This window comes from Micromonospora andamanensis, from assembly GCF_016863495.1.
Taxonomy (GTDB): domain Bacteria; phylum Actinomycetota; class Actinomycetes; order Mycobacteriales; family Micromonosporaceae; genus Micromonospora; species Micromonospora andamanensis.
This window is the reverse complement of the sequence record NZ_BOOZ01000027.1, coordinates 1-57,488: the sequence shown is the minus strand read 5'-3', so window position 1 is coordinate 57,488 and position 57,488 is coordinate 1. Positions and strand designations below refer to the sequence as shown.

Genomic DNA, 57,488 nt, shown 5'->3' with positions numbered 1-57,488 from the left:
GTCACGGGTGCGAGAGGCGATCAGGGCGACGACGGACGGTCGGACCGCACCGCCGCCGCGCCCCTCACCACCACGCCAACGGTGGACGCCGATCTCGCCCGTGAGCTGCTCGACGGGCTCGACGAGGCGGTGCTGACAGTCGACGACGCCGGCCTGGTCGGGCTGGCCAACGCGATGGCCGGGAAACTGCTGCCGGAGGTCGTCGCCGGCACCGACCTGGCCGACTGTGCACTGCCGGCGCTGTCGACCGCGCTCGCCACCGGTACCTCTGACTTCGAGGGTGAGCACCGGGGCCGACGGCTGCGGGGCGTCCGCCGCGAGCTGGGCGGCAACCGGTCCGCCTGGTACGTGCGGGATGTCACCGACGAGCAAACTCGCGCCGAGGAACTGCTGACCGAGCGTCGGCGTACCCGGTTCCTGGCCCGGTCCGGCCGTCACCTCGGCCTGGCGCTGGCGCGTGACCAGGCCCTGCGCACCATCGTCACATTCCCGGTGCCGTACCTGGCCGACCTGGCCCTGGTGGTGCACCTGCCACCGACACCCACCGAGTACCGGCCACACTGGGTGCGGTACGCCGCCGACGACACCGCGCCGGCCACCGGAGCTGTCGACTGGGACGTGGTCACCGCCGTACCCGGTCTCATCCAGGCACTCGACGGCGAGCCCGCCGTGCCACGACCCTGGCCGGCCAGCGGCGGAGACGGGCTCGACCCGTTGCTCCCGGCGGGCCTCGACCCGCCCGCGACCCTGCTGGTCAGCCCGATGCCCGGGGCCGGTGGCACGGCCGGTGCACTGGTGCTGCTACGCCGCTCCCCGCAGGCCGGGTTCGACGGCCGCGATGTCGAGCTGGTCCGGGAGTTCGCCGCCCGGGCCGGTGCCGCACTGGCCACCGCACAGTTGCACGACGAACAGAGCCACCTGGCCCGGGTACTCCAGAGCAGTCTGCTGCCGCCGAAACTGCCCCCGGTGGCCGGCATGAGCCTCGCCGGTGGCTACCGCGCGGCCGGGGACAGCCTGCGCATTGGTGGGGACTTCTACGACGTCCTGCCGACCGGTGACGGGGCGCTCTTCGCCGTCGGCGACGTCTGCGGCAAGGGCGTCGGTGCGGCAGTGCTCACCGGCCGGGTACGTCAGTCGTTGCAGACCCTGCGCCTGGTCGAGCAGCAGCCGCTGGAGTTGCTCGGGCTGCTCGACCGGGCACTGCTCGACCTGCCGGACGCGTCCCGACGCGGCCAGTTCACCACGCTGCTGCTGGGGGCCCTGCGGCCCGGGCCCGACGGCGGGCTGCTGGTGCGGATCGCCGGCGGCGGGCATCCGGCGCCCCTGCTGATCCGCGGCGGCGGCAAGGTGACTGCGGTTCGGGTGGGCGGAATGCCCGTCGGTGCGCTGAGCGGTGCCCGATTCGCCGCCGCCGACCTTCGGCTGCGCCGCGGTGAGCTGCTGTTCACCCGCACCGACGGGGTCACCGGCACGCGGGGTGGCCCGAGCGGCACGGAGCCCTTCGGTGAGCAGCGGCTTCGCCGGACGCTGGCCGCCGCCGTCGGGCTGCCGCCGGCGTCGCTTGTCGACCGGGTGCTCGAGGAGGTCGACAGGTGGAGTGCCGGGCACCGCCACGACGACGTCGCGATACTCGCGATCGGCCCAGCCCCGGCCTGAGCCGGTGCACCCCCGGTCGGGGCGCCCGGCCTCCCCGTCCGGTCAGGCGGTGCGGAAGACGGAAGCGTCCCCGGCCGCCCAGCCCCGCGACGCCGCCTCCACGGCCTCCCGACCGTCCGTCGGCTGCTCCACGCGTGGCGGCTCGGCCTGCGGCACCAGCGGCGACACCGGCCGTACCACCCGTGCGCGGGCGGCCTCGTCGAACGCGCGCAGCCCTCGCAGCAGCGCCTCCCGCGCCTCGGGAGTCATATCCGCCAGGATCGCCGCCAGATGCTGGCGACGGTCGTCGCGCAGCTCAGCCAGCAGCCGGCGGGCCTCGGCCGTCAGGTGCAGCGAGATCTCCCGACGATCGGCACGACCTGGCTCCCGTTCCAGCATCCCGGCGGCCACCAGCCGGTCGCAGAGTCTGCTGGCCGACGACAGCAGCATGTCCAGGCCGGTGGCGAGGCGCCGCAGGTTGATCCCGTCGTGCCGTTCGACGAGCATGACGGCGCGAAGCTGGGCGGTGGAGATACGGTTGGCCGTCCGTTCCCGCGCACCGTCCCAGACCGTCAGCAGGGCACCTGCCGCGGTATCCAGCTCGGCAGCCATACTCATCTCGGGTCCCGGTGGACCATGCAGTTCCGCCATGGTGCGCCTGAGCGTACTCCGATTCCGTCGGCGGTTGGGCTTGTGATCAAGGAGAGACCATGACCGAGCCGGTCGACAAGGGCCGCGCGGCCATCACCGCCGCCCCCGTGGACCTCCTCGTGACGCGCGTCGGCGAGCTGTTCGAGCGGGAGTACGGCGTCACCGACACGGAGCTTTTCCAGGTCGACTATCGGCTGGCGGCGTTGCTGCCACTCGGTTCCGGGGATGCGGTGACCACCCCCGGGCACCCGGCGTGGCGCTGCTTCGACCACCAGAGCCCGATCCACGTCGACGGGGTCGGGTACCTGCCGCTGAGCGTGCGTGGGGAACAGCGTGGCGTGCTTCGGGTGACTCCCGTCACTGAGACGCGGCTGGCCGAGCTGGCCGAGGTCGCCACCGCGCTGGCCCACGAGTTGGCTGCGGTCGACGCCGGCACCGACGTGTACCGGGTGGCCCGGCGCAGCCGCCGGCTCACCCTCGCCGCCGAGGTGCAGTGGGAGCAGTTGCCGGGACGCAGCCGGCTGCGCCCCTCCTTCAGCCTCGCCGGCCAACTGGAGCCGGCGTACGCGGTGCGCGGCGACAGCTTCGACTGGTCCGACGACGGTGAGCGGGTCTGGCTCGCCACCATCAACGGGATGGGTGAGGGGGTCGCCGCGTCGATGCTCACCGCCCTCGCCACCTACGCGCTGCGCAACGCCCGCCGGGCCGGCATTCCGCTTGCCGACCAGGCCGCCCTGGCCGACCAGGCGATCTACGACCTGCATCGGGGTGAGCAGTACCTCGCGACCCTGCTGCTCGAACTGGACCTGCGCAGCGGGCTGCTCACCGCCGTCGACGCCGGCTCGCCCCGGCTCGTCCTGCTGCGTGACGGCGAGGTCAGCATTCAGCCGCTGGAGGAGCAGTTCCCACTAGGCATGTTCGAGGGGACCAACTACCGGGAACAGTTCGTCCAACTCCAGCGCGACGACCGACTGTTCATGATCAGCGACGGGGTGATCGAGGCGACCGGCGGCAACGAGCGGTACGGCCAGACGGCGCTCGACCGGATGTTGCGCCGGACCGCGCCGATGACGCCGCTGGACGCGGTCCGCTCCCTCCTCGGCGACCTGCGCGCGTTCGTCTCCGGTGATCTCACCGACGACGCCGTCGTGGTCTGCCTGGACTGGTTCGGCCCACAGCCGTGAGGCATCCCCGCCGGGTCAGTACGCGCCACGACTGTTGACCACCGCGCCGACGGTCTTCCACAGGATCGTCAGGTCGGCGGCCAGCGACCAGTTCTCCACGTAGTAGAGATCAAGCCGGATGCCGTCCTCCCAGCTCAGATCGGACCGTCCGCTCACCTGCCAGAGCCCGGTCATCCCCGGCTTGACGAGCAACCGGCGGGCCACGTCGCCGTCGTAGCGGGCCACCTCGGAGGGCAACGGCGGCCGGGGGCCGACCAGGCTCATCTGCCCCAGCAGGACGTTCACCAGTTGCGGCAGCTCGTCCAGGGACCACTTGCGCAACAGCCGGCCGACCCGGGTCACCCGGGGATCGTCCCGCATCTTGAACAGCAGGCCGTCGGTCTCGTTGCGGGCGGCCAACTCCGCCAGCAGCACGTCCGCGTTGACCACCATGGTGCGGAACTTGAAGACCCCGAACTCCTGACCACCCTGCCCGACCCGGGTCTGCCGGAACAGCACCGGGCCCCGGCTGTCCAGCTTCACGGCCAACGCGATGACCGCCAGCAGGGGCAGCAGCAGGGCCAGCGCGACAAGCGACATCGACCTGTCGACGAACCCCTTCACCAGCTTGCGGACGCCGCGGAACTCCGGCGCCTCCACGTGGATCAGCGGCAGACCGGCGACCGGCCGGGTGTGGATGCGGGGCCCTGCGACGTCGGTGAGCGCCGGAGCCAGCACCAGGTCGATGCCGGTCCCCTCCAGTTGCCAGCCGAGCCGACGTAGCCGGGTGGCGGTGAGCTCCCCGCAGGCGGTGACGGCGACGGTGTCCGCGCCGATCGCGGCGGCGGCCTCCGGGATGGCCCGGAACGAGCCGACCACCGGCACGTCACCGAGCCGCTGCGCGACCGGGGCCAGCAGGGCGTCCGGGATGCAGGCGCCGACCACCTGGTAGCCGGCGTACGGTTCACGACGCAGGGTGTGCACCAACTCCAGCACGTGGGCGGTGTCACCGACCACCAGCACCTGTCGGGACCAGCCCGACCCCTGCGAGCGGGCGCGGTGCAGGCGCTTACGGGCGGCGAACCGGGCCACCTCCAGCCCGATGGTGCCAACCGCGAAGGTGATGGCCAGGAAACCTCGGGAGACACCGACGTCGGCGACGTAGCCGGCGATGGCGGTGGCGCCGGCCAGCCGCAGACTGGCCATGCTCACCCGGCGGTACTCGTCCGCGCCGTAGCCGACGACCCGGTCGTCGTAGCAGCGCAGGGCCTTAAGCGAGACCAGCCAGGCCAGCACGAGCGCCGGGGCGACCAGGACGTACGGCACCGGGCCGCGGGGGGCCGCCTCGCCGAACCGGACGGCGTAGCCGACCAGCACCGCCACCGCCAGTACTGCGGTGTCCAGCACGACCAGGGTCCGGACGTACGTCCGCTGGTCGGTGCGCACCGGTCGCCCTGGTGGCGGGGAGTTGTGCGGTCGCGATGACGATCTGACCGGGGTCAACAGCGTCGCCGAGGTCACCAGCCCTCCCACTTCGCTCGCCGACGGCACGGGCCCGGCCAGGTAGGCCGGGTCTGCCGATGCACGACGACATCCTGCCCTGACAACCATGACTACCAATTGCTTCGGACGTATTGCCGTCAGTTTCCAAGGCGTAGGACAACGGAAAAGGGGCCGGTGGTACCGGTGAAACCGGTACCACCGGCCCCTTTTCGGGGTTTCTCAGATCAGGCCGGTGCCTTCCGCAACGCGATCGCCCGGAGGAAGATGTCACCGATTTTGGTGGGGTCGGTGGCGACGAACGCACCGCCACCGGCGCTCTGCGCGATGGTGTCCAGCTCCGACTTGCTGACCTCGGTGCCGATACCGATGATGATCACCTGGATCGGCTGGTCCGGGTCCTTGATCCGCTTCAGCTCGGCGAGTAGGGCCTTCTGGGAGATGCCGTTGTCGTCCTCGTTCTTGCCGTCGGTGAAGAGCACGATCGAGTTGACCTTGCCCGGCTCCCAGTTCGCCTGGACGTCCTTGTACGCGGCCAGCAGGGTGTCGTACAACCCGGTGTCGCCGCTCGACGAGGCGACCCGGTCCAGACCCCGTTCCAACTCGCTGCGCTGGCGCGACAGCGGCGCGATCGGCACCAGCTCCTGGTAGTCCCGCGAGCCCACCAGGTTCGTCGAGAAGACCCACAGGCCGATCGACCAGGAGTCGTCGAACAGGTTCAGGCCGCGCCGGGCAGCCTCCGTGGTGACCTGCTGCCGGGTCGCCCCGTTCGCGGTCGGTACCTCGTTCTTCATCGAACCGGAGACGTCGATGATGCAGAGCATCCGGCCGGACAACGTGGCGATGGACCAGCTGGAGACAGCCCGCTCCACCGCGTCCGGCGCCAGTCCACCGGCGGCGACGCCACCCTGTGCCGGCGGCGCGACCGAGGGGTCTCCGCCGGCCGGGCTCGGCGCACCCTGCGGCGCGTTGAAGCCGGCGCCCCAGTTGCCGTCCGGGGCCCGCAACGACTGCGCGGCCAGCTTGTCCTTGAACGACGCCGTGGTGAGTGCCTCGAACAGCACCCCGGCGGCGGAGGCCTTGGCCGGCTCGATCCCGGGCAGCACGGCGTACGGGTAGTCAAGCGGCAGCGGTGCCGGCTTCAGATAGAGCGCCGCCAACGGCACCGGAGGCTTCCGGGCGTTGTACTGGATGACGTCTTCCTCGGACAGCGCTGCCGCACCGAGGGCGCTGGCCAGCGTGGTGGCGTCGGTGGCCGTCGGGAACTTGGCGAGCAGGTCCTGGCGCAGCGCCGAGGCACCCGCGGCCAACGCCCGCAACGCGCCGACGCGCTCCTGCTCGGCGGTCTCGCCACCTGTCGACGCCGCGGCCGTCATCAACGACAGCAGGCCGGACAGACCGGCGGCGTCCCGGGTCGGCTCCACGATGCCCGTCTTCAGCGGCCGGTCGCTGTTGAGCCGGGAGAGCAGTTGGGTCCAGCCGAGTTCCTGCTGCGGCCAGCCCAGCCGGGTGGCGATCGGCTCCGGCATGGCGACCACGACCGGGCTGCTCGCGATGGACGAGCCGTTGCCGGGCTCGAAGGCCGCCGCGCCGCCGGTCTTGAGTCGCAGCAGCCAGGTCGAGGAGTCCGGGATCCAGACATCCGGGCTCACCGCGGTGCCACTGGCCTGACCCACCCCGGCCAGGATCGCGCCGTGCTTCGCTGACACCACCGCGGCCACCTCGACCGGGTCGGAGGCGGCGACAGTCACATCGATGCACGTTCCATCGACCGCGGCACCCTTCTCCTCCCACTCGGTGGCCGCCTCGTCGACCGCCGGGGCGAGCTCGCTCGCCACCGCGACGGACAGCTCGATCTTGCCCGAGCAGTCCTGACCGGCGAGTTGGCGGTACCCCACCCACCCACCAGCGGTGACGACGAGTACGCCGACCGCTGCTGCGGCGGCGGCACCGTGAATACTTGAACGCATGCGATGGCGGCCTGCTGACACGCAGACCATCTTGCGTATCCGACCGTTGGACTGCCATGGCCGTTCGGACGAAAGTTACAGAGGAGAAACAGTTTACCGGGATTCAGTAACTTTGAGTGACGAGTCAGCGGCGCAATGTGGATGTATCTATGTCCGACGCCCACGATCAGGGCAGAACGCAAGTAGGGCTCGCAACCGGCAACGGCTCCCCGCTCGCCACCGGCACACCGGTCGCCGGGTCGACCCGGAAAGTGCGCACCATGTCCGCCCGTTCGTCGGCGACGTAGAGGTGTTCCCCGATGAGCGCGAAGTGCCGGGGCCACTCGCCGCCGGTTTCCACCTCCGCCACGAGTTCCGGCAGCCCAGCGCCGAGGGCGAAGACCGTCACCGTGCCGACGCCCCGGTTGGCGACGTAGAGGAAGCGGCCGTCCGGACCGATTCCGATCTCGGAAGGTTGGACGTGCCCGGCCCGGTCGCTGGCGTCGACCCGGCCCCGCTGGTGCAGCGTCCCGTCGGTCAGCTCGTAGGCGAGCACCGAGCCGTCCAGCTCGCCTGAGACGTAGCAGCGCCGCCCGTCGGGGTGCCGGGCCAGGTGTCGGGGCCCCACCCCGGCCGCGGTACGCACCCGAGGTGCGCGCGGAACCAGTCGCCCGGTGGCGGCGTCGAGGTCGTACCGGTAGATCGAGTCGCTGCCGAGGTCGACAGCCAGCAACGGCGACGCGCCCGGGCCCGGCGAGACCATGTGAGCGTGCGCCCGCTCCTGCCGTTCGGGGTCGGCCCCGTGCCCCTGGTGCTCCACCACGTCGGTGCGCTCGCCGGGCACGCCCTCGGCGTCGAGCGGGAGCATCGTCACGCTGCCGCCGCCGTAGTTGGCCACGAACAGGTGCCCGCCGTCCGGCGCGACCGCCAGGTGGCACGGCTCCGCACCCCCGGTGGGCCACGAGCCGATCGAGGCCAGGTCACCGTCGGTCTCGACCCGCCACGCGCTGACCCGGCCCTCGGGTAGCTCGTTCACCGCGTACAGCACGGGCCGCGTCGGGTGGCGGGCGAGGAAGGACGGCGAATCGGTGACCGCGACGGTGCCCAGCGACGTCAGTTCACCGGTACGCGGCTCCCGCCGGGCGGCGACGATCCCGGTGCCGCGCCCTCCGCTGGGCGCGGTGTATCCGCCGATGTGAACGATCTCGTCTCGACCTGCCACCGGCTCCTGCCTTCCGCTCATTCGTCCGCCGAATCCCACCTGAAACCTTCCCTCACACCTGCGGATTAGGCCTCCGAACCGCGACCCGGCCGCACCGGTCCACCCCGGCCCTCCGCACCCGGGTCGGCTCAGGCCGTCGGCACCGGCTCGCCCCGCTGCCGGGCAACGTGCTCGACCAGGGAGATCAGCACGGTCTTGCCGGACTGCCGGTCCCGCGCGTCGCAGAGCACCATCGGAACGTCCGGGTCCAGGTCCAGGGCCTTACGCACCGCCTCCAGGCTGAACCGCCGGGAGTCGTCGAAGCAGTTCACTCCCACCACGAACGGGATACCCCGCTGCTCGAAGTAGTCGATCGAGGGGAAGCAGTCGGCCAGCCGTCGGGTGTCGGCGAGCACCACCGCGCCGAGCGCCCCGAAGGCCAGTTCGTCCCAGAGGAACCAGAACCGGTCCTGTCCAGGCGTACCGAAGAGGTACAGCTGGAGGTCGTCGTTGATGGTGATCCGCCCGAAATCCATCGCGACGGTGGTCGTCGACTTGGTCTCCACCCCGGAGATGTCGTCGGTGTCGATGCCGGCACCCGTCAGGATCTCCTCGGTCTGCAACGGCCGGACCTCACTCAACGCGCTCACAAGCGTCGTCTTGCCGGCACCGAAACCGCCGGCGATGAGGATCTTCAGCGCGATGGGCACCCGATGGCCCCGCCGCTCGCCGTCATAACGCACGGAGTCCATCGACCACCGCCTTGAGGATGTCGTTGTCGGGCAGGTACGTGGCACGCGGCGGCTGGTGCACGGCGACCAGTCCCCGGGACAGCAGATCACCGAGCAGCACCCGGACCACGCCGACCGCCAGGTCCAGGTCGGCGGCGAGTTCCACGACCGGGGTACCGCGGCCGGCCAGTTCCACGAGCAACCGGTGCTCCGGATGCAGCTCCGGGTAGGCCGCGAGGTCCGGGTCCGGCTTCGCCGTCACGTAGGCGACCAGGTCGAATCCGTCGCTGCTCGGATGGACACGTCCCCCGGTGAGGGTGTACGGCCGCACCACCGGCCCGGCGTCGTCGTCGAGCCACTCGTGTCGGGGCCCGGGTAAGTCAGTCCGCATCGGCGTTACCCACCGACGCACGAGCCGGCGCTTCCAGCTTCTCGCCCACCCGGGTCACCAGCATCGCCATCTCGTACGCCACCAGGCCGATGTCCGCGTCCGCGTCGCTGGCGACCGCCAGGCACGCGCCCTGCCCGGCCGCCGTGACGAAGAGGTACGCGGACTCCATCTCCACCACGGTCTGCCGGACCGGTCCCCCGGTCAACTGCCGGCTGGCCCCCCGGGCGAGGCTGGACAGGCCGGAGGCCAGCGCGCAGAGGTGCTCGGCGTCGGCGGTGTCCATGCCGGCGGAGGAACCCAGCAGCAGTCCGTCCGCCGACAACACCACAGCGTGCCGCGCGGTCGGCACCCGCTCCAGCAGATCGTCCAGCAACCAGTCGAGATCTGCGTTCTGCCTCGTCGATTGCATCAGGCGTCCCTCTCAGTCGCGGTCGGGGAATCCACAGGCGCCGGTTCGGTGCCGGGCGGCGCGGCGGTCCGGTCCTGGGCCACCCGAGCGGGCCCGGACCGGTCCGACGAGTCCGCCGGGGTCCCGGTCTGTCCGTTCGGGCCCGGGGCGGGTGCGCCGTCCGGACGGTTCGGCTCCGCCGGGGACGGCCCGGCCGGGCCGGTTGGCTGCTCGGGCATCGGCCCGTCCTGGTCGGGGTCGCGGGTACGGGTGGCGGCGCGCCGACCCCGCGCGGTGCCCGCCTGCAACGCCGACATGAACCGTCGCGCCTCCTCGGGGCTTCGCGGCGTCGGGTCGCGGTGCGCCCGGTCGAGTGCCCGCGAGGCGACCACCGGCTGCCGGACGGTCGGGCCGTCGATCGCGGCCGACCGTGCGGCGGGTGCGGCCACCGTCGGCAGTTGGACTGTGGGCTCCGCCGACGTGCGGTCACCTCCGGGTACACCCGGGTGCGTGCCAGCCGGTCCGGCCGGAACCGGTGTCGACGAGTCGGTACCGGATGGCTGCGTACCGGCGGCGGACGCCGGTGCCGCCCCGGTCGGAGCCGCCCCGGTGCCGGACGGGGCACGGTCCACCGCTCCGGTGCCCGTCGCAGTCGGGGCGTCCGCCGAGTCGGCAGTGGACGGGGCGGCGGCTCCCCGGCGGATCCGGCGGGGCAGCCCGTCGGCCTCGGCCGGCCCGACCGTCGAGCCACCCGGAACGCCGGCTGCCGCGCCCGACCCGCCTGTCGGCACCGGTCTGCCGCCTCGGGCGGTCCGGGTCCGGGTCCGGGGCACTGTGGTCAGCCGACTCGCCCGGGCCAGCCGCCGCTGCTCCGGCGTGGCACCCCGGTCGTCACCCGCCAGCACCTCCGGGCCGGGCAGCGGCGACGGTTCCTCGGTGATCAGCTCGGTCGGGATGAGAACCACGGCGGTGAGACCGGTTCCCTCCGACCGGCGCAGCCGCACCCGGACGTCGTGCCGAGCGGCCAGTCGCGCCACCACGAACAACCCGAGCCGGGCGGTCTCGCTGGGATCGAACTCCGGCGACCGGGCCAGCTTGAGGTTCGCCTCGTCGATCGCCGCCTCGCTCATGCCGAGACCCTCGTCGGACACGGAGAGGGCGTAACCGTGGGCCACGTGCTCACCGGAGATCTCGACCCGTGAATCGGGTGGTGAGAACGCCGTGGCGTTCTCAATCAGCTCGGCGAGCAGGTGGATGATGTCGCCCACCACCCGGCCGACCGTGCCGGCGGGCTGCACAGTGGTGATGTCGACCCGGTCGTACGACTCGACCTCGGAGATCGCCCCGCGGATCAGGTCCACCATGGCGACCGGGTTACGCCAGCCCCGGCCCGGTGCGGCACCGGCGAGGATGACCAGGTCCTCCGCGTGCCGACGCAGCCGGGTGGCGAGGTGGTCGACGCGGAACAGCTCAGCCAGGTGGTCGGGATCCTCCGCGTCGCGTTCCAGTCGGTCGAGCAGGGCGAGCTGCCGGTGCACGAGTCCCTGGCTGCGTCGTGCAATGTTCAGGAAGACGTCGTTGAGGCCGCGCCGCAGGCTCACCTCGTCCATGGCCGAGCGGATGGCGGCCCGGTGCACCTCGGTGAACGCCTGCGCGACCCGGCCGATCTCGTCGGCGCCCTGGTCGGCCACGGAAGCCTCCTGCGCCAGGTCGACAGACTCGCCCTTGCGCAGCCGGTCCACCACCTCCGGCAGGCGCCGTTCGGCGTCGGCGAGCGTTCCGCGTACCAGGGTCAGTCGCTGCGCAAGTGAGCGGCCGACCTGGACCGCCACCACCAGCGAGAGCACGACGGCGACCAGGCCGAGCAGTCCGGCTGCGGCCAGCCGTGCCAGGGTGCGTACCGCCATCGGCACGGACCGGTCGGCCAGTCCGTCCGCCTGGGTCAGTTCGAAGTCCCGCAGCGACTGCTGCACCGCGTCGTAGCTGGTCTGCCACGCCTGCGGATCGAGCCGGGGTCGGGCCGACGGGTCGGTGGTGACCAGGTCGTCCTGCATCGCCCGGAGCCGGCCGAACGCCAGCTGTTCGGTCAGCCGCTGGTAGGCGGTCCGGTCCGCCTCGGGCAGGTCGGCCACCGCGGCCTCGGCCAGAAACCGTTGATTGCCGATGCCCTGTACGAGCAGGGTGTGCTCGCCCTCGGCGAACCCACCGGCGGTCAGCACACCGGCCAGCAGCGCGTCGGTCTGGCCGAGCAGTTCCCGCGAGCGACCGAGATTGGTGAGCGCCAGCGCCTCCCGGTTGAGGTCGTGGTCCGGAAGATTGGCCAGGGCGGTGAAGGTGCGGAACGCGGAGGAGATCATTCCGCTGTAGAGGCCGACGGCACCGGTCCGGTCCAGGTCCCGACGATCGATGAAGGCTCGGCCGGCCGGCAACGCGTCCAGCTCGCCGAGGAACCGATCGAGCCGGGCTTCGAGCAGCTCCCCGGCGGCGTCCCGCAGCTGTTCCCCGCCGACCCGCCGGCGTAGCTCGGTGACCGCCGCGTCGGTACGGGTCCGCTGTTCCACGAGAGCCGGCAGCACACAGTTCGCTGGCGGCTGGCCGCACTCGCTACGGGGCGAGGCGAGGTGCACCACGGAGAGTCGGCGCTCCCGTTGCAGCTCGGCCACCACTGTCTCACCCGGCCTGCCGAGATCGTAGAGAAGAGTGCGGGCGGAGAGCAGGTCGAGCGCCGGCCCGAAGGTCAGCGTGGTGGCGAAGATCCACAGTGCCAGCAGGGCGGTCACCGGCACGACAACCAACGCGGTCAGCTTCGAGCGGATCGGCCAGTCGCGGGTGTTCAATCGGACCTCGCCCGGAAGGGTGGCTGGCAGGGCTCCGGCGCAGCCGGGCAGCGCCGTCACCGGGGCGCACCCCGGTCGTCCCGCCGGGACGCCGGCTCGGGCGCCTTGGGCAGGATACGTAATCCGCGCCTGTCGCACTACCGTCCGTCGAGACTACCGGTACGTTGCCGAACGTTCCGAGGACGAACCGCTTGTCGGGTTTCGCCCCGCCGGCAACCGGGTCGGGTCAAGGAAAGTGCTCCGGAACTGGATTGGCGATCAGTGCGTGGCGGGAATACCTGCAGGCGAAGGAGGAGCCATGTCGCCCACGCAGATAGTCGTCACCGTCCTCGTCATCCTGGTGGTCGCCGCCATCGCCGCCGCAGTTGTCGTGGCCGGCCGCCGCCGGGCGCTCCGGCAGCGCTTCGGTCCCGAGTACGACCATGTCGTCGCCGAGCAGGAGAGCCGCAGCGCCGCCGAGCGCGAGCTCCGGGACCGGGAGCGCCGGCACGCCGAACTCGAACTGGTCCCGCTCACCCCCGAGTCCCGTGCCCGGTACGCCGAGGCATGGGAGGAGCTCCAGGTACGTTTCATCGACTCCCCCGCCGAAACCGTCGGTCAGGCAGACGAACTGGTCAGCCGGCTGATCGCCGAACGCGGATACCCCACAGGCGAGTTCGACGACCAGATCGCCCATCTCTCCGTGGACCACGCGCGCACGCTGGGTCACTACCGTGACGCGCACGAGATCCACCTGCGCAACTCCCGGGGCGAGGCCAGCACGGAGGATCTCCGCCAGGCCGTCGTCCACTACCGCGCCCTCTTCAGCGATCTGCTCGGCGAGGAGCCGCCGGTCGCTGCCGGGACGCCCGAACAGCGCCAACCCGACGCCGCCCATGACGCCACCAACCGCTGAGGAGACCACCATGCGGCAGGAAGAGCAGCAGCTCAACAACGACCACCCGGAGACCGTCCGCTCCGCCCCGGTGGCGGTGCCGGACACCGACGACGACCGGGAGACGCACGAGGATCTCGACACCGTTGACGAGCCGACGGACCGGGACCGGTCGGAGGCCGATCGGGGTCGCCCCTGGGACGGGCGTCCCGGCTCCGACGGCGAGCGGGCCGAGTTCAACGAGCCGGGTCCGGTACCCACCGCCTTCGGCGCGACAACTGTCGGTGGCGCTGTCGCCGCGTCCGCACTGGCCAGCCCACGTCCCGAGGACGAGCGCGACCCGCGTGAGGAGGACACCGCCCGGCCTGGCGACGGCGCGGTCGACGGCGAGCGGGAGGGTTGGCGGGCGGACCCGACGGCCGAGTTCGACCGGACCGACGACGGGGTCGACCGGACCGGAGACGGGGTCGACCGGGCCGACGACGACCCGGACGACAACGACGTCGAGGCTCCGGTTGCCGCCGACAGGACGGCGGACGACCGCCTGACCGACGACCCGGTCGACGAGGACCGCCTGACCGACGACCCCGTCGACGTGGACCGGGCGACCGACGACGACTCCCGGGTGACAGTGGCGGACGACGACACGGCGGCGGCGGGCGGGGCCGGTTACGGCAGCGCCACCCCCACGATGGTCGACCCCGACACGCAGACCTCCGGTACGGGCACGGACACCTCCGGGGCGGCGGTGCCGGCCGGGGCGGCGACCCTGTTCGACGAGGCGACGGCGCAGGGCTTCCGGGACCGCTGGCGCGACGTCCAACTCCGGTTCGTGGACGACCCCCGGGCGGCGGCCGGTGAGGCGCAGTCGCTGGTGGAGGAGGCCATGGAGGCGCTGGCCGCAGCGCTGGCCGAGCACCGGAACAAGCTCGGTGGCTGGCAGGAGGCCGGCTCCTCGGACACCGAGCAGTTGCGGGTGGCCGTGCGCGAGTATCGGGACTTCCTCGACCGCGTGCTCGGACGCTGACTCGCGGCGACCCGATACCACGACGCCACCCGAAGGCGGGTGCCCCTGATCCGGGGCGCCCGCCTTCGGCGTACCTCCGCCAGGCATGGCGACCGGCGGGGCGGGTACGCGCAACAGGGCCGGAGAGCGCCGCGGACAGGAGGGCAGCAGCGATGACGGAGCGTGATCGGGAACGACCGCTGGAGGAGCGCCCCGAGGCGGCCGCGGCGGTCGACGACGACAGCACCGTGCCTCAGCTGATCACCGGAGGTGGCGCAGACCGGGACAATCCGGCATTCGCCGAACCGGGTGACCAGACCGGCGACGCGCCGACCGAGGACCTCATCGGCGACCCGTACGCAGCGGGAACCGGGGCGACGGGGACCGGCACCGGGGCCGCCGGGGACAACATCCGTACCGGCGCCGAACAGCCCTGGGAGCCGGAGGACCTGGTGATGGCCCGGGGGCAGGACCTCACCGCCGAGAACATCGAGCGGGCCCGGCGCGAACTTGACGACATCGGTCGCGCCGCGATCGAGAAGACGGTGCCCTGATCCGCCGGCGCCACGGTGCGCCCCCGCCGACGCGGCGGTAGCCGGTTGCGGCGTACCGCGCCGTCGTCGCGGGTGACGGCAACCGTGGCGCAGGCGGCACGAGGGGCCCCTGGTCCGACCGGTGCGGTCGGACCAGGGGCCCGGGTGACCTGCCGCCGCAGCGCCTCACCTACTGTCGGCGGCGGGTGTGCCTGTGTCCGTCAGGACAGCGGCGGATAGGCGTTGCGCATCAGCTCGGAAAGCTGCGCCGGGAACCAGGCGCCCGAGATCGGGGCGTCCGGCAGGGCACCGCTCATGCTGTTGCCGTTGCGCTCGTTGCCCTGGTAGGTCGGGTCACACATCCGGTCGAAGCCCTTGCCATCGTTGTTCGGGATCTCGCGGCTGGAGCCGTCCGACTCGCCCGGGGGCTTGATCCAGACGTAGGCGTCGATGCCCGACGCCGGCGCGGCCGTCGGCCGCTCGCCCAAGCCCGCACCGGCCTGGTTGCACCAGTTGCCCTTGTGGATACGACGGTCGACGCGACCACCGTCCACGTAGGCGTTCACGCTGGTCGTCGGGCCCGCGGCGGTGGGCCGGTTCGAGCCGCCCCAGCCGTTACGGGAGGTGTCGATCAGCATGCCGATGTTGCTGGGGAAGCCCTGCCGGACGAGTTCCTGGCGGAACGCCTGAGCGAAGCTCTGCTCGTCGTTGTACTGGTTCCAGTCGATCCAGTCCGATTGCCGCACCGTCTGCCCGTTCACCGAGTCGGTGACCTTGGCGTACGGCTCGACCAGTGCCGAGTAGTTGGCGGTGTTGGTGATGAAGCCGTGCACGTGGTTGACGGTGGCACCAGAGGCGCCGGCGGCCTCCCGCAGGATCTGGGCGGTCGGGGTGAAGTTGCTGTCCCAGCCGATCCAGCCGTGGTGGCCGGCGTCGATGTAGTTGTAGACGTTCGGGATCGCGCCCAGCTTGGCCAGGGCGTAGCCGACACCCTGCACGTACGCGCCGTTGGCCTTGACCGTGTCGCACATCGCGGTGCCACCCGGGTTGCCGGAGGTGTTGGTCACCAGGTTCGGCAGCGAGTCAATCTCGATGATGTTGATGATCCGCAGGTTGCGGTACTTCGGGTCACCCTGGATCGCCGCGATCGGGTCGATGTACTCGGCCTTGTACTTCGGCAACTCGTCGGCCTTCAGCTCGCCGTTGGAGGCGAGTGCCGCGCAGTCCCGGCCGGGCAGGTTGTAGATGACGACCTGGATGTACTGCGCGTTCTGCCGCAGCGCTTCGTCCAGGTGGTCACGCAGACCCATCGGGCCGTTGGACTGGCTGTTGTCGGTACCCTCGATCGCCGCGATCCGGTCAAGCCACACACCGGTCGGGGTGTTCGAGATGCGGTTACCACCGCTTACCGATTCGGCCTTGGCCTTCCACTCCGGGTTCACGTACCCCCGGGCGCCTACGTACGGGTTGTCCACCTTGGTGCCGGGCGGCGGCGTGGTGGGCGGCGGGGTCGTCGGCGGCGGCGTGGTCGGCGGCGGCGTCGTGGGCGGCGGCGGGCTCGTCGGCGGCGTCGTCGTGGGCGGCGCCGTGGTAGGCGTCGTGCCGCCGTTGCAGGCCACCCCGTTGACAGTGAACGAGGTGGGCTTGGGGTTGCTGCCGCTCCACGAGCCGTTGAAGCCGAGGCTCGTGCTGGCGCCGGTGGCCAGATTTCCGTTCCACGACTCGTTCTGCGCGGTCACGTTGCGGCCCGACTGGCTCCACCGGGCCGACCAGCCCTGCACCAGACGCTGGTTGGCGTCGGGGAAGGTGAAGCCGAGCGTCCAGTTGCTCAGCGCGTCGCCGACGTTCCTGATGGTGACGTTGGCGGTGAAGCCGCCCTGCCAGTCATTCGTCGTGTAGGTCACGTCGCACTGCGTCGCCGCGTGCGCCGCGGTCACCGGTAGTGTCACCAAACCGCCCGCGACCAGCGCGCTCGCGCCGGCCAGCGCGACGGCCCGGCGTCGGCCGGACAGCCTTCTCCACACATTCATGCCACTGATCTCCTTGGGCGAGACCGGATCCGCGTACGGCCCGGCACGTGGCCCGAGGGGCGTCCTGCGCGGACGACCGCCGGTGCCAACGGGATTCTTCGGGAGCGCCCGACCCGGACGGGCGTTGGTGGTGGTGCGACGACCGGTCTCACCGGTCGGCGGTCAGGTGGTCGTCCCGGCGAACCGGATGCCCTCGACACCTGCCTACGCGGTGTGGCTCTGCTCACCGCGTGCAGCGATTCTTGCATGGGAGCGCTTCCATGGCAATGGTTCGATATTTTCAAAACCCTACCGGGACAAATGCCCCATCGCTATCGCAACCCGAGAAGCGAGCGGCCGGATCAGCACTCCCGCCTTCCGCCTAGGCACGCGGACAGGTCGGCACTCCCCGGGCAAGTAGCCCGTCAGAACCCGGCAGATCGAACTAATGGCAGAACACGAATTTTTCCCTTCATAAGTCATGAAACGGTCTAACGTCGGTTCTGGCTCGGTTGTTGCCGGCCGCAGGACAACAGGGATGGAGTGACACAGGTCATGGCTAAGAAGATGCTGGGGAAGGTCGTTGCGGGTGCTGCCCTCGGCAGCGCCTCCCTGCTGGTGTTCGCGCCCGGGGTCGCGTACGCCGACGGCCAACCGGACACGGACGAAGGCAAGGTCTTCGCCAAGCCGCACGCGGTCAAGGCTGGCGAAGAGGTCAAGCTCGTGCAGATCTGCGAGGAGCCGCAGGAGCACCCCTTCGTCTGGTCCAAGGTCACCGGGAAGGTCAAGCTCAAGCCGGCCGAGGACCGCGACTCGCGCGGGGACCACAAGGGTTGGGGCGAGGAGAACGGCGACGCCGAAGGCGGCGCGGACAGCGAGGGCTGGTCGGGCCACGAGCGTTCGCAGCCGGCCGAGGCCGAATCCGGCAGCGGCTGGGGCGGCGGCGCGGCTGACGTCCGCGACGACTGGAAGGGCGAGGAGCACGGCCAGGACGCGGAAGGTGGCCGCGACTCGAAGGTCCACGACAAGAAGGACTGGAAGAGCGAGGACGAGAAGGACAAGAAGGACTGGAAGGGCCAGGACGAGGCGAGCGAGTGGGCCGGCGAGGAATCCACAGGCGGCTGGTCGGGCCGGCAGGAGAACGGCTCGGACTCCGCCGAGCACGACTGGTCCGGCGAAGGCAACTGGTCGGGTGAGTCCGAGAAGGGCGAATGGTCGGGCGAGTCGGGTGAGCGCGACTGGGCGGCGGACGCGGCCGACGAGCACGGCAAGGACGACAGCTGGGAGCACAAGAAGGACTTCGTCTACTACGGCGAAGCCCGCGTCGCCCGGGACGCCAAGCCCGGCACGTACAAGCTGGAGGGCTCCTGCGGCACGGGCGAACTGGTCGTCCTGCCGCACGGTGGGGTCGACGGCGGTGACGGTGGCATCGCCACCGGTGCCGACCGTGGCCTGGCCACCGCCGGTGCGGGCCTGGTCGGTGCGGCTGCCCTCGGGGGCCTCGTACTGATGCGTCGTCGTCGGGCCGATGAGTTCGCGGCCTGACGCGACGACGAGACGGGCCGACGGCCGTCACGGTGGACCGTGGCGCGCCGTCGGCGCCGCCGTCGTCGTCCTGCTCGCCATGATGGGCTCCGGGCTCATCGGCGCATCGCTCAAGACCACCGGGACTCCGCGCCCACCGCAGCCGGTGGCGGGATCGACGGAACCCACAGTTGCCGGTCCGTTCACCGGGACCGACCTGGACGGCGCGGAGCAGGTACCGACAGGGCTGCCCCGCGCCGCCCCCACCGGCATCACCATCCCCCGCATCGGAGTCCGCGCCGGCATCATGGCGCTCGGCACCAACCCGGACGGCACCGTCCAGGTGCCCCCGCTCGACCAGGCATTGCTCGCCGGCTGGTACGAGCCCGGACCGAGCCCCGGCGAGCCCGGCAACTCCGTGATCGTCGGACACGTCGACTCGGCGGCCATCGGGCCCGCCGTCTTCTTCTCCCTCGGGGCCCTGCAACCCGGCGACACCGTCACCGTCGACCGGACCGACGGCCGAGCGGCGACCTTCCGGGTGGACTCGGTGGCCTCGTACCCGAAGGCCGCGTTTCCCACCGAGCTGGTGTACGGCCCCAGTGACCGGCCCGGGCTACGGGTGGTCACCTGTGGCGGCCAGTTCGACGAGGCGACAGGCGACTACCCCGACAACGTGATCGTCTTCGCCTCCCTCATCCCCTGACGACCCACCCCGCCGATCATGCAGTTGTGGCACCCGACGAACGCCGCGAATAGCCGCGTTCGGGACGCCACAACTGCATGATCGCGCAGGCCGGCGCGGTCAGCTGGCGGCGGAGGTGCGGACCAGGGTGCGGATCTGGCGGAGCAGGACCGACAGGGCCGCCAGGTCCGCGCGGGACTCGTCGAACTCCCCCATCGCCCGTTCGGCGCGGTGGATCGAGGTGGCGTTCGACTGCTCCCACTGCTGCACCCGCTCCTGCGGCGGCAGGTCGACCGACGTGGAGTCGAGCACCTCCGCGGTGAGGGCGGCGAGCGCGGCGTACAGGTCGTAGCGCAGCGCCATCCGGGCGAGCGTCTGCCACCGGTCCTCGCGCGGCAGCAGCGAGATCTTCGACAGCAGCGAGTCCACCCGGAACCGGTCGGAGAGCACGAAGTAGACCGAGGCGACCTCGCCGACGTCCCGCCCGGTACCGGCGGCGGTCTCCACCACGTCCAGCAGACCGAAGCTGTACATCAGCCGGGTGCTGCGCTCGGCCAGGGCACGTGGCACACCACGCTCGGTCAGGGAGTCGATGTGCGCCGCGATCGACTCACGCTCGCTGCCGTAGAAGAGCGTCTCCATCGTGGGCAGCAGCCGGGTGATCCCGTCCCGCAACCGGTTGATCTCCGCCGGCACGTCGATCGGCGAGCGGCGGTTGGTGACCAGCCACCGCACCGCCCGGTCGAGCAGCCGGCGGGTGTCGAGATAGACGCTTGTCTGCAATTCCGGATCGATCCGGTTGTCCAGCGCCTCGACGTCGTCCCAGAGTTCACGCAGCCCGAAGACCTCGCGAACCACCACGTACGCCCGGATCACGTCCGCCGCCGTCGCGGCGGTCTCCTCGACCACCCGGAAGACGAACGAGATCCCGCCCCGGTTGATCGCCTCGTTGACCAGCACCGTGGTCACGATGTCGCGGCGCAGCCGGTGCCGGTCCATCCGGTCGGCGAACCGCTCGCGCATCGGCGTCGGGAAGTAGTTGACGAGCACCTCGTCTGTCCACTTCTCGTCGGGCAGCCCGTCGTTGAGGATCTCCTTCTCCAGAGCGATCTTCACGTACGCCAGCAGCACCGCGAATTCCGGCGCGGTCAGCCCGGACTCGGTGCGGACCGCCAGTTCCTCGTCCGGCGGCAGCGCCTCCAGCGACCGGTCCAGGACGCCCGCACGCTCCAGCTCGGTGATCATCCGGCGGTGCACCGGAAGCAGCGAGGTCGCCTGGGCCTGGGAGTTGTTGATCGCCCGGGCCTGGTCGTAGTTGTCCCGCAGCACCAGCTCCGCGACCTCGTCGGTCATCCGGGCGAGCAGGTCGTCCCGCTCGGGAACGGACAGCTCACCGTCGGCCACCGCGGTGTTCAGCAGGATCTTGATGTTCACCTCGTGGTCGGAGCAGTCCACTCCGGCCGCGTTGTCGATGAAGTCGGTGTACATCCGGCCGCCCGCCTGGGCGTACTCGATCCGACCGTGCTGGGTGAAGCCCAGGTTGCCGCCCTCACCGACCACCCGGCAGCGCAGGCTGCGACCATCCACCCGGATCGCGTCGTTCGACTTGTCGCCCACCTGGGCGTTCGTCTCGCTGGACGCCTTGACGTAGGTGCCGATGCCGCCGTTCCAGAACAGGTCGACAGGCGCGGTGAGGATGGCCTTCATCAGCTCCTGCGGGCTCAGCTGCTCGACGTCGTCGTCGAGCCCGAGCACGGTACGGACCTGCGGTGAAATCGGCACCGACTTCGCGGTACGCGGGTAGACCCCGCCACCGGCCGAGATCAGCTCGGGGTTGTAGTCCTCCCAGGTGGATCGGGACAGCTCGAACAACCGCTTCCGTTCGGCGTACGAGGTGGCCGGGTCCGGGTCCGGGTCCAGGAAGATGTGCCGGTGGTCGAAGGCGGCCACCAGCCTGATGTGCTCGGAGAGCAGCATGCCGTTGCCGAACACGTCACCGGACATGTCGCCGACCCCGACCACTGTGAAGTCCTGGCTCTGGGTGTCGTGCCCCATCTCGCGGAAGTGCCGCTTGACCGACTCCCACGCGCCCCGGGCGGTGATGCCCATCTTCTTGTGGTCGTAGCCAGCCGAGCCTCCGGAGGCGAAGGCGTCGCCCAACCAGAAGTCGTGCGCCGTCGAAATCTCGTTTGCGGTGTCGGAGAACGTCGCGGTGCCCTTGTCCGCCGCCACCACCATGTACGGGTCGTCGCCGTCGTGCCGGACCACGTCCTCCGGCGGCACGATCTCACCGGCCACGATGTTGTCGGTGACGTCCAGCAGCGCCGAGACGAACTCCTTGTAGCAGGTCACCGCCTCGTCGCGGTCACCCGGCTTCTGCTTGAGCACGAAGCCGCCCTTCGCGCCCACCGGCACGATCACGGCGTTCTTCACCATCTGCGCCTTGACCAGGCCGAGCACCTCGGTACGGAAGTCCTCCCGCCGGTCGGACCAGCGCAGGCCGCCCCGGGCCACCGGCCCGAACCGCAGGTGCACGCCCTCGAACCGGGGCGAGTACACGAAGACCTCGAACCGGGGCCGGGGCGCGGGCAGCTCCGGTATCGCCTGCGGGTCGAGCTTGAACGCGACGTACGGCTTGGGCCGCCCGCCCACCGGCTTCTGATAGAAGCTGGTCCGCAGGGTGGCCTGGATCAGCGAGAGATACGACCGCAGGATCCGGTCCTGATCGAGGCTGGCCACGTCGTCGAGCGCGGCGCGGATCTCGGCCACCAGCTCGGCACCGCGCCGCTCGCGCTGCTCGGCACCGACCGGCCCCGGCTCGAACCGCGCCTCGAAGAGCTGCACCAGCAGCGTGGCCAGGTGCGGGTACGCGATGAACGTGGACTCCATGTAGTCCTGTGAGAACACCGTGCCGGTCTGGCGCAGGTACTTCGCGTACGCCCGCAGCACCACCACCTGACGCCAGGTCAGTCCGGCGCGCAGCACCAGCTCGTTGAAGCGGTCCACCTCGGCTTCGCCCCGCCACGCCGCGGCGAAGGCGTTCTCCACGTGCGGTCGTACCTCGGCCAGCTCCTGGTGCCCCTCCGGCAGCCGTAGCCCGAAGTCGTACAGCCAGATCCGCCCGTCGACCCGTTCCACCTCGTACGGGTGCTCGTCGACGACCTTGACGCCGAGCGAGTGCAGCACCGGCAGCACCGCCGAGAGCATCATCGGCTCGCCGTAGCGGTACACCTTGAACCGCACGTCCATCGACTCGTCGACGTACGTGCCCCGGCCGCCGGCACGCGGCGCCAACTGCTTGCGGAACAGGTGCATCTCCAGCTGGCCGGGCTCCTCCAGCAGCTCCAGCTTGGCCAGGTCCTTCATCGCCTCGTACGGCGTGTGCCCGTCCTTGTAGCCCTCCGGGAACGCGTCGGCGTACCTGCCGAACAGGTGCTTGGCCTGCTCGTCGCCGAGCTTGCGCTCCAGCACCAGCCGGTAGTCGTCGTCCCACAACCGGGTGGCGTCGGCCAACTCCTCAGCCAACAGATCGGCGTCGATGTCACCGGGCGGGCTCGTCGGGTCGGTACGCACGATGAAGTGCACCCGGGCCAGCATCGACTCGGTCACCCGGGTGGTGTAGTCCACCCCGACACCGTTCAGCTCACGCAGCAGGATGTCCTGCATACGCAGCCGGTTCTGGGTGGTGAACCGGTCCCGGGGCAGGTAGATCAGACAGGAGATGAACCGCCCGTACGCGTCCCGACGCAGGAACACCCGCAGCTGCCGGCGACCGGCCATCCGCAGCACCCCGATGACCGCGTGGTACAGGTCGTCGGTCTTGATCTGGAACAGCTCGTCGCGCGGGTACGTCTCCAGGATCTGCATCAGGTCCTTGCCGGAGTGGCTGCGCAGGCTCAGCCCGGAGCGGTCCAGCACCTCGGCGACCTTGCGTCGGACCACCGGCAGCTCCTGCACGCTGGTCCGGTACGCGGCGGTGGAGAACAGGCCCAGGAAGCGCCGCTCGCCCACCACCTCACCGTTCTCGTCGAAGATCTTGAAGCCGATGTAGTCGAGGTACGCCGAACGGTGCACCGTGGCCCGCGAGTTCGCCTTGGTAATGATGAGCAGGCGTTTCTCGGTGACCTTCTCGTGCGCCTCGGGCGTCATCGAGGACAGCGCCCGCGCCTCCGGCGAGTCCTGACGCAGGATGCCCAGCCCGGTGCCGAGCACCGCTTCCAGCGCTGGCCCGCCCCCCGCCGCGTTCGGCACCAGCCGGTACTCCCGGTACCCGAGGAAGGTGAAGTGGTCGTGCGCCAGCCAGCGCAGCAGCTCCACCGAGTCGGTGATGTCCTTCTCCGGCACCGGTGGCCGGTTGTCGCTGGTCCGCGCGGCGGCCAGCTCGTCGGCGAAAGCGAGGGCACGCTGGCGCATCTTCGGCCAGTCCTCGACTGCCTCCCGCACGTCGGTAAGCACCCGCTGCAGCTCACGGCGCAGCTTGTCCCGTTCCTCCGGGTCGCGGACCGGGTCGATCTCGATCCGCATCCAACTCTCGACCAGGTCACCGGAGATCGCGTCGTCCGGCTCCACGTCGGCGGCGACCTCGACCAACCGACCGAGCGGCTCCCGCCGGACCACGACCAGCGGGTGCACCAGCAGGTGCACGTCCAGATGGTGGGTGTTGAGCAGGGCGGTCACCGAGTCGACAAGGAACGGCATGTCGTCGGTGACGATCTCGATGACGCTGTGATGCTGCTCCGCGTCGGGTGAGTGGATCCGCAGCTTCAACTCACCCGGCACCCGCTGCCGGGCCAGCTCCCGATGCGCGCGGGCGGCGTCGAGCATCTCCTCGGCGGTGAACCCGATCAGTTCCTCGTCCGGCGCGAACCGCCAGAACCGGCCCACCAGGGTCGCCGCGTCATGGTCGTCACCGGCCAGCGACACAGCCTGGGCCACCAGGCGCTCGGCGTTGGGCACCGGCTCGTCGAGTTCGGTGTCCTCCGCGTCGTCGGCAAGCGCCTCCGGCGGCAGTCCCAGATCGTAGAGGGTGTCGATGCTCGAACCGGTCATGCCGGTCGCGCCTGTGTCGAGCCGGTCGAAACCGTCCCCGTCGGTAGCCGTGTCGAAACTGTCGTCCCGGCCGGTGTCAGCCTGCCGGAGGTCGGGTCCCGGTTTGATCGCCGGACGCCGGTCCATCGGTGCCACTCCCCTCGACCCACAGCGCTGTGGGTCACTCTGCCGCCAAGCCTAGGCCGACCGATCGGTTTCACCGTCGGCGGACCACCGGCCGGACGTCCGGATCTCCGACGTCGTCCTTTCACCCGTTGCGGTACGAGGTTGGGCCGGGTTCGGAGTACCCCGCCTGATGTTGTTCATCACACCGTCACAAGACCGTCTTTTCGCCTGGCCAGGCCCGGGCGGGACAGTGGCCCGCGCGTCGGCGTACTAGCGTGCGGAGCAGCCGACCAGGAGGAAGCAGCAGATGTACGTTTCGCGCCGGCACCGCCGCAGCCGGTCACCACTGGCCGTCGTCGCCGCCTGCCTGGTCGTCGCGGCCAGCCTGGTCGCCTGCTCCGGCGAGGACGGCCCGCACCGCACCGTCGACGCCTTCCTGGAGGGCTGGCGCAAGGGCGACCTGAACGCTGTCGGCTTCGTCGACCCGACCGGCGCCAAGATTCCCGCCGGCACCGTCGTCCAGGAGATCCGCGACCTTTCCGGCGAGCTTGTCGATGCTCCGCTCACCCTGACCCGCCAGGGCGATCCCGAGGTGGTCCAGAACACCGCCACCGCGAGCGTCCGCGCGGAGTGGACGCTGCCCGGCGGGACGACCTGGGCGTACGACCGGCCGATGCGACTCACCCAGGGCCGCGACGACCAGTGGCAGGTGATCTGGGAGCCGCAGATCGTCCAGGAACAGCTCACCCGGGGCGACCGGCTGGGGCTGCGCCGGGAACGGGCGCCCCGGGCCACCGTGCTCGACGGTGCCGGTGAGCCGATCGTGGCCCCGCGCGACGTGGTCCGGGTGGGCCTGCAGCCCAACGAGGTGACAGACGTCAGCGCCATGGTCCGCGAGTTGGATGCCGCCTTCCGCGCCATCCGTCCAGCGATCACCCCGCCGGTTGACCTGTCGGACCTGCCCAAACGGCTCAAGGAGGCCAAACCGGACGCGTTCGTCGAGGTGGTCACCCTGCGCGACGAGGCGTACCGGCAGATCAAGTCACGCATCTACCCCCTGGCGGGGACGAAGTTCCCGACCGACACGCTGGACCTCGCCCCCACCCGTGAGTTCGCCAGGGCGGTGCTCGGCAGTGTCGACCCCGCCTACGCCGAGGACCTCGCCAACCATCCCGACCGCTACTCCCCCGGCGACCTCGTCGGTCACGGTGGGTTGCAGGGCCGCTGGGACGAGCGGCTGCGCGGCGTACCGGGACTCACCGTCTTGATCAACCGTGCTGGGCCGGACGGCACGGTGGAGCCGACCGGCACCGAGGTGTTCCGCAGTGAGCCCCAGCCGGGTCAACCGGTACGCACCACCCTCGACGTGGCCACCCAGAACGCGGCCGACCGGGCGTTGCGCGGGGAGCGCCGGCGGGCCGCCCTGGTTGCCGTACGGATCAGCGACGGTGCCGTGCTCGCCGCGGCCAACGGCCCTGGTGCGGCCGGGGAGAACCTGGCCTTCACCGCACAGGTGCCACCCGGCTCCACCTTCAAGATGGTGAGCGCGTTCGGGCTGATCGAACGGGGTGCGGTGACTCCGGAGAGCACCGTGGCCTGCCCCAAGACGTTCACGGTGGACGGGCGCTCCTTCAAGAACTCCAACAACTTCGCCCTCGGCGAGGTGCCCTTCCGGACCGATTTCGCCAAGTCGTGCAACACCGCCTTCGCCGCGCTCGCCCCCCAGCTTGGTGCGGACGGGCTCGCCGCCGCCGGACGCACCCTGGGCCTGGAGGGCGCGTGGGGGGACCTGGGCCTCGACGCGTTCACCGGCAAGGTGTCGGCGGGCGGTGGTGCCACCGAACAGGCCGCCGCGGCGATCGGGCAGGGCACGACTGTGGTCAGCCCGCTGGCCATGACGGCGGCGACCGCAGCGGTGGCCCGGGGCCAGTTCCTGCCACCGCAGCTGATTGTGGATCCCGCCCCGGAACGGGCGGCCGAGCCGGGGCCGCAGTTGAAGCCCGAGGCCGTCAAAGCCGTCCAGGACATGATGCGCGACGTGGTCACCAGCGGCTCCGGGACGGCGTTGCGGGACGTGCCAGGCGAGCCGGTGCACGGCAAGACCGGCACCGCCGAGTACGACGACAACCCCGAGAACACCCACGCCTGGTTCGTCGGCTGGCAGGGCGATGTCGCCTTCGCCGTCTTCGTTGAGAAGGGCGGCTCGGGCAGCGGCACCGCGGTACCGATCGCGGAGCGCTTCCTGCGCGCCCTGGCCGACTGACAGGGCTCCCCGGCCGGGCTGTCCGCCGTCTCGCCCCTTCTCCGTGCAGACTGCGGCGATCAGGCGGCCGGCCCACCGGGCGCGGTGGCCGGACGGGTGGCCGCCGTCGGGACGTCGGCGCCACCCGGGCCACCATCGCCCAGGCCGTCGCCGACGCCGACCAGCCCGCCGTCGACCGACCCACCGTCAGCCAGGCCGCCATCGGCCACGTCATCGCCGTCGTCGCGGGCCTTACCGTGGTCGCTCGGCGCCGGTGCGATCGGCAGGCCGAACTGATCGATGCTCCGGCGCGGGCCGGGGGTGGGGCGCGGCGTCTCCTCGGGACGAAGTCGGGGTGGCGCGGAGCCGGGAGCGGTCACCGGGCGCAGGCCGGACACCACCGTGTTGACGATCTCCGCGGCGTACGCGCCGTCCGGGTCGTAGTCGGGATCGAAGACGGTCAGCTCGACACCGAGGCAGTGCGGGGTGTCGACCAGACCGGCGAGCAGGATCTCCAACTCGGCGAAGGCGATGCCACCCGGGTCGGGCGCGTCGACCGCCGGCATCACGGCGGGGTCGAGCACGTCCACGTCGACGTGCACCCAGTAGCCGGCGCAGTCGGCGAGCTGCTCGTGCGCCCACTGGGCCGTACGCGCCGCGCCCTCGGCGCGCAGGGCCGGCACCGGTCTGGTGATGATCCCGGCGGCCTGGAGGTCGAGGCGGTACTCGTCCTGGGCCCGGATACCCAGCACCACCACGTCGACGTCCCGGAAGTAGGGCCGCCGGCCCTCGATGGCTGCCAGGTCGGCCTGGCCCCGGCCGGTGACCAGAGCCAGATCCTCGCCCGCCGCCGCGCCCACGTAGGAGGCGTTGCCGGGGTGCCGGAAGTCGGAATGGCCGTCGACGAAGACCAGCCCGATCCGGCCGCCCACCGCCTCCCCCAGCCGGTGCATGGCCAGCGCCGAACCGAGCAGGATCGAACAGTCGCCGCCGAGGACCACGGGGAACTCTCCCCGGTCGATGATCGCACCGATCCGGTCGGCAAGGGCGGCCGAGTAGTCGGCGATCTCCCGCGCGTGGCAGACGCCGTCGCCGGGCCGCCAGTCACCGGCGTCGTAGCGGGGCGGGGTCAGGCAACCCGCGTCCCGGGCCCGCAACCGGGGCAGCAGTCCCTGGTCCCGTAGCGCACCAGGTGCCTTACCGCAGCCTGGTACCGAGGTGGGCGTGGGCGGCCGTAGACCGAGGTTGCTCGGCGCGTCGAGGACGGCGATCCGGCGCATCACGGGCTCCCGTCCTCCGAGGTGGGGGCGGGCCGGCGACACGCCGGCCCGCGCTGGCGTGGCAGGTACTCAGAACAGGGCGCTGGCCAGGGCCCGGCGGGCCGAGGCGACTGCGGGGTCCTCAGGTCCGGCGATGGCGAAGAGGCCGACCAGGTGCTGGCGGACCTTCTCCCGATCATCACCGCTGGTGCGGCGGACCAGCCCGACCAGACGCTGGTACGCCTGATCGGCCAGCCCACTGAGCACCTCGATGTCGGCGGCGAGCAGTTGGGCGTCGACATCGTCGGGGTCGGACGCCGCGGCGGTGAGCGCGGCCTGCGGGTCGGTGCCGGCCACCCGGCGGGCGAGCCCCACCTGGGCCAGCCCGGCCTCGGCCGCCGCGTCCGTCGGGGTCTCGGCGAGGATCTTCCGGTACGCCTGCTCGGCGGCGTCCAGGTCACCGCTCATCAGGGCGTCGTCCGCCTCGTCGAGCCGCGGGTCCTCCGGCTCGGTCACGCTCACCCCGCCGGCCTTGAGCACGGCCTGGATCCACTGGCGCAGCTGCGGCTCGGGCACCACACCCGAGAAGGCGTCGACGGGTTGCCCGCCGACCACCGCGTACACCATCGGGATGCCCTGGACCCGGAACATCTGCGCGAGCCTCGGGTTGGCGTCCACGTCGACCTTGGCGAGCACCCACGCGCCGCCGCCCTCCACCGCCAGCTTCTCCAGCACCGGGGAGAGCTGCTTACACGGCTGGCACCACTCGGCCCAGAAGTCGACCACGACGGGTGTGGTCAACGAGCGCTCCAGAACCTCCGACTGGAAGGTCGCCTCGGTCACGTCGACGACTGTGACTCCACCGACCGCACCGCCGGGTGCACCGGCGGGCGGGCCGGCCTGAACCGGGGCCGGCGCGGGACTGGGGGCAGGGGTGCGCAGCGCGCTGAGGTCGACCGCGCCGCGGGTAAAGATCGACGAGGTGATCCGTGGGTCGCTCATGGTTGTCTAGTCTCGCACGCAGTTCGCCGAACTCGGCTCAGCCTCGGCCCGCACAGTTGCCACTGTCACCCCTGCCCAGCCACCCTGATGGGGCGAAGGTCAGAAGCGTGCGGGCTCGCGGTAAACGCCCCATTCGGCGCGCAGCGCGTCGCAGATCTCGCCGAGGGTCGCCTCCGCCCGGACAGCGTCGAGCATCGCCGGGATCATGTTCTCCCCGGTGCGGCTGACCGCTACCATCGCCGCCACCGCGTCGCGCACCCGGGCCTCGTCCCGACCGCGCTTGCGTTGGGCGAGCATCCGGCGCTGCTCCAACTCCACCTCGTGCGAGATGCGCAGGATCTCCAGCTCCTTGGCGACCGTGCCGGTGTGGCAGTTGACTCCGACGATCTTCTTCTCGCCCTTCTCCAACGCCTGCTGGTACGCAAAGGCGGCCTCGGCGATCTGCCCGGTGAACCAGCCGTCCTCGATGCCACGCAGGATGCCTGCGGTCATCGGCCCGATCGCGTGCGGTCCCTCGCCGCCCAGCGCCCGGATCCGGGCGAAGATCTCCTCCGCCTCGGCCTCGATCCGGTCGGTGAGCGCCTCGACGTACCACGAGCCACCCAGCGGGTCGGCCACGTTCGTCACCCCGATCTCCTCCATCAGCACCTGCTGGGTGCGCAGGGCGATCTCGGCGGACTCGTCGGTGGGCAGGGCGAGGGTCTCGTCCAGGGCGTTCGTGTGCAGCGAGTTGGTGCCACCGAGCACTGCGGCGAGCGCCTCGACGGCGGTGCGTACCACGTTGTTCACCGGTTGCTGCGCGGTAAGCGACACGCCCGCGGTCTGCGTGTGGAACCGCAGCCAGAGCGCCTTCTCGCTGGTGGCGCCGTAGACGTCGCGCAGCCAGCGGGCCCAGATCCGGCGGGCAGCCCGGAACTTGGCGATCTCCTCGAAGAAGTCGACGTGCGAGTCGAAGAAGAAGCTCAGCCCGGGGGCGAAGACGTTGACGTCGAGTCCGCGCGACAGGCCCAGTTCGACGTAGCCGAAGCCGTCGGCGAGGGTGTACGCCAGTTCCTGTGCGGCGGTGGAGCCGGCCTCACGGATGTGGTATCCGGACACCGACAGCGGCTTGTAGCGCGGGATCTCGGCGGCGCAGTACTCCATCAGGTCGCCGATCAGGCGCAGGTGCGGCTCCGGGTCGAACAACCACTCCTTCTGCGCGATGTACTCCTTGAAGATGTCGGTCTGCAAGGTCCCGTCGAGGCTCGACAGGTCGGCGCCCTGCCGCTCGGCGGCGACCAGGTACATGCAGAACACCGGCACCGCCGGACCGGAGATGGTCATGCTCGTGGTGACCCCGGCCAGGTCGATGCCGTCGAAGAGCGCCTCCATGTCGGCCGCGCTGTCCACCGCCACCCCGCAGTGGCCCACCTCGCCGAGCGACTGCGGGTCGTCGGAATCGCGCCCCATCAGCGTGGGCATGTCGAAGGCGACCGAGAGCCCGCCACCACCGGCGCCCAGGATCATCTTGTAGCGCTCGTTCGTCTGCCGGGCGTTGCCGAACCCGGCGAACTGGCGGATGGTCCAGGTCCGCCCCCGGTAGCCGGTCGGGTAGAGCCCGCGCGTGTAGGGGAACTCCCCGGGCCAGCCGATCCGCTCGAAACCCGGGTACGCCGCGCCCTCCGGCGGGCCGTAGACCGGCTCGACAGGCATCCCGGAGAGCGTGGTGAAGTCGGCGTCCCGCTTGCGCGCGGAGTCGTAGCGGGCCTGCCAGCGGGCCCGCCCGGCCGCGATGTCGTCGGCGTTCATCCCCGGGCTCCTCCTTGAGTCCTCGACTGCACGTCGAGTGTAGAGCCCTTACCTGAACGATCGATAAGGTAGTTCGTACCGATCGGTAACCTGAGCTGGGTGAACTCAGGCGGGTGGACCGTCGATGGCCACGTCGTCCACCCGGATGTTGATCTCGTCAACCCGCAGCCCGTACGCCTCGACCGCACGGGTCACCTCGACCCGCACCGCCGTGGTCACCTGGGGTACCGGATGCCCGGCCTCGGTCACGATCACCAGGTTGATCACGGCGCCGCCGTTCGTCACGTGTGCCGAGCACCCCCGACGCGCGTCGCCGACCTGGTCGAGACCCACCCGGTCCAGCACGGCGTTGAAGAACCGGGCGATGTCGCCACCCAACTCGACCACGCCGGGCACGGCCTTCGCCGCGGCCACCGCGATCTTCTCCACCACCTCGTCCGAAATCTGCGTACTACCACCCGCCACGGCGTCCGGCGTCATCGGCAACTCCTGCGTCATCTCGTGGTCCATGCGTCCCCCAGCGGCCGTCGCAGCGCACGCGCAACAGCGCGGCGGTGCGAGCCTAACCGTCCCCGGCGCTCCGCAGTGGACGCGGTCACCCGGAGAGCTGGGCGAGCAACGCCTCGGCTGCGGCGTACGGATCGGTCGCGCCGGCCGCCACCTCGGCGGCGAGCGCCGGCAGGTGCGTACCGTCGCGCAGCGAGCCGATCCGGGCGCGCAGCACGCCGAGCGCGATCGCCTCGACCTCGGCGGCGGCTCGCGCCTCGCGCCGACGCCGCAGCTCGTCGTGCTCGACCAGCCAGGCGCGGTGCTTGTCGATGGCGGCGGCGATGTCGTCGATGCCCTCGGCGCGGGCGGCGATCGCCCGCACCACCTGCGGACGCCACTGGCCCGGCCCACGCTCGCCGAGGGCGATCATGCCCTGGATGTCCCGTACGGTGGCGTCGGCGCCGTCCCGGTCGGCCTTGTTGACCACGAAGACATCGGCGATCTCCAGGATGCCGGCCTTCACCGCCTGGATCGCGTCGCCCATCCCGGGCGCGAGCAGCACGAGCGTGGTGTCGGCAAGCGAGGCCACCTCCACCTCGGCCTGCCCGACGCCGACGGTCTCGACGAGCACCACGTCGCAGCCGGCACCCTCCAGCACCCGCACCGCCTGCGGGGTGGCCGCCGACAGCCCACCGAGATGCCCCCGGCTGGACATCGAGCGGATGTAGACGCCCGGATCGGTGGCATGGTCCTGCATCCGCACCCGGTCACCGAGGATCGCACCGCCGGTGAACGGGCTGGACGGGTCGATGGCCAGCACGCCGACCCGGTGACCCCGGTTCCGCAACGCCCGGACCAACTCGTTGGTGGTGGTGGACTTGCCCACCCCCGGCGAACCGGTCAGTCCGACCACCTGGGCCTGCCCGGCGTACGGGGCGAGCGCCGCGGCGATGGCGGGGACCGTCCCGTCGCCCGACTCGACAAGGGTGATCAGCCGGGCGACCGCGCGGGGGTCACCGTCGCGGGCCCGCTCGACAAGCATCGGAACGTCCCGGCTGCGACGCACCGAACCGGTGGCCGCCGCCGGGACGCGGGTGTTCGACTCGCTCACAGATCGGTTTCGGTGGGATCCGGAACGTGGATGATCAGCGCGTCGCCCTGGCCACCGCCGCCGCAGAGCGCCGCCGCCCCGGTGCCGCCGCCGCGCCGCTTGAGTTCCAGCGCGAGGGTGAGCACCAGCCGGGCACCGGACATGCCGATCGGGTGGCCGAGCGCGATCGCACCGCCGTTGACGTTCACCTTGTCAGGGCTGATCCCGAGGTCACGGGTGGACTGGATGCCGACCTGGGCGAACGCCTCGTTGATCTCGATCAGGTCGAGGTCGGCGACGGTCAGCCCGCCCTTGCGCAGGGCGTGCTGGATGGCGTTGGAGGGCTGCGAGTGCAGGGAGTTGTCCGGCCCGGCCACGTTGCCGTGCGCGCCGATCTCGGCCAGCCAGGTCAGGCCGAGTTCCTTTGCCTTCGCCTTGCTCATCACCACCACGGCCGCCGCGCCGTCGGAGATCGGCGAGGAACTGCCGGCGGTGATGGTGCCGTCGGGAGCGAATGCCGGACGGAGCTTGGCCAGCGTGTCGACTGTGGTGTCCGGCCGGATGCCCTCGTCCTCGCTGATCACCAGCGGGTCACCCTTGCGCTGCGGGATGACCACCGGGGTGATCTCCTCGGCGAAGTGGCCGTTCTTCTGTGCGGCGGCGGCACGCTGGTGGCTGTTGGCCGCGAACTCGTCCTGCTCCTGGCGGGAGATGCCCCGGGTGCTGCCGTGCCGCTCGGTGGACTCCCCCATCGCGCAGCAGTCCCAGGCGTCGGTCAGCCCGTCGAGCGCCATGTGGTCCTTGAGCGTCACGTCGCCGTACTTGTAGCCACCACGCTGGCCGAGCAGCAGGTGCGGGGCGTTAGTCATCGACTCCATGCCGCCGGCCACCACGATGTCGAACTCGCCAGCCCGGATCAGCTGGTCGGCCAGGGCGATCGCGTCGAGCCCGGACAGGCAGACCTTGTTGATGCTCAGGGCCGGTACGGACATCGGGATGCCCGCCTCGACGGCCGCCTGCCGGGCGGGAATCTGCCCGGCGCCGGCCTGGAGCACCTGACCCATGATCACGTACTGCACCTGGTCGGCTGCGACTCCCGCCCGTTCGAGCGCGGCGGCGATCGCGATGCCGCCGAGTTTCGTCGCTGGTAGGTCCTTGAGGTTGCCCAGCAGGCGCCCCATCGGGGTCCGCGCGCCGCTGACGATCACCGAAGCCATACCTGCCTCCGAGGGGGTGCCGACCTGTACGCCTTAACGACTGTTCGGCCAGACTAACGTCATGCCTGAGAACTCCCCCGTCGAGCCCGCTGCCGACTATGTCACAGACATCGGACTGCGCCGCATCGACCATGTCGGGATCGCGGTGGCCGACCTCGATGCCGCCATCGACTTCTACAAGCGCACGTTCGGGATGCGCTGCGTCCACACGGAGACCAACACCGAGCAGGGCGTACGCGAGGCGATGCTGGCCGTTGGACCGGACACCGAGGGCGGCTGCGTGCAACTGCTCGCCCCGCTGACCCCCGAGTCGACGATCGCGAAGTTCCTGGACCGTAACGGCCCGGGCGTTCAGCAGGTGGCGTACACCGTGGCCGACATCGACGTGGCCTGCGCGGCGCTGCGCGAGCGGGGCGTACGGCTGCTCTATCCGGCCCCGAAGCGCGGCACTGCCGGTTCGCGGATCAACTTCGTGCATCCCAAGGACGCCGGCGGCGTGCTGATCGAGCTGGTGCAGCCGGCCGCGTCCCACTGACCCGACCGCCGAGTGCGGCAGGCCGACCCGAACCGAGCACGGAGGTGCGCGCTTGCCCGAGCGAGCATGCACCTCCGCGCAGCGGGCGATGCACTTTTTCACAGGAGGCTTCCGACCCAAGCTACCGTTCAGTAACCTCCGGCGTCACAGGTAGCCCGAGTCGCGGGATGTGGTGGCGGCCGACATGGTGACAGCCGCCGACCGGCGTCGACGATGGCAGCCCCAGGCCCGCCGCTGGCGCGGCGAGAACCGGAGGTCACCGTGCAGGACATCCTCGAAGCCATCATGGCGGCGGACGGGTCGGCCGACCCGGCGCGCGAGTTGGCCGGCGTCGCCGAACTACCGGTACCGGAGAGCTACCGGGGTGTGGTGGTCCGGGCCGAGGAGACCCGCATGTTCGACGGCCTGGCCACCCGGGACAAGGACCCCCGCAAGGCGCTGCACCTGCAGGAGGTGCCGACGCCAGAACTCGGCCCGGGCGAGGCACTTGTCGCGGTGATGGCCAGCGCCATCAACTACAACACCGTCTGGACGAGCATCTTCGAGCCGCTCTCCACGTTCACGTTCCTCAAGCGGTACGGCCGCACCTCCGAGCTGGCTCGCCGGCACGACCTGCCGTACCACGTGGTCGGCTCGGACGCCGCGGGAGTGGTGCTCCGGGTCGGTGCCGGGGTGAGCCGCTGGCGACCGGGCGACGAGGTGGTGGCCCACTGCCTGTCGGTCGAGCTGGAGGACGCGGCCGGTCACGACGACACGATGCTCGACCCGCAGCAGCGGATCTGGGGGTTCGAGACCAACTTCGGTGGCCTGGCCGAGCTGGCCGTGGTCAAGGCCAACCAGCTGATGCCCAAGCCGGCGCACCTGAGCTGGGAGGAGGCGGCCAGCCCCGGGCTGGTCAACTCGACCGCGTACCGGCAGTTGGTGTCACACCACGGCGCGAACATGAAGCAGGGTGACGTAGTGCTGATCTGGGGCGCCTCCGGCGGCCTGGGTGGCTACGCCACCCAGATGGCCCTCAACGGTGGCGCCATCCCGGTCTGCGTCGTCTCCTCGCCGGAGAAGGCGGAGCTGTGTCGGCGGATGGGTGCCGAGCTGGTCATCGACCGCTCCGCCGAGGGCTTCCGGTTCTGGTCGGACGAGCAGACCCAGGATCCGGACGAGTGGCGGCGCTTCGGCGAGCGGATCCGGGAGCTCACCGGCGGGGAGGACCCGGACATCGTCTTCGAGCACCCGGGCCGGGAGACCTTCGGCGCCAGCGTCTACGTCGCCAAGCGCGGCGGCACCGTCGTCACCTGCGCCTCCACGAGTGGCTTCCTGCACCAGTACGACAACCGTTACCTCTGGATGCACCTCAAGCGCATCGTGGGGAGCCACTTCGCCAACTACCGCGAGGCGTGGGAGGCCAACCGGCTGGTCGCGCTGGGCAGGATCCACCCCACGGTGTCCCGCACGTACGCCCTGGAGCAGACCGGCCAGGCCGCGTACGAGGTGCACCGCAACGCCCACCAGGGCAAGGTCGGCGTGCGCTGTCTGGCCCCTGAGGACGGACTCGGCGTACGCGCCCCCGAGCTGCGCGCCCGCCACGCCGAGGCCATCAACCGGTTCCGCGGGCGTTGACCTGACGGCCGAGGTCCCGATGGCCATTCGGTGATCGCCGATTGGCTTTCCACACGGGCACCCGGAGGCCCATTCGTGTGATCGGACGACGCGGGAAACAAAGGGCCGTGTGCCACCGCGCCACGGCCCTTTTCCACGTCACGCTCCGTGCCATCCGGCTCGCCCCGGAGCTGGCAAGATCGCATGTCGCCCCGGTGGTCGACCCCGGCCCAGAGTTGACCATGTAATACGGGCGGCAAAGGGTGCCACGCTCTTGCGAAGCACCCCGGGGAGTCTGCCAGTATGTCCCAATGCCCCAGCAGCAGTCCTCCCCTCTCGCGTTCTTCGATAACGCGAACTCGCAGCCAGATTTCACGGTTGGCCTGCGCGGATACAACACCGGTCAGGTCGACGACTTCATCGGCCGGCTGAACGCCGCGCTGAGCCAGGCCAACAAGGACCGCGCCGACGCCGAGCAGGCGCTCAACGACGCGCAGCGCCGGCTCCGGCAGTCCGAGCAGCGACTCACTGCCCTTGAGCAGAAGCTCACCGACACCAGCAAGCAGCTGGAGGAGAACAGCCGGCCCACGCTGTCCGGCCTCGGCACCCGGGTCGAGCAGATCCTCCGGCTCGCCGAGGAGCAGGCGAACGACCACCGCAACGAGGCCAAGCGCGAGTCGGAGGGGATTCTCTCCGCCGCCCGCCTCGAGGCGCGGGAGATCACCGACAAGGCGCGGGCCGAGGCGGCGGCCATGAAGGCGACCGCCGAGCGGGAGGCGGGCAACGTCCGCACCGCCGCCGAGCGCGAGGCCGCCGAGGTGCGCGTCCAGGCCCGGCGCGAGGCCGACACGCTGCGCGCCGACGCGGATCGGGAGACCAAGCAGCTGCGTACGGTGACCGCCCACGAGGTCGCCGAGCTCAAGTCCACTGTGGAACGCGAGGTGGCCACCCTCCGTGCCACCGCCGAGCGCGAGATCACCCAGCAGCGGGCCAAGGCCGCCCGCGAGGCTGAGGAGAAGCGCGCCGAGGCGACGAAGCTGCTCACCGACGCCCGCGACAAGCGCGACAAGGACCTCCAGGCCCTGGAGCTGCAGCTCGCGGAGCGGCGCGAGAAGGCCGAGCGCGAGGAGTCGGAGCGGCACGCCGCCCAGGTCGCGCAGACCCAGAAGCTGGTCAACGAGGCCGAGCAGCGGGCCCGGGCCGCGCAGGATCGGGCCAAGGAGATCGAGCAGCGCGCCGAGGCCCGCCGGGTCGAGTCGGAGCGCACCGCCACCGAGACGGTGGAGAAGGCGAAGGCGCTGTCCGAGCGGACGCTGAGCGAGGCCCGCGCCGAGTCGCAGCGCCTGCTCAACGAGGCCCGCACCGAGGCCGAGCTGACCACTCAGGCGGCGCGCCGCGAGGTCGAGGACCTCACTCGCCAGAAGGACGCCGTCACCTCGCAGCTCGGGCAGATGCTCTCCGGCCTGGCCGGCATCGTTCCGGGCGTGCCCAACAACAACGCCGCCGCGGCCGGGGCCGACAAGCCGGCCGCCAAGAAGACCGACGGGGCCGACGACAAGGTGGCCGCGGAAACCTCCAGCTGACCAGGTCCACCGGGGCATGATCCACGGCGCGGGGTGACATCGGGTGACCGGTGGCACCCCGCGCCGCCCTGCGTCAGCGAAACCCCTCCCCGGGCCGTGAAGTAGCTCCCAACAGGGGCGTCCGTATCGCCCCAGGAGGGCCCGATGCGTGTGAGGATGGGAGCATGTCGCACGGCGAGGAACTGTTCGCGCTCGGCGGGGACGTGACCACGGAGCCAAGCTTCGAGTCCGCCCTGCGGGGTTACGAGAAACGGCAGGTTGACCGATACGTCTCTCGTGCGGAGCACGAGATCGCCGCGCTCGCCGCCGAACGGGAACAGGCGTACACCCAGATCCACAAGCTGGCCGGTCAGGTCGAGGTGCTGCAACGCGACCTCGCCCAGGTGCGTAAGCAGGTCGGCGTGGTCGACCGGGCCGCCTTCCGGCACCTCGGGCCGCGGGTGGAGCAGATCCTCACGCTGGCGGAGGAGCAGGCCGAGGACATTCTCTCCGCCGCCAACGAGGAGATCGAGGCCCGCCGAGCCGCCGCCGAGCACATCATCGAGGAGGCCCGGGTCGCGGCGGCGACGGCACTCAAGGACTTCGAGATCGCCCTGGCCGCCCGCCGCGCGGAGGAGGAGCGGCAGGCCGCGGCCCGCCGGGCGGAGTCGGAAGCCACCGCGAAATCCGCCAAGGAGGAGGCCGCCCGGCTGCGCAAGTCCGCCCAGGAGGCCATGGCCCGGGCGCAGCAGGAGGCCACGCAGCTACGGGACGCGGCCAAGGAGATCCACAGCCGGGCCCAGCAGGAGGCGACAAAGCTGCGCGACGCGGCCCGTGCCGCGCTCGCCACCGCCCAGCAGGAGGCGACCCAGCTCCGCGACGCCGCCAAAGAGGTGCACGCGAAGTCCCAGCAGGAGGCACGCCGGTTGGTCGACCAGGCCACCGAGGCCGGCCGGGCCACCCATGCCAAGGCCCAGCAGGAGGCCAAGCAGATCATCGACGACGCCGCCGAGGCCGGCCGGGCCGCCCGCAACAAGGCCCGCCAGGAGGCCGAGCGGCTGAGCACCCAGGCGACCGAGGCGGCGAAGCGCACCCGCGCCGAGACCGAGGCGTACGCCCAGCGGATGCGCAGCGAGACCGAGGCGTACGTGCAGCACTCCCGGGCACAGGCGCAACAGGAACTGGGGGCCTGGCGGGCCGGGGTGGAGAAGGAGGTCAACAGCCGACGCGAGGCAGCCGATCGGGAGCTGACCGAGCGCAGGGCGACCGCCGAACGCGAGTTCACCGCCCGCCGCGACGAGTTGGAGAAGCAGTACAAGACCCGCAACGCCGAGCTGGACGAGCGGATCCGCACCCGCACCGCCGAGCTGGAGTCCGGGTTCGAGACCCGCCGGTCCCAACTGGAGTCGGAGTACACCGCGCGGAAGAACGAGATCGAGCAGGGCGCCGACCAGATCCGCCAGGCAGCGGAGCAGGAAGCCGCCACGGTGCGCGGGCGGGCCGAGGAGCAGGCCGGTGAGCTGCTGCGCCAGGCGGAGACCGAGTCCGCCGCGAAGCGGCGCGAGGCCGACGAGTACGCGGCCAGCACCCACCGCGAGGCCGACCAGTACGCGGACACCACCCGGCGCGAGGCCGACGAGCACGTCACCACCGTGCGGCGCGAGGCGGACGAGCACGTCGCCGCGTCCCGCCGGCAGTTCGAGGAGTACGCGGCCACCACCCAGCAGCACCTTGCCACCACCCAGCAGCACCTCGCTGCCACGCAGCAGGAGGCGGCGGCCAGCCGGCAGCAACTCGCCCAGGTGATGCTGGAGATCGCCAAGGCCCAGCAGCAACTCGCCGACCTGCGCCAGGAGACGTGGAAGTCCCGGCAGGAGTCCGACGAACTGGAGCGCAAGCTGCTCGGCCTGCGGCTACAGGCCACAACGGCGCCCGACGGCTCGGCCGCACCCGCAGCTGCGGTCGCCGGCCTGTCCACGAACGGGGCACGCCCCACCGGCGCCTCACCGAACGGCGCTCAACCCGCCGCCGACAAACTGACAGTCACCCCGACCGGCAGTGGCGCCAGCGACGGCCCGGCCGGCAGCGGCGCCAGCGACGGCCCGGCCGGTGACCGTCGGAGCGGAGACGATGCCGGGCCGGCGACGAAGCCGGTGGCCGAACCGGTCACCACTGTCGAAGACCCCTCGCCGAGCCGGCCGGCGGCGGAGCCGACAAGCGTCGACGGCGGCACCGCGAGCGAAGGACTGGACGGCGAGCCGACGGTGGCAGCGGTTCCCGGTGAGGGTGGCCGAGGTGCCACCCCGACGAAGATCACCAGTACCGGCGAGAACGGCAAGCGCCCGACCAAGCCGACCACCGACGAGCGCAGCGCCAAGCCCAGCAAGGTCACCTCCGACTGACACCTCGCCCTGGGTTTGGCCCGGATCAGCTACGGCCCCCAACGGCGAGCCGCCGCCGAGGGTGGCTCACGTTGGCGAGGAGGCTGTCCCACGGACGGCCAGGCCACCCCGGCCCGGGGTCGGCATGGGCGCTGGGGTGGGGCGTCCCCTGGCACCGGGTGCTGGTGGTGCCGACACTGTCGAGCTGAGAGCGTGGGCGCATCACAGCCCATACCGGTGCCGAGTTTGGGGCTCGGCGGTTGGCTGGCCATGTTGAGCACGCTCCCGAGCACCCCACACCCCACACCCCACACCCAGCACCCAGCACCCAGCACCCAGCGATCTTGCAGTTTTGGTCGCGGCATATTGGGCGTTAGCGGACGAATCATCGACACAACTGCAAGATCGACGAGTCGGTGGCGGGTGGGGGGAAGGGGGGTGGTGTCGGGGGGGTGGTGTCGGGGGGCTGGCGTCGCTGCTCCGGATGGTCGAGCGGGAGGGGCGACCGCCCTGGTTCCTGGCCTGGCTGGACGCCGAACGCCAGGCCCGGCAGCTCCGGGTCTTCCAGTCCGTGCTGATCCCGGCGCTGCTCCAGACCGAGGGCTACGCCCGCGCGGTGATTCGCTGCGACGACCTGCTCAGCGACGACGAGGGGGCGCAGCGGGTGGGCCGGCAGGCCATCCTCGACCGGCCCGACCCGCCGCAACTCATCGCGGTCGTCGACGAGGCGAATCTGGCTACCCTGTTGGCGCGCTGGGAGACGGTGCACAACGAGGCGTTGTCCCGCCAGCAGTCGATCGAACTCCTCAACGAATGGTGAAGTCATGGTCCTGACCGGCGCGACCTGGCGCGCCTCCACCCGCAGCGGGAGCACCGACCGCGTGGAGGCGGCCGACAACCTGCCCGGCGTGGTGGCCGTCCGGGACAGCAAGGACCGGCAGGGCCCGATGCTGGCGTTCACCCCGTCGACCTGGCCGTCCTCCGTCGACAAGGTCAAGCGGGCATTATCCGCCGCACCGGCCGGCACTGAGCCACCCACGCCCTCAGCTCGACAGCGTGCCCGCACCACAGCTTGAGTCGACGCAGGCGGCTCGCCGCCAACACGCCCCGCACCACCAACTCCAGGTCGGCACAGGCGGCTCGCCGGCCGGGGCAGCACTGTCCGGCGGCACCGCCGGACCACCGATGGGGAGACCGGATGGCACAGCACGAGCCCGACGAGGTCGAGTCGAGGCCGGCCGCGCCCGACCTGCACGAGCCGGAACAGCCCGGAGCAGGTCGAGGTGACACGACGCAGCCCCGGGAGGCGACGCCGCCGGGCGCGGGGGCGGCAGGCTCCGACGGGGGTACGAAGAACGCGGTGCCCGCCGGGGAGACCGCAACGGCCGGTGGGGCGCAGCGTCCGGAGGGGACGGAGAGCAATCGTTTCGGCACCCCCGGGCGTCCGCTGAGGCGCAACAGCTTCCTTGTCGGATTCACCGGGGCACTCGGCGTGCTGCTCGCGTACGCGGTCTACCTGGGGGTGCGCAACGCCGCAGGGATCCTGGTCCTGGTGGTGATCGCGCTCTTCCTCGCGGTGGGCCTGCACCCCGTGGTGGTCCGCCTGCGGTCCTGGGGTTTTCCGCGCGGGTTGGCCGTGGCGGCGGTCGTGCTGATCGTGGTGGCGCTGCTCGCCGCCGGGGTGCTGGCGCTGGTACCGCCGATCGTGACCCAGTCCGGGCAGTTCATCGAGCAGTTGCCGAGCTACCTGGAGTCGCTACGCCGCAACGAGACGGTGAACGACCTGGTCGAGCAGTTCGACCTGATGCGCCGCGCCCAGGAGGCGGCCAGCGCGGACGTGGTGGGCCGGGCGTTGGGCGGGGTGCTCGGCGGCGCCCAGCTGGTCTTCGGCACCGTCTTCCGGGTGCTGACCGTGCTGGTGCTGACGATCTACTTCCTGGTCTACTTCGATCGGCTCCGCAACCTCGCCTACGCGTTGGTGCCGCGCTCCCGTCGCCAGCGGGTGCAACTCATCGGTGACGAGATCCTGACGAAGGTCGGGGCTTACATGGTCGGCGCGCTCGCCATCGCGGTGCTGGCCGGCGCGAGCACCTTCGTGTTCGCGCTCGTGGTCGGCCTGCCGTACCCGTTCGCACTGGCGGTGGTCGTCGCGGTGACCGACCTCATCCCACAGATCGGCGCCACTCTCGGTGCCGTGATCGTCAGCCTGGTCGGCTTCGCCACCGACCCTTCGGTCGGCATCGCCTGCGTGGTCTTCTTCGTGATCTACCAGCAGATCGAGAACTACCTCATCTACCCGAAGATCATGCGGCGTTCGGTGCAGGTCAACGAGGTTGCCGCGCTTGTCGCCGCGCTGCTCGGGGTGTCGCTGGTGGGGGTGATCGGCGCACTGATCGCCATCCCGACGGTGGCCGCCATCCAGCTCATCCTCCGCGAGGTGATCCTCCCCCGCCAGGATGCCCGTTGACCTGCCGACCAGAGGCAGGCCAGCATCGGCCTCAGGCCCGGCGCTGCGACGGATCTCAGTCGGCCCGGCGCTGCGGTGGACCCGAGACCGGGGTGTCGGCGAACGCGGCGACCGTGCGGTCGGCGTACGCGCTGGCGTCGCCGGTCTCCATCGGGCCGTCCCAGGTGGTCGGCAGCGGCACCGGCACCGCCGGGTTGACCCGCCTGACCACCTCGTCCAACACGGTCTCGGCGTCACCCACCCAGAGATGTTTGGCACCGGGTACGCCGACGACCTCGGCCTGCGGCACCGCAACGAACTTCTCGCGGGCCTGCTCCGGGCGCAGGTAGTCGTCGAACTCCGGCACCAGCGCGGTGAGCGGCTTGCCCGACTCGGCCCACTGGGCCAGGTCGGACCGCCCGGAGTAGCGCAGCGGCGGGGAGAGCAGGATCGCGCCGGTGACCGCCGGATCGCAGCCGTAGCGCAGCACCAGGTCGGTGCCGAACGACCAGCCCAGCAGCCAGACGTTCGGCAGTTCGTGGAACTCGGCGTACTCGATGGCGGCGGCGACGTCGAAGCGCTCGCCGACGGCGGAGTCGAAGCTGCCCTCGCTTGTGCCGCGCACGCTGCTGGTGCCCCGGGTGTTGAACCTGAGCACAGCCAGGTCAGCCAGGGCGGGCAGGCGCCAGGCCGCCTTGCGGAACACGTGGCTGTCCATCATCCCGCCGTGGGTGGGCAGCGGGTGCAGGCAGACCACTGTCGCGGCCGGTTCCCGGTCCACCGGTCGGGCCAGCTCGCCGACCAACCGCAGGTCATCCGCGGTGTGCAGCTCGATGTCCTCCCGGTGCCCCGGCAGAATCGAGGAGGCACGAATCGGTGTGCTCATGCCTCCAGTCTCCCGTTCCGCCGCCCGCGGTGGATCACCGGGGCCCGCCGGTCGCGGGCACGCCAGCAGCCGGTGTGCCAGTGCCGCCGGTCGGTGAGGTCACCCTGGCCGTCCGCCGGCCAGGCCACGACATGCGCCACGCCGGGCCGGATCTCCTGGTCACACCCGGGACAGCGGTATGTCTTGGCGGACGCCCCGCCGCTGATGCCGCGTACCTGCCACTCGCCGTCCCGCCACTGCTGGACCGCGGCGACGCCGTGTCGGGCGCGCTCGGTGTCGAGGTGCACCGCGTCGTCACGGCGGGGACGGTTGCGACGGGGACTCACGTCGTCAAGCGTACGGGCGGACGGCCGCGACCCGGTCAGCGGCGGGTGTGGTCGCGGAAGCCACGACCGGTCTTGCGGCCCAGGTAGCCCGCCGTGACCAGATGCTCCAGCAGCGGCGCCGGAGCGAAACCGGGCTCGCGCAGTTCCAGGTACAGCTCCCGCTGGATGGCCAGTGCCACGTCCAGGCCCACCACGTCGAGCAGCTCGAACGGGCCCATCGGGTAACCGCAGCCCAGCTTCATCGCGTGGTCGATGTCGTCGGTGGTGGAGTAGCTGGCCTCCAGCATCCGTACCGCGTCGTTGAGATACGGGAAGAGCAGCGCGTTGACGATGAAACCGGACCGGTCGCCGCAGACCACCCCGGTCTTGCCCACTGTGGCACTGACGGCCTGCGCGGTGGCGATGGTCTCGGCCGAGGTACGGATCGTCCGGACGATCTCCACGAGTGGCATCGCCGGGGCCGGGTTGAAGAAGTGCAGACCCACCACGTCGGCCGGGCGCTGGGTGGCCATCGCCACCTCGATCACCGGCAGCGAGGAGGTGGTGGTCGCCAGCACCACGCCCGGCTTGCAGATCTCGTCCAGGCTGGCGAAGAGGGCCTTCTTGACGCTGAGTTCCTCGACCACCGCTTCGACCACCAGATCGACGTCGGCCAGGTGCTCCAGAGTCGCCGACCAGTTGATCCGGCCGAGCGCGGCGTCCCGGTCGGCCTCACTGAGCCGACCCCGGACCACGCCCTTGTTGAGGGAGGTCTGCACCGCCTCGAAGACCTTCGCCGACTGCTCCGCGCCCCGGGTCACCGAGACGACCTCGTAGCCGGCCTTGGCGAAGACCTCGATGATCCCGGTGGCCATCGTCCCGGAACCCACGATGCCGACTTTGGTCAGGACCGCGTCGGTAAGCGTCGGCTCCGTCGTGGTCGGCGTCTGCTCGTCCGGTACGACCTTCGGCGAGCCGGGCCGCTCGTAGGTGTAGAAACCCCGGCCGGACTTCCGCCCGAGCAGTCCTGCGGTCACCATCTGCTTGAGCAAGGGCACCGGCGCGTGCCGGCGGTCCCGGCCACCACGCCGGTACATGGTGTCCAGGATCTCGTACGCGGTGTCCAGGCCGATCAGGTCCATCAGCGCGAGCGGACCCATGGGCAGTCCGCAGCCGAGCTTCATCGCCGCGTCGATGTCCTCGCGGGTGGCGTACCGGGACTCGAACATGTCGACGGCGTGGTTGAGGTAGCCGAACAGCAGCGCGTTGGCGATGAACCCGGCCCGGTCGCTGATCGTCACGTCGACCTTGCCGAGTCGTGCGCAGAGCGCTTCCACGTCGGCCACCACGTCGGCGGAGGTGACAACCGTGCGTACCACCTCGACCAGCTTCATCACCGGGGCCGGATTGAAGAAGTGGATGCCGACGACCTGGTTGGGGCGCGTGGTGGCCACGGAGATCTCGGTGACGCTCAGCGACGAGGTGTTCGTGGCGAGGATGGCCTCGGGCTTGCAGACCCGGTCCAGTTCGGCGAAGAGCCGCTGTTTGAGGTCGAGGTGCTCGGGTACCGCCTCGATCACCAGGTCCACCGAGTGCAGCGCGTCCAGCCCGACGGCGAAGTCGACCCGGGCCAGCAGGGCGTCCCGGTCGGCCTCGGCGAGCTTGCCCCTGGCCACCGCCCGGTCCGTGGAGCCGGTCAGGTTCGCCCGGCCACGGTCGAGCGCGGCGTCGGAGATCTCCACCGCCACCACGTCGATGCCGTTGCGGGCGAAGACCTCGACGATGCCGGCACCCATGGTGCCCAGCCCCACCACACCCACGCTGGTGAACTCGCGCGCCACGACCCGGCCTCCCCTGTACGCAACGACACGGCCAGACGTGAACGGCCGCTAAGGTTATGCGCGCGAGTCTGCCACGTGACGCACAGTTGTCGAGACGCCGTGGCACATGTCACCGATGCCCGATTCCCGGTACCGAATGGTCGCGGGCGGCCGGATGGTCAGACCGGGTCGACCCCGGCGAGGGTGAGCAGTTCCGCGACGAACTCCGCCGGGCGCTCCAGGTGTGGGCTGTGCCCGCAGCCGGGCAGCGTCACCTCCCGGTAGGTTCCGCCGGCCTCGGCGTACCTGTCGAGCACCGCCCTGGTCTGCCCGATCATCGGCTGTGGCGGACACTCCTGCGGCCCGGGCCAGCCGGGCACCACGCCCAGCGCCCCGAGCTGCGCCAGGTCGAACAGCGAGGTGTCCGAGACGATCACGTCAGCGTCACCGCGGATCCAGGTGACCTGAGGTTTCGGCGTGACGGCCACCAGTTCCTCGGCGACCCGGAACCGCGCGAGCGCGTTGAGCACGCCACGACCGCCAGGCGCGCTGCCCGGCCAGTTCGGCGAGCCCGTCGCGTCGCCGGGGTAGTTGTCCGGGCCGGTCGCGGTGGAGAGCACGCTGTCGAGCAGCAGTTCCTCGTCCTCGCCGAGGCAGCCGGGGTCCGCCACGTACGCGGCCCGCAGCACGCTGCGCGGGCTGGTCCGCGCCTCGGCGCTGCGGTCACCGGCGGCCAGCCGCGCGACGAAGTCGCCGCTCGCCGTGCCCGCGCCGGAGCCGGCGAGGTCGGGCGTGGTCGGGGTACCGGCCAGGTCGCGGGTGGCGCCGAAGCCGTACGGCGACACCGGCGCGGCGAGCAGCAGACCGGCGATCCGGTCGGGGCGCTCCACCAGCAGGCGCATCGCCACCCCGGCACCGAGCGAGTGGCCGACCACCACGGGCCGGGCACCCTCGGCGAAGAGCGACGGCTCGTCGAGCAACGCCGCCACGTCGTCGGCGAAGTCGGTGAGGCCCCGGTTGGCGTCGACCGGGGCGGTCTGCGTGGCGCCGTAGCCGCGCAGGTCCGGCGCCACCACCCGCATCGTCTCCGGTAGGCGCCGCACCAGCGGCTCCCAGAAGGCGGCCGAGGAACAGTTGCCGTGCACGAGCAGCACCGGTACCCCGTCGACGGGGCCGGCCACCCGGACGGCCTGGGTGATTCCGTTCGCGGTGACGACCTGCTGCTGGGTCTCCATCCGGTGCATGGTGCCACCACCGACACCGCCGGTCCATGTGGCCGGCAACCACGTATCGGAGCGGGGTGAGTGGCGGGCGACCACGTCCGTGTACGGAGCGTGGATGGCCGCCAGCCCGCAGCCCCGCACCCCGGTCGTCAGCGGTGGATGCCGCCCACGGCTGCCGCGTACGGTGCGCCGGCCGGCCCGGGCACCACGGGCGTCGCGACAGTGGCGGGCAGCGGGCGGGGGGACCGCCGCTCCTGCCGGGGCAGTTCGAAACTCAGGCCGACCGGGTCCGTCCGGGCCACTGCCGGATCGAAGAATCTCAGCTCGGTAACGCCGATCCGGATCACGTCGCCGTCGCTGAGCCGGATGATCTCGGTGGCCCGGACGCCGTTCACCCAGGTGCCGTTCGTGGAACCGAGATCCACGAGCGAGGCCCCCTCACCGGCCCGCCAGATCTCGACGTGTCGACGGCTCAGGTGTGGATCGTGCACCACGATGTCGACAGCAGGATCGCGGCCGATCACCTGCGGTCGGTGCGGCAGCCGGAAGCGCTGCCCCCGCATCGGCCCGGCGGCCACCGTCAGCAACGGCATCAGTTGCGGATGTTCCTCCATGGACGTGTCAGCCCCTCCACCCGTGCGACGGTCCCGGTCAGCGTGTCACCGCCGGGTATCCACCTTCACCATCCAGCCGGATGCCCACCGGTAACCGTCCGGGTGCTTTGCGTTCACATCTTCCACGACGGCCCGCGACGGAACTGGCGAGCCGACTGAGCGGTTCGTCCGATTCAACAGCCCGGACGGCCGGGAGGATTCGCCCGTTTCCCCACCCCTACCGGCGAGTAATTCTCGCGTCTAGACTTCCGCCATGACGGCTGTGCGCCCCCCCGGCACCCCGACGATCCAGCACGAGCACCTGATCTCGACGAGCCCGGCGTCGGGCGACGAAGCGGGACGCGTTCCGGTCGCGAGCGCTGTGGACGTCGAACGCGCCGTCGAGCGGGCCCGCGCGGCCGGCCAGTGGTGGGCCGGGCTCGGCTACACCGGGCGGCGGGAGCGGCTGCTGCGCTGGCGGCGGCTGCTCGCGCAGCGGATGGAACAGTTGGCCGGCCTGATGCACACCGAGGGTGGCAAGCCGGTCGCCGACGCACTCGTCGAGATCGTGACCGCCGTGGAGCACGTCGACTGGGCGGCCCGTAACGCCCGGCGGGTGCTGGGCCCCCGGCGGGTCCGCTCACGGCTCGTCCTGGCGGAGTTCTCGGCCCATCTGGAGTACCAGCCGCACGGCGTGATCGGCGTGATCGGGCCCTGGAACTATCCCGTCTTCACCCCCATCGGTTCCATCGCGTACGCGTTGGCAGCCGGCAACGCGGTGGTCTTCAAGCCGAGCGAGTACACCCCGGTGGTCGGTCAGTGGCTCGTCGACAGCTTCGCCGAGGTGGTGCCCGAGCACCCGGTGCTCACCGCGGTGCACGGCCTCGGTGACGTCGGCGCGGCCCTGTGCCGGGCCGGTGTCGACAAGCTCGCCTTCACCGGCTCGACCGCCACCGCCAAGAAGGTGATGGCGGCCTGCGCCGAGTCGCTGACCCCGGTGCTGCTGGAGGCCGGTGGCAAGGACGCCATGATCGTGGACGTCGACGCCGACCTGGACGCCGCCGCCGAAGCCTGCGTCTGGGGAGCGATGACGAACGCCGGGCAGACCTGCATCGGCATCGAACGGGCCTACGCCGTGGAGCCGGTCTTCGACGCGTTCGTCGACAAGGTCGTCGAGCGCGCCGGCCGGCTCACCGTCGGCCCCGGGGACGCCGACATCGGTCCGATCACCATGCCGAGCCAACTCGACGTGATCCGGCGACACATCGAGGACGCGGTGGCCCGTGGCGGTCGTGCGGTCCTCGGCGGACCGGACGCGGTGAAACCGCCGTACGCGCACCCGACAGTGCTTGTCGAGGTGCCGGAAGACGCCGCCGCCGTACGCGAGGAGACCTTCGGACCCACCCTTACCGTCAACCGGGTCCGCACCGTCGACGAGGCGCTCGCCCGGGCCAACGCCCTGCCGTACGGGCTTGGTGGTTCGGTCTTCGGTCAGCGGCGTGCGGTGGCGATCGCCAGGCGGTTGCGCTCCGGCATGGCCTCGGTCAACTCGACGCTGACCTTCGCCGGCATGTCCACCCTGCCGTTCGGCGGGGTCGGCGAGTCCGGCTTCGGCCGGATCCACGGCGAGGACGGGCTGCGCGAGTTCGCCCGGCCCAAGGCCGTGACCCGCCGCCGGGGCCCGTCCGTGCTGCCCTCGACCACGTTCGACCGCACCCCGGCCGACGTCGCCCGGCTGGTGAAGGCGGTCAAGCTGCTCTACGGCCGGTGACCGGGGCGTGGCCTAGAAGAGCGTCAGCTCGTCGCGCTCGATGCCGCGCAGTCGGTCGTAGTCGACCACCACGCAGCGGATCCCCCGGTCGGTGGCGAGCACCCGCGCCTGCGGTTTGATCTCCTGCGCGGCGAATACCCCGGCGACCGGGGCGAGCAGCGGATCCCGGTTGAGCAGTTCCAGGTAGCGGGTGAGCTGCTCCACGCCGTCGATCTCGCCACGGCGCTTCACCTCGACCGCGACAGTGCCCTGGTTGGCGTCCCGGCAGAGCAGGTCGACCGGGCCGATCGCGGTCATGTACTCCCGACGGACCAGAGTGAACCCGTCGCCAAGCGTCTCGGGGTTGGCCGCCAGCAGTTCCTGGAGGTGCGCCTCCACGCCGTCCTTGCGCAGCCCGGGATCGACACCCAGCTCGTACGAGGTGTCCTGGAAGATCTCCTCCAGGGTGATCCGCAGCTCCTCGCCGGCCTTGTTGACCACCCGCCACACGCCGGGTGCCTCCTCCAGCCGACACGGCGGGCTCATCCAGTTCAACGGCTTGTACGCCCGGTCGTCGGCGTGGATGGACACCGACCCGTCCGCCTTCACCATCAACAGCCGGGTCGCCGGCGGCAGGTGGGCCGAGAGCCGTCCGACATAGTCCACCGAGCATTTCGCAATCACCAACCGCACCCGAGCAGGGTAGCGGAGTCACCGACCATCGCCACCGAGCGGCGCTGGCGTGCCGGTGCGATGCTGTGATCGTGCTCGAAATACTCACCGGTACCGGCCTCGCCGCCTCGGCGGGGTTGAACGCCTACATCCCGCTTCTCCTCATGGGTGCGCTGGCCCGCTACACAAGCGTCATCGACCTGCCTGGCGGGTGGCAGTGGCTCGGCAACGAGTGGGTGCTCGGCATCCTCGCGGTGCTGCTCGTCGTCGAGGTCGTGGCGGACAAGGTGCCAGTGGTGGACCACATCAACGACGTGGTGCAGACGGTCGTCCGACCGACGGCTGGCGGGTTGGCGTTCGGGGCCGGTTCCGCGTCGGAGACCGTGACGGTCAGTGACCCGGACAGCTTCTTCGCCGGTGGCGGCCAGTGGTTGCCGGTGCTGGTCGGGGTGCTCATCGCGCTCGGCGTGCATCTGCTGAAGTCGACAGCCCGGCCGGTGATCAATGCGGCCACGGCCGGCGTGGGCGCGCCGGTGGCGAGCACCGCCGAGGACGCCACGAGCGTGGTCATGTCGCTCGTCGCGATCATCCTGCCGGTGCTGGTGCTCGCCTTCCTGGCCGCCCTGGTACTCGTCCTGCCGTGGTTGCTGCGCCGCCGGGCGGACCGGCGTCGGGAGCGGCAGGCGGCACGCGAGGCGGGCTTCCGCGTCTGACCGCTGGCCGTCGGGCTCGACCGAATCGCCACCTCAACCCGCCCTAAAGCCTAAAATTGGGGCAATCAACGGAGGAGGTTGGGTCATGACCGCAGCTATGGAGATGCCCCGGGTCCAGGAGTGTGTGGTCGCCGCGTGCGCGTACAACCACACAGGCGACTGCCATGCCTTCGCGATCACCATCGGCAGCATGGACCACGCCCACTGCCACACCTTCATCGAGATGCCCGCCGTCCGGGCCGGCGCCGACGGGCAGATCGCCCAGGTCGGGGCGTGCCAGCGCGCCGACTGCCGGCACAACGAGCAGTTGGAGTGCCAGGCACCGGGGATCAAGGTCGGCCCCGACGCCGACCTGGCCGACTGCATGACCTACAGCCACCGCTGACGCCTCGTCCGCGCGGATCCCGGCAGCGCGCCGGGATCCGCGGCGTCACAGCTCGTTCGCCTGGCGGATGACTGTGACCAGTTCGTCGATGATGCCGGTCAGGGCGAAGTCCTTGGGGGTGAACACCCGCGCCACCCCGGCGACGCGCAGCTGCTCGGCGTCCCGGGCGGGAATGATGCCGCCGACCACCACCGGCAGGTCCGGTCGGCCGGCGGCCCGCAGCCCGTCGAGCACCGCCGGCACCGCCGCCAGGTGCGAGCCGGAGAGCACGGAGAGCCCGACCAGGTCCACGTCCTCCTCCACCGCGGCGGCCACGATCTGCCCGGCGGTGAGCCGGATGCCCTGGTAGACGACCTCGAAGCCGGCGTCGCGGGCGCGTACCGCGATCTGTTCCGCGCCGTTGGAGTGCCCGTCCAGGCCGGGCTTGCCGACGAGCAGTCGCAGCCGCCCGCTGCCCAGCTCGCGGGCGGTGGCGGCGACCCGCGCGCGCACCTCGGCCAGACCCTCGTCGCCACCGCTCGCGGACCCGCCGGCCAGCCCGGTCGGGGCCCGGTACTCGCCGAAAACCTGGCGCAGCGCCGCCGCCCACTCGCCGGTGGTCACCCCGGCACCGACGCACTCCAGGGTGGCCGCCATCAGGTTCGTCGTGGTCGCGGCGTCCGCGCGCAACCGGGCCAGTGCCGCGTCCACGGCCGCCGCGTCGCGATCGGCCCGCCAGGCCCGTACGGCCACCGAGGCGGCGACCTCCACCGCGGGATCGACCTGTACGACGGCCTCGGCGCCGGCGGCGGTCAGCGGGGACGATTCGGTCTCGGTGAAGCGGTTGACGCCGACCACGACGTCGCTGCCGGCCTCGATCCGTCGCCGCCGCCCGGCCAGCGAGGCCACCAGGGCGCTCTTGAGGTATCCGCTCTCCACGGCGGCGACCACCCCGCCCATCTCCAGCACCGTCGCCAGTTCGGCCCGGGCACCGGTGACGATCTCGTCGACAAGCGCTGTCATCACGTGCGAGCCGTCGAACAGGTCCGGGTACTCCAGCAGGTCCGACTCGTACGCGAGCACCTGCTGCATGCGCAGTGACCACTGCTGGTCCCAGGGGCGGGGCAGCCCGAGCGCCTCGTTCCAGGCCGGCAGCTGCACCGCCCGCGCCCGCGCCTGGCGGGAGAGGGTGACCCCCAGCATCTCCAGCACGATGCGCTGCACGTTGTTCTCCGGCTGGGCCTCGGTCAGGCCGAGGGAGTTGACCTGCACGCCGTAGCGGAAGCGGCGCTGTTTCGGGTCCTCGACGCCGTACCGGTCGCGGGTGATCTCGTCCCACAGCGCGCCGAACGCGCGCATCTTGGCGATCTCCTCGACGAAACGCACCCCGGCGTTGACGAAGAACGAGATCCGCTGCACGACGTCACCCATCCGCTGCGCCGGCAGTTGACCGCTGTCGCGCACCGCGTCGAGCACCGCCACCGCCGTGGCCAACGCGAACGCCACCTCCTGCACCGGAGTCGCCCCGGCCTCCTGGAGGTGGTACGAGCAGATGTTGACCGGGTTCCAGCGCGGCATCTCGCGCAGGGCGTACGCGACCACGTCGGCGGTCAGCCGCAGCGAGGCGGCCGGCGGGAAGATGTGCGTCCCCCGGGACAGGTACTCCTTGATGATGTCGTTCTGGGTGGTGCCGGCACAGCTGGCGAGTTCGGCGCCCTGCTCGGTGGCGACAGTGCCGTAGAGGCCGAGCAGCCACATCGCCGGCGCGTTGATGGTCATCGAGGTGTTCATGTCGGCAAGCGGGATGCCGTCGAAGAGCGCCCGCATGTCGCCCAGGTGCGCCACCGGCACGCCTACCCGGCCGACCTCGCCGGTGGCGAGTTCGTGGTCGGGGTCGTACCCGGTCTGGGTGGGCAGGTCGAAGGCGACCGACAGGCCGGTCTGCCCCTTGGCCAGGTTGCGGCGGAAGAGCGCGTTCGTCGCGGCGGCGGAGGAGTGCCCGGCGTAGGTGCGCATCACCCAGGGGCGGTCGCGTTCCGGCAGCCGGCCCGGGAGTGCCTTCTCGTCCATGGCCGGAGTTTAAGTTACCGTCCAGTAGAGCGGGTTGTGCAAAACCACACAGCTGCCACCACCCCCGGCGCGGACGCTGGGCCCCGGCGGGCCGCACACTTGACGGCATGAGTGACGACGTCGCGATCCGCGTCCGAGGGCTGCGCAAGACGTACGGCGACAGCCTCGCGGTCGCCGGCCTGGACCTGGACGTCCACCGGGGTGAGGTGTTCGCCCTGCTCGGGCCGAACGGCGCCGGCAAGACCACCACCGTCGAGATCCTGGAGGGCTACCGCCAGCGCGACGCCGGCGAGGTACGCGTCCTGGACGTCGACCCGGCCCACCCGACACGCGACTGGCGAGGGCGGGTCGGCATCGTGTTCCAGGGCACCGGGGAGTTCGACGAACTCTCCGTCGCCGAGGTGGTCCACCACTTCGCCGGCTTCTACGCCGACGCCGACGACCCCGACAAGGTGATCGAGCGGGTCGGGTTGACCGCCAAGGCACGCGCCCGTACGCACACCCTCTCCGGCGGCCAGAAGCGCCGGCTCGACGTGGCGCTCGGCATCGTCGGCCGCCCGGAGCTGCTCTTCCTCGACGAGCCGACCACCGGCTTCGATCCGGAGGCTCGGCGGGAGTTCTGGGAGCTGATCCGCGATCTCGCCGCGGCCGGCACCACGATCGTGCTGACCACGCACTACCTGGACGAGGCCGAGGCGCTCGCCGACCGGGTGGGGGTGATCTCCGGTGGTCGGCTGATCGAGGTCGCCGCACCGAACCGCCTCGGCAACCGGCAGGAGGCGCTGGCCACGGTCTCCTGGCGTACCCCGGACGGCACGCTTGACAGCGCGCAGAGCGCGACGCCGACGGCGCTGGTGGCGGACCTCGCCGCGCGTTTCGGCGGTGAGGTGCCCGGCCTGACCGTCACCCGGCCCACCCTTGAGGACATCTACCTGACGATGATCGGACACCGATGACCACCACGACGAAACCGGCGCCCCCGGTCAGCGCGGCAGCCCCGGCCCGGCGCAGCGGCCCGACCGGCCTCGCCCTGCGTCAGGGGCGGCTGGAGATCCGGCAGTTCCTGCGCAGCCGCGAGTCCGTCGTGTTCACGCTGGGCTTCCCCCTGATCATGGTGTTGATCTTCGCCTCGATCTTCGACGAGGAGATCGCGCCGGGGGTGAGCTACACGCAGTACTTCATCACCGGCATGATCGCGACCGGCCTGATGACCGTCAGCTTCCAGAACCTCGGTATCTGGATCCCGATCGAGCGGGACCGGGGCGTGCTCAAGCGCTACCGGGGCACCCCGATGCCGAAGTGGGTCTGGTTCGCCGGAAAAGTGATCATGGTGCTGGTGACCGGCGTCGTGATGACCGCGTTGCTGCTCGCGGTCTCGGTGACGCTGTTCGACCTGGAGCTGCCGACCACCACCACTGCCTGGTTGACCTTCGGCTGGGTCAGCGCGCTGGGGGTGACCGCCTGCACGCTCTGCGGCATCGCCATCTCGTCGCTGGCCCGGACCGCCCGCAGCGGCTCGGCTGTGGTCACGCCTGTGGCGCTGGTGCTCCAGTTCATCTCCGGGGTCTTCTTCGTCTTCACCAACCTGCCGTCCTGGATGCAGCAGGTGGCGGCGTTGTTCCCGCTCAAGTGGATGTGCCAGGGGCTGCGGGCGGTGTTCCTGCCGGAGAGCTTCGGCGCGGACGAACCCGGCGGCTCGTTCGAGCTGACCCGGGTCGCAGTGGTGCTGGGCGTCTGGTGCGTGATCGGTCTGGTGCTCTGCCTGACCACCTTCCGCTGGACCACCCGCCGCGACGGCTGAGCCACGGGGAGGGCCCGACCGGGCCCTCCCCCCACAGCGGCTTCAGTACGAGTAGAAGCCCTGGCCGGTCTTGCGGCCCAGATCGCCAGCGGTGGCCATGCGCTGCAACAGCTCCGGCGGGAAGAACTTCTCGTCGGCCGTGTCGGTGTAGATGTTGCGGGTCGCGTTCAACAGCACGTCGACACCGGTCAGGTCGACGGTGGCCAGCGGACCCATCGCGTGCCCGAAACCGAGCCGGCAGGCGGTGTCCAGGTCCTCGGCGGAGATGACGCCCGCCTCGACCAGCTTCACCGCCTCCATGGCCAGCGCACAGATCAGCCGGGTGGTGACGAAGCCGGCGATGTCACGGTTCACCACCACGACGGTCTTGCCGATCTCCTCGGCGAAGGACTTCACCCGCTCCAGCGTGGCGTCGCTGGTCTTGTAGCCACGCACCAGCTCGCAGAGCTTCATCATCGGCACCGGCGAGAAGAAGTGGGTGCCGACGACCGCCTCCGGCCGCTCGGTGGCCGTGGCGATCTGGGTCACCGGGATCGCCGAGGTGTTGGTGGCCAGCACCGCGTCCGCCTTGCAGATCTTGTCCAGCGCGCGGAACACCTCGTGCTTGATCTCCAACTTCTCGAAGACCGCCTCGATGACGATGTCCGCGTCGCCGGCCGCCTCCAGCTCGGTGGTGGTGGTGATCCGCCCGAGCGCCGCCTCGACCTCGTCGTCGGTGAGCTTCCCCTTCTCGGCGAACTTCGTCAGCGACCGCCGGATGCCGTCCAGACCACGCGTCGTCGCCGCCTCGTCCAGATCCCGCAGCACCACCTGCCAGCCCGCCTGCGCCGCCACCTGGGCGATGCCCGAACCCATCAGACCGGCACCGACGACCGCGAGTCGACCCGCCATGCTGCTACTCCCTCGCTGCGAATGAGTGTCTGTCTGCACCCTAGTCGGCGGGGCTGAACGATGGCTAAGCGTGACCGGCAATAGGGCGGTGGAGGCGATTGCCGGTCACGCTGAGGCGGCTCAGATGGTCAGTTCGGGTTCCTCAGGTGCGGTGGCCCGCTCCACCTCGATGCCGAGTGCCCGCAGGTCGGACACGAAGTCGGGGTAGCCCCGATCGACGTGGTGCACGTGGGACACCTCGGTCACCCCGTCCGCGCAGAGCCCGGCGATGATGAGCCCGGCACCGGCCCGGATGTCGGTCGCCCGCACCGGAGCGCCGGAGAGCCGCTCCCGGCCACGTACCACCGCGTGATGCCCGTCGGTCTTGATGTCCGCGCCCAGCCGCATCATCTCGTTGGCGAACATGAACCGGCCGTCGAAGATGTTCTCGGTGATCAGGGACGCGCCCTCACTGAGCGCCGCGAGCCCGATCGCCATCGGCAGCAGGTCGGTGGCGAAGCCCGGGTAGGGCAACGTGACCACGTCCACCGCCCGGGGCCTGTCGTCCATGCGTACCCGGAAGCTGTCCGCCTGGGTCTCCACCATGCCGCCGGCCGTCACCAGCTTGTCGAGCGCGACCTCCAGGAACGCGGGGTCGAGACCGGTCACGGTGACGTCGCCACGGGTCATCGCCGCGCCGAACGCCCAGGTCCCCGCGACGATCCGGTCCCCCACCGTGGCGTGCCGGACCGGACTCAACCGGGGTACGCCGACGATGGTGATGGTCGAGGTCCCCTCGCCGTCGATCAGCGCACCCATCCGCTGGAGCATCGTGCAGATGTCGACGATCTCCGGTTCCCGGGCCGCGTTGTCGATCACGGTGGTGCCCTCGGCCAGCACCGCCGCCATGACGAGGTTCTCGGTCGCACCGACGCTGGGGAAGTCCAGCACGATCTCCGCGCCCCGCAGCCCGTCGGGCGCCGAGGCGATCACGAAACCGTGCTCACCGGAGATGTCGGCACCCATCCGGGTCAGCCCGGAGATGTGCATGTCCAGACCCCGCGAACCGATCGCGTCGCCACCGGGATGGGCCACCCGCACGTAGCCCCGGCGGGCCAGCAACGGACCGAGCACGCAGATCGACGCCCGCAGCCGGCGGACCAGGTCGTAGTCGGCCTCGACGCCCGGCTGTTCCGGCACGTCGATGGTGACCGAGCGGGACCGGGCCACCCCGCCGCCCGTGACCATCGGGTCCACCGGGTCGTCGGCGTCGAACCGTACGCCGCAGCCGAGGCGGCGCAACACCTCACCCATGATGGCGATGTCGGTGATCCGCGGCACGTTGGTGATCACACTGCGGCCGGGGGCGAGCAACGCGGCGGCCATCAACTTCAACGCCGAGTTCTTCGCGCCCACCACGTGCACCGTGCCGGCCAGTCGGGCGCCACCGCGTACCCGGATGACGTCGACATCGGCGACCGCGGCGTCACCGGCGTCACCCGGGCCGACACCCGAGGGCCACCCCGCGCCGGTGTCCGGCCGTGCCGGGATCGTCAGGTCCGGTATCCGTAGGCTGTGCGTCATGGCCGTCCACCTCACGCGCATCTACACCAAGGCCGGCGACGCCGGCATGACCAGGCTGAGCAACAACGAGCAGGTGCCGAAGAACGATCCACGGATCGCCGCGTACGCCGACGTCGACGAGTGCAACGCCGCGCTCGGCGTGGCACTCGCCCTGGGCCAGCTCGACGACGAGCTGCGCCGGGTACTGGGGTCGATCCAGAACGACCTGTTCGACGTGGGCGCCGACCTGTCCACCCCTGTCGAACCGGACCCCAAGTACCCGCCGCTGCGGGTCACGGAGGAGTACGTCGAGCGCCTTGAGGGCTGGTGCGACGAGTACAACGCGCGCCTGAGCAAGCTCGACTCCTTCATCCTCCCCGGCGGCACCGCGGGCGCGGCGCTGCTGCACGCGGCGCGGACGATCGCCCGGCGCGCCGAGCGGTCGGCGTGGGCGCTCATCGCACACGACCCCGACCGGACCAGCCACCTCCCGGCAAAGTATCTCAACCGCCTTTCGGATCTGCTCTTTATCCTGTCAAGAACGGCAAATCCGGACGGAGACGTGCTATGGGTGCCGGGCGGAGGCCGGTGACGCTCGGTGCACTGCACCACGTGGAGGTCTGGATACCCGACCTGACCGCCGCGATGCGTAGCTGGGGCTGGCTGCTCGGCGAGTTGGGCTGGACGTCGTTCCAGCAGTGGCCGGTCGGCCACTCCTGGCGACTCGGCCCGACGTACCTGGTGCTGGAGGCGTCACCCGCCCTCACCGGCCGCAGTCACGACCGGCTCGCCCCGGGACTCAACCACCTGGCCTTCCACGCCGGTTCGCCCGCCGCCGTGGACCGGCTGGTCGAGCAGGCTCCGGCGTACGGCTGGGAGTTGCTCTTCGCCGACCGTCACCCGTACGCCGGCGGGCCCGACACGTACGCCGGGTATCTGGCGGACGGACAGGGGTACGAGGTGGAGTTGGTGGCGTCGGGCTGAGCTGTCCTGTCTTCTCGTGGGCGTTTCAGGCTGGGG

Annotated in this window: 46 protein-coding genes and 1 pseudogene (1 of these 47 running past the window's edge); 22 read left to right on the top strand and 25 right to left on the bottom strand. The window is 71.1% G+C overall.

Features of this window, described 5'->3' with window-relative positions:
* On the top strand, positions 1-1,656 hold the 3' portion of the coding sequence (locus Van01_RS21745; RefSeq protein WP_239099214.1) for a PP2C family protein-serine/threonine phosphatase. It extends 24 nt beyond the left edge of the window; the window shows 1,656 of its 1,680 coding nt (coding positions 25-1,680); the start codon falls outside the window, past its left edge; it ends in the stop codon at positions 1,654-1,656.
* Positions 1,657-1,698: 42 nt separating this feature from the next.
* On the opposite strand, the gene Van01_RS21740 is transcribed toward Van01_RS21745, so the two are convergent.
* Positions 1,699-2,253 carry a MarR family winged helix-turn-helix transcriptional regulator gene (locus tag Van01_RS21740; protein WP_239099213.1) on the bottom strand — a complete coding sequence of 185 codons (555 nt, stop codon included), beginning with the start codon at positions 2,251-2,253 and terminating at the stop codon, positions 1,699-1,701.
* Positions 2,254-2,345: 92 nt separating this feature from the next.
* Between Van01_RS21740 and Van01_RS21735 the strand changes: the two genes are divergently transcribed.
* The gene (locus Van01_RS21735) at positions 2,346-3,470 is read left to right on the top strand and encodes a PP2C family protein-serine/threonine phosphatase (RefSeq protein ID WP_204010650.1); all 1,125 of its coding nucleotides are present in this window, start codon (positions 2,346-2,348) and stop codon (positions 3,468-3,470) included.
* 15 nt (positions 3,471-3,485) lie between these two features.
* Here the strand turns inward: Van01_RS21735 and Van01_RS21730 are convergent, their stop codons facing one another.
* From Van01_RS21730 to Van01_RS21700, 7 genes are all read right to left on the bottom strand, one after another.
* The gene (locus tag Van01_RS21730) at positions 3,486-4,970 is read right to left on the bottom strand and encodes a sugar transferase (protein WP_204010647.1); all 1,485 of its coding nucleotides are present in this window, start codon (positions 4,968-4,970) and stop codon (positions 3,486-3,488) included.
* 206 nt (positions 4,971-5,176) lie between these two features.
* Positions 5,177-6,940: a substrate-binding domain-containing protein gene (locus Van01_RS21725; protein WP_204010644.1), complete on the bottom strand. Its 1,764-nt coding sequence runs from the start codon at positions 6,938-6,940 to the stop codon at positions 5,177-5,179.
* 145 nt (positions 6,941-7,085) lie between these two features.
* The gene (locus tag Van01_RS21720) at positions 7,086-8,120 is read right to left on the bottom strand and encodes a lactonase family protein (protein ID WP_204010641.1); all 1,035 of its coding nucleotides are present in this window, start codon (positions 8,118-8,120) and stop codon (positions 7,086-7,088) included.
* A gap of 128 nt (positions 8,121-8,248) precedes the next feature.
* Positions 8,249-8,851 (bottom strand): GTP-binding protein, encoded by a 603-nt coding sequence (locus Van01_RS21715; RefSeq protein WP_204010638.1) that lies wholly within the window; start codon positions 8,849-8,851, stop codon positions 8,249-8,251.
* Positions 8,832-9,221 (bottom strand): DUF742 domain-containing protein, encoded by a 390-nt coding sequence (locus Van01_RS21710; protein WP_204010635.1) that lies wholly within the window; start codon positions 9,219-9,221, stop codon positions 8,832-8,834. Before Van01_RS21710 ends, Van01_RS21715 begins: the two co-directional genes overlap by 20 nt.
* A complete protein-coding gene (locus tag Van01_RS21705) occupies positions 9,211-9,630 on the bottom strand; it encodes a roadblock/LC7 domain-containing protein (protein WP_204010633.1) in 420 nt (139 codons plus the stop codon). Before Van01_RS21705 ends, Van01_RS21710 begins: the two co-directional genes overlap by 11 nt.
* Positions 9,630-12,446 carry a sensor histidine kinase gene (locus Van01_RS21700; protein ID WP_204010833.1) on the bottom strand — a complete coding sequence of 939 codons (2,817 nt, stop codon included), beginning with the start codon at positions 12,444-12,446 and terminating at the stop codon, positions 9,630-9,632. The genes Van01_RS21705 and Van01_RS21700 overlap by 1 nt, the downstream gene beginning before the upstream one ends.
* A gap of 298 nt (positions 12,447-12,744) precedes the next feature.
* On the opposite strand from Van01_RS21700, the gene Van01_RS21695 reads away from it, so the two are divergent.
* The 3 genes from Van01_RS21695 (at position 12,745) to Van01_RS21685 (ending at position 14,880) form a co-directional block, all read left to right on the top strand.
* Positions 12,745-13,341: a hypothetical protein gene (locus Van01_RS21695; RefSeq protein WP_204010631.1), complete on the top strand. Its 597-nt coding sequence runs from the start codon at positions 12,745-12,747 to the stop codon at positions 13,339-13,341.
* A 10-nt stretch (positions 13,342-13,351) separates the two neighbouring features.
* The gene (locus tag Van01_RS21690; protein WP_204010629.1) at positions 13,352-14,347 is read left to right on the top strand and encodes a hypothetical protein; all 996 of its coding nucleotides are present in this window, start codon (positions 13,352-13,354) and stop codon (positions 14,345-14,347) included.
* A 152-nt stretch (positions 14,348-14,499) separates the two neighbouring features.
* Entirely contained in the window at positions 14,500-14,880 is a 381-nt protein-coding gene (locus tag Van01_RS21685; RefSeq protein WP_204010622.1) for a hypothetical protein, read from the top strand.
* 200 nt (positions 14,881-15,080) lie between these two features.
* On the opposite strand, the gene Van01_RS21680 is transcribed toward Van01_RS21685, so the two are convergent.
* Positions 15,081-16,889, bottom strand: a complete 1,809-nt coding sequence (locus Van01_RS21680; protein WP_204010620.1) for a glycoside hydrolase family 6 protein — start codon at positions 16,887-16,889, stop codon at positions 15,081-15,083.
* A 534-nt stretch (positions 16,890-17,423) separates the two neighbouring features.
* Between Van01_RS21680 and Van01_RS21675 the strand changes: the two genes are divergently transcribed.
* Both Van01_RS21675 and Van01_RS21670 read left to right on the top strand, forming a co-directional pair.
* Positions 17,424-18,413 (top strand): hypothetical protein, encoded by a 990-nt coding sequence (locus Van01_RS21675; protein WP_204010619.1) that lies wholly within the window; start codon positions 17,424-17,426, stop codon positions 18,411-18,413.
* Positions 18,397-19,098: a class F sortase gene (locus tag Van01_RS21670; RefSeq protein WP_204010610.1), complete on the top strand. Its 702-nt coding sequence runs from the start codon at positions 18,397-18,399 to the stop codon at positions 19,096-19,098. Before Van01_RS21675 ends, Van01_RS21670 begins: the two co-directional genes overlap by 17 nt.
* Positions 19,099-19,197: 99 nt before the next feature.
* Here Van01_RS21670 and Van01_RS21665 read toward each other — a convergent pair whose 3' ends face one another.
* Complete coding sequence (locus tag Van01_RS21665) at positions 19,198-24,252, bottom strand: NAD-glutamate dehydrogenase (RefSeq protein WP_204010608.1); 5,055 nt, start codon at positions 24,250-24,252, stop codon at positions 19,198-19,200.
* Positions 24,253-24,538: 286 nt separating this feature from the next.
* On the opposite strand from Van01_RS21665, the gene Van01_RS21660 reads away from it, so the two are divergent.
* Positions 24,539-26,494 carry a penicillin-binding transpeptidase domain-containing protein gene (locus Van01_RS21660; protein ID WP_204010606.1) on the top strand — a complete coding sequence of 652 codons (1,956 nt, stop codon included), beginning with the start codon at positions 24,539-24,541 and terminating at the stop codon, positions 26,492-26,494.
* A 59-nt stretch (positions 26,495-26,553) separates the two neighbouring features.
* On the opposite strand, the gene Van01_RS21655 is transcribed toward Van01_RS21660, so the two are convergent.
* From Van01_RS21655 to Van01_RS21630, 6 genes are all read right to left on the bottom strand, one after another.
* Positions 26,554-27,756, bottom strand: coding sequence for an arginase family protein (locus Van01_RS21655; RefSeq protein ID WP_308442417.1), 1,203 nt, complete (start codon positions 27,754-27,756; stop codon positions 26,554-26,556).
* Between the two features lie 66 nt (positions 27,757-27,822).
* Positions 27,823-28,734 (bottom strand): tetratricopeptide repeat protein, encoded by a 912-nt coding sequence (locus tag Van01_RS21650; protein ID WP_204010604.1) that lies wholly within the window; start codon positions 28,732-28,734, stop codon positions 27,823-27,825.
* A gap of 99 nt (positions 28,735-28,833) precedes the next feature.
* The gene (gene icmA / locus Van01_RS21645) at positions 28,834-30,522 is read right to left on the bottom strand and encodes a coenzyme B12-dependent isobutyryl-CoA mutase large subunit (protein WP_204010603.1); all 1,689 of its coding nucleotides are present in this window, start codon (positions 30,520-30,522) and stop codon (positions 28,834-28,836) included.
* Between the two features lie 105 nt (positions 30,523-30,627).
* Positions 30,628-31,020, bottom strand: coding sequence for an Asp23/Gls24 family envelope stress response protein (locus Van01_RS21640; RefSeq protein WP_239099212.1), 393 nt, complete (start codon positions 31,018-31,020; stop codon positions 30,628-30,630).
* 97 nt (positions 31,021-31,117) lie between these two features.
* Complete coding sequence (gene meaB, locus Van01_RS21635) at positions 31,118-32,053, bottom strand: methylmalonyl Co-A mutase-associated GTPase MeaB (RefSeq protein ID WP_373306277.1); 936 nt, start codon at positions 32,051-32,053, stop codon at positions 31,118-31,120.
* A gap of 65 nt (positions 32,054-32,118) precedes the next feature.
* The gene (locus Van01_RS21630; RefSeq protein ID WP_204010600.1) at positions 32,119-33,318 is read right to left on the bottom strand and encodes an acetyl-CoA C-acetyltransferase; all 1,200 of its coding nucleotides are present in this window, start codon (positions 33,316-33,318) and stop codon (positions 32,119-32,121) included.
* A gap of 61 nt (positions 33,319-33,379) precedes the next feature.
* On the opposite strand from Van01_RS21630, the gene mce reads away from it, so the two are divergent.
* The 7 genes and pseudogenes from mce to Van01_RS21595 all read left to right on the top strand — a co-directional run bounded on the left by mce (position 33,380) and on the right by Van01_RS21595 (position 41,859).
* Complete coding sequence (gene mce / locus Van01_RS21625; RefSeq protein WP_204010599.1) at positions 33,380-33,853, top strand: methylmalonyl-CoA epimerase; 474 nt, start codon at positions 33,380-33,382, stop codon at positions 33,851-33,853.
* Positions 33,854-34,114: 261 nt separating this feature from the next.
* Positions 34,115-35,470 carry a crotonyl-CoA carboxylase/reductase gene (gene ccrA, locus Van01_RS21620; RefSeq protein WP_204010826.1) on the top strand — a complete coding sequence of 452 codons (1,356 nt, stop codon included), beginning with the start codon at positions 34,115-34,117 and terminating at the stop codon, positions 35,468-35,470.
* A 290-nt stretch (positions 35,471-35,760) separates the two neighbouring features.
* Entirely contained in the window at positions 35,761-37,032 is a 1,272-nt protein-coding gene (locus Van01_RS21615) for a DivIVA domain-containing protein (protein WP_204010597.1), read from the top strand.
* 164 nt (positions 37,033-37,196) lie between these two features.
* On the top strand, positions 37,197-39,413 hold the full coding sequence (locus tag Van01_RS21610) for a hypothetical protein (protein ID WP_204010594.1): 2,217 nt from the start codon (positions 37,197-37,199) through the stop codon (positions 39,411-39,413).
* A 463-nt stretch (positions 39,414-39,876) separates the two neighbouring features.
* Entirely contained in the window at positions 39,877-40,212 is a 336-nt protein-coding gene (locus Van01_RS21605; protein WP_204010591.1) for a Scr1 family TA system antitoxin-like transcriptional regulator, read from the top strand.
* 4 nt (positions 40,213-40,216) lie between these two features.
* Positions 40,217-40,396, top strand: a pseudogene (locus Van01_RS21600) (DUF397 domain-containing protein); the annotation flags it as partial.
* Between the two features lie 194 nt (positions 40,397-40,590).
* Entirely contained in the window at positions 40,591-41,859 is a 1,269-nt protein-coding gene (locus Van01_RS21595; protein ID WP_204010586.1) for an AI-2E family transporter, read from the top strand.
* A gap of 55 nt (positions 41,860-41,914) precedes the next feature.
* On the opposite strand, the gene Van01_RS21590 is transcribed toward Van01_RS21595, so the two are convergent.
* The 5 genes from Van01_RS21590 to Van01_RS21570 form a co-directional block, all read right to left on the bottom strand.
* Positions 41,915-42,724: an alpha/beta hydrolase gene (locus Van01_RS21590; protein WP_204010583.1), complete on the bottom strand. Its 810-nt coding sequence runs from the start codon at positions 42,722-42,724 to the stop codon at positions 41,915-41,917.
* Complete coding sequence (locus Van01_RS21585; protein WP_204010814.1) at positions 42,721-43,011, bottom strand: Rv1322 family protein; 291 nt, start codon at positions 43,009-43,011, stop codon at positions 42,721-42,723. Before Van01_RS21585 ends, Van01_RS21590 begins: the two co-directional genes overlap by 4 nt.
* A 74-nt stretch (positions 43,012-43,085) precedes the next feature.
* Positions 43,086-44,870 carry a 3-hydroxyacyl-CoA dehydrogenase family protein gene (locus Van01_RS21580; protein WP_204010581.1) on the bottom strand — a complete coding sequence of 595 codons (1,785 nt, stop codon included), beginning with the start codon at positions 44,868-44,870 and terminating at the stop codon, positions 43,086-43,088.
* Positions 44,871-45,028: 158 nt separating this feature from the next.
* Positions 45,029-46,093, bottom strand: coding sequence for an alpha/beta fold hydrolase (locus tag Van01_RS21575; RefSeq protein WP_373306276.1), 1,065 nt, complete (start codon positions 46,091-46,093; stop codon positions 45,029-45,031).
* A 128-nt stretch (positions 46,094-46,221) separates the two neighbouring features.
* Positions 46,222-46,686 carry an FHA domain-containing protein gene (locus tag Van01_RS21570; protein ID WP_204010573.1) on the bottom strand — a complete coding sequence of 155 codons (465 nt, stop codon included), beginning with the start codon at positions 46,684-46,686 and terminating at the stop codon, positions 46,222-46,224.
* A gap of 253 nt (positions 46,687-46,939) precedes the next feature.
* Here Van01_RS21570 and Van01_RS21565 point away from each other — a divergent pair, with 253 nt between their 5' ends.
* Positions 46,940-48,436 carry an aldehyde dehydrogenase family protein gene (locus Van01_RS21565; protein ID WP_204010570.1) on the top strand — a complete coding sequence of 499 codons (1,497 nt, stop codon included), beginning with the start codon at positions 46,940-46,942 and terminating at the stop codon, positions 48,434-48,436.
* 12 nt (positions 48,437-48,448) lie between these two features.
* On the opposite strand, the gene nucS is transcribed toward Van01_RS21565, so the two are convergent.
* Positions 48,449-49,108, bottom strand: coding sequence for an endonuclease NucS (gene nucS / locus Van01_RS21560; protein ID WP_099850137.1), 660 nt, complete (start codon positions 49,106-49,108; stop codon positions 48,449-48,451).
* A 71-nt stretch (positions 49,109-49,179) separates the two neighbouring features.
* On the opposite strand from nucS, the gene Van01_RS21555 reads away from it, so the two are divergent.
* Both Van01_RS21555 and Van01_RS21550 read left to right on the top strand, forming a co-directional pair.
* On the top strand, positions 49,180-49,800 hold the full coding sequence (locus Van01_RS21555; protein WP_204010567.1) for a DUF4126 domain-containing protein: 621 nt from the start codon (positions 49,180-49,182) through the stop codon (positions 49,798-49,800).
* Between the two features lie 85 nt (positions 49,801-49,885).
* Positions 49,886-50,185, top strand: a complete 300-nt coding sequence (locus tag Van01_RS21550) for a DUF1540 domain-containing protein (RefSeq protein WP_099850135.1) — start codon at positions 49,886-49,888, stop codon at positions 50,183-50,185.
* Between the two features lie 45 nt (positions 50,186-50,230).
* Here the strand turns inward: Van01_RS21550 and Van01_RS21545 are convergent, their stop codons facing one another.
* On the bottom strand, positions 50,231-52,234 hold the full coding sequence (locus Van01_RS21545; protein WP_204010565.1) for an ethylmalonyl-CoA mutase: 2,004 nt from the start codon (positions 52,232-52,234) through the stop codon (positions 50,231-50,233).
* 107 nt (positions 52,235-52,341) lie between these two features.
* On the opposite strand from Van01_RS21545, the gene Van01_RS21540 reads away from it, so the two are divergent.
* Positions 52,342-53,190: an ABC transporter ATP-binding protein gene (locus tag Van01_RS21540; RefSeq protein WP_204010563.1), complete on the top strand. Its 849-nt coding sequence runs from the start codon at positions 52,342-52,344 to the stop codon at positions 53,188-53,190.
* The gene (locus Van01_RS21535) at positions 53,187-54,035 is read left to right on the top strand and encodes an ABC transporter permease (protein WP_204010561.1); all 849 of its coding nucleotides are present in this window, start codon (positions 53,187-53,189) and stop codon (positions 54,033-54,035) included. Before Van01_RS21540 ends, Van01_RS21535 begins: the two co-directional genes overlap by 4 nt.
* A gap of 42 nt (positions 54,036-54,077) precedes the next feature.
* Here the strand turns inward: Van01_RS21535 and Van01_RS21530 are convergent, their stop codons facing one another.
* Positions 54,078-54,926: a 3-hydroxyacyl-CoA dehydrogenase family protein gene (locus Van01_RS21530; RefSeq protein WP_204010559.1), complete on the bottom strand. Its 849-nt coding sequence runs from the start codon at positions 54,924-54,926 to the stop codon at positions 54,078-54,080.
* A gap of 120 nt (positions 54,927-55,046) precedes the next feature.
* A complete protein-coding gene (gene murA / locus Van01_RS21525; protein WP_204010557.1) occupies positions 55,047-56,489 on the bottom strand; it encodes a UDP-N-acetylglucosamine 1-carboxyvinyltransferase in 1,443 nt (480 codons plus the stop codon).
* On the opposite strand from murA, the gene Van01_RS21520 reads away from it, so the two are divergent.
* Both Van01_RS21520 and Van01_RS21515 read left to right on the top strand, forming a co-directional pair.
* Complete coding sequence (locus tag Van01_RS21520) at positions 56,488-57,060, top strand: cob(I)yrinic acid a,c-diamide adenosyltransferase (RefSeq protein WP_204010555.1); 573 nt, start codon at positions 56,488-56,490, stop codon at positions 57,058-57,060. The two genes, murA and Van01_RS21520, sit on opposite strands and share 2 nt — an antisense overlap.
* On the top strand, positions 57,036-57,452 hold the full coding sequence (locus Van01_RS21515; protein WP_204010553.1) for a VOC family protein: 417 nt from the start codon (positions 57,036-57,038) through the stop codon (positions 57,450-57,452). Before Van01_RS21520 ends, Van01_RS21515 begins: the two co-directional genes overlap by 25 nt.
* Positions 57,453-57,488 lie beyond the last annotated feature (36 nt).

Coding starts and splice junctions, on each gene's coding strand:
- Van01_RS21740 (WP_239099213.1), bottom strand. CDS start 2,253: ATGAGTATGGCTGCCGAGCTGGATACCGCGGCAGGTGCCCTGCTGACG.
- Van01_RS21735 (WP_204010650.1), top strand. CDS start 2,346: ATGACCGAGCCGGTCGACAAGGGCCGCGCGGCCATCACCGCCGCCCCC.
- Van01_RS21715 (WP_204010638.1), bottom strand. CDS start 8,851: ATGGACTCCGTGCGTTATGACGGCGAGCGGCGGGGCCATCGGGTGCCC.
- Van01_RS21710 (WP_204010635.1), bottom strand. CDS start 9,221: ATGCGGACTGACTTACCCGGGCCCCGACACGAGTGGCTCGACGACGAC.
- Van01_RS21705 (WP_204010633.1), bottom strand. CDS start 9,630: ATGCAATCGACGAGGCAGAACGCAGATCTCGACTGGTTGCTGGACGAT.
- Van01_RS21695 (WP_204010631.1), top strand. CDS start 12,745: ATGTCGCCCACGCAGATAGTCGTCACCGTCCTCGTCATCCTGGTGGTC.
- Van01_RS21690 (WP_204010629.1), top strand. CDS start 13,352: ATGCGGCAGGAAGAGCAGCAGCTCAACAACGACCACCCGGAGACCGTC.
- Van01_RS21685 (WP_204010622.1), top strand. CDS start 14,500: ATGACGGAGCGTGATCGGGAACGACCGCTGGAGGAGCGCCCCGAGGCG.
- Van01_RS21680 (WP_204010620.1), bottom strand. CDS start 16,889: ATGAATGTGTGGAGAAGGCTGTCCGGCCGACGCCGGGCCGTCGCGCTG.
- Van01_RS21675 (WP_204010619.1), top strand. CDS start 17,424: ATGGCTAAGAAGATGCTGGGGAAGGTCGTTGCGGGTGCTGCCCTCGGC.
- Van01_RS21670 (WP_204010610.1), top strand. CDS start 18,397: ATGAGTTCGCGGCCTGACGCGACGACGAGACGGGCCGACGGCCGTCAC.
- Van01_RS21665 (WP_204010608.1), bottom strand. CDS start 24,252: ATGGACCGGCGTCCGGCGATCAAACCGGGACCCGACCTCCGGCAGGCT.
- Van01_RS21660 (WP_204010606.1), top strand. CDS start 24,539: ATGTACGTTTCGCGCCGGCACCGCCGCAGCCGGTCACCACTGGCCGTC.
- Van01_RS21650 (WP_204010604.1), bottom strand. CDS start 28,734: ATGAGCGACCCACGGATCACCTCGTCGATCTTTACCCGCGGCGCGGTC.
- icmA (WP_204010603.1), bottom strand. CDS start 30,522: ATGAACGCCGACGACATCGCGGCCGGGCGGGCCCGCTGGCAGGCCCGC.
- Van01_RS21640 (WP_239099212.1), bottom strand. CDS start 31,020: ATGACGCAGGAGTTGCCGATGACGCCGGACGCCGTGGCGGGTGGTAGT.
- meaB (WP_373306277.1), bottom strand. CDS start 32,053: ATGCTTGTCGAGCGGGCCCGCGACGGTGACCCCCGCGCGGTCGCCCGG.
- Van01_RS21630 (WP_204010600.1), bottom strand. CDS start 33,318: ATGGCTTCGGTGATCGTCAGCGGCGCGCGGACCCCGATGGGGCGCCTG.
- mce (WP_204010599.1), top strand. CDS start 33,380: ATGCCTGAGAACTCCCCCGTCGAGCCCGCTGCCGACTATGTCACAGAC.
- Van01_RS21615 (WP_204010597.1), top strand. CDS start 35,761: ATGCCCCAGCAGCAGTCCTCCCCTCTCGCGTTCTTCGATAACGCGAAC.
- Van01_RS21610 (WP_204010594.1), top strand. CDS start 37,197: ATGTCGCACGGCGAGGAACTGTTCGCGCTCGGCGGGGACGTGACCACG.
- Van01_RS21605 (WP_204010591.1), top strand. CDS start 39,877: ATGGTCGAGCGGGAGGGGCGACCGCCCTGGTTCCTGGCCTGGCTGGAC.
- Van01_RS21595 (WP_204010586.1), top strand. CDS start 40,591: ATGGCACAGCACGAGCCCGACGAGGTCGAGTCGAGGCCGGCCGCGCCC.
- Van01_RS21590 (WP_204010583.1), bottom strand. CDS start 42,724: ATGAGCACACCGATTCGTGCCTCCTCGATTCTGCCGGGGCACCGGGAG.
- Van01_RS21575 (WP_373306276.1), bottom strand. CDS start 46,093: ATGCACCGGATGGAGACCCAGCAGCAGGTCGTCACCGCGAACGGAATC.
- Van01_RS21570 (WP_204010573.1), bottom strand. CDS start 46,686: ATGGAGGAACATCCGCAACTGATGCCGTTGCTGACGGTGGCCGCCGGG.
- Van01_RS21565 (WP_204010570.1), top strand. CDS start 46,940: ATGACGGCTGTGCGCCCCCCCGGCACCCCGACGATCCAGCACGAGCAC.
- Van01_RS21550 (WP_099850135.1), top strand. CDS start 49,886: ATGACCGCAGCTATGGAGATGCCCCGGGTCCAGGAGTGTGTGGTCGCC.
- Van01_RS21545 (WP_204010565.1), bottom strand. CDS start 52,234: ATGGACGAGAAGGCACTCCCGGGCCGGCTGCCGGAACGCGACCGCCCC.
- Van01_RS21540 (WP_204010563.1), top strand. CDS start 52,342: ATGAGTGACGACGTCGCGATCCGCGTCCGAGGGCTGCGCAAGACGTAC.
- Van01_RS21535 (WP_204010561.1), top strand. CDS start 53,187: ATGACCACCACGACGAAACCGGCGCCCCCGGTCAGCGCGGCAGCCCCG.
- Van01_RS21530 (WP_204010559.1), bottom strand. CDS start 54,926: ATGGCGGGTCGACTCGCGGTCGTCGGTGCCGGTCTGATGGGTTCGGGC.
- Van01_RS21520 (WP_204010555.1), top strand. CDS start 56,488: ATGGCCGTCCACCTCACGCGCATCTACACCAAGGCCGGCGACGCCGGC.
- murA (WP_204010557.1), bottom strand. CDS start 56,489: ATGACGCACAGCCTACGGATACCGGACCTGACGATCCCGGCACGGCCG.
- Van01_RS21515 (WP_204010553.1), top strand. CDS start 57,036: ATGGGTGCCGGGCGGAGGCCGGTGACGCTCGGTGCACTGCACCACGTG.